Source organism: Marivita sp. S6314 (assembly GCF_023015985.1).
Taxonomy (GTDB): domain Bacteria; phylum Pseudomonadota; class Alphaproteobacteria; order Rhodobacterales; family Rhodobacteraceae; genus Marivita.
This window is the reverse complement of record NZ_JALKAO010000007.1, coordinates 1-54719: the sequence shown is the minus strand read 5'-3', so window position 1 is coordinate 54719 and position 54719 is coordinate 1. Positions and strand designations below refer to the sequence as shown.

The window sequence follows — 54719 nt, the reverse complement described above, 5'->3', positions numbered from 1 at the left end:
TGTTCATCGACTGCGATCCGCACAAAGTGGATGTGAACGTCCACCCGGCGAAATCCGAAGTGCGGTTCCGCGAACCGGGGCTGGTGCGCGGGCTGATTGTGTCCGCCCTGCGGCATGCCCTGGCCGAAGCCGGGCACCGCGCGTCCACCACCGTGGCAGGGGCCACGCTTGGGGCGATGCGGCCAGAGCAACCGCAAAGCCCGCGTGTTTACCAGATGGACCGCCCGAGTGTCGCCGCGAAACACGCCGCGTATCAGGCGCAGGCGCCCGGTTTTGCCGAGATGCAGGACAGCTATTCTGGCCGGGTTGTCGAAGAGGTGTGTGACGAGGCAGATAGTGCCAAGTCTGATCCGCTCCCCCTTGGGGCGGCGCGGGGGCAAGTGCATGAAAACTATATTATTTCCCAAACCGAAGATGGCATCGTCATCGTCGATCAACACGCGGCGCATGAACGGTTGGTGTATGAAAAGCTGAAAACCCAGATGGCGGAAAACGGCGTTCCCGCGCAGGCACTGCTGATCCCGGATGTGGTGGAAATGAGCGACGCAGATTGTAGTCGGCTTTTGGAGAATGTTCAGGATTTGTCGCGTATGGGTTTGACGGTTGAACCGTTCGGGGCGGGCGCGGTGGTCGTGCGCGAAACCCCCGCGATATTGGGAGAGGTGAATGCCGATGCGCTGTTGCGCGACATTCTGGACGAATTGGACGATCAGGGGCAGGCAACCGCCGTACAGGACCGGATCGACGCGATCCTGTCCCGTGTCGCCTGCCACGGGTCCATTCGCTCGGGCCGCCAGATGCGGGCGGAAGAGATGAACGCATTGCTGCGCGAAATGGAAGCCACCCCGTATTCCGGCCAGTGCAACCATGGCCGTCCCACCTATGTGGAACTTAAGTTGAGCGACATTGAACGTTTGTTTGGCCGAACATGATCCAGATTGGTGACCTGACATTGAACCTGAGCGATCCGGTGGTGTTTCTTGCCCTCGGACTTGGTGCCTTGGTGCTTCTCCTTCTCGTGATGTCGTTGCTGTCTGCGCGTCGCGCCGCGAAACTTGCGGAACCCTTGGTGTACCAGCTTGCGCAGGTCGGGCAGCGGGTGCAATCGCTTGGCGAAGGGCAGGAACGTCTGTCAGGCGGGCTGCATCACGTCAGTGAGGCGCAGGCGCAAAGCCAGACCGCCATGCTGCAACTGATGGAGCGGCGGCTGGCAGAGGTGCAGGGCAAGATGACCGAGAACCTGCACGGTTCGGCCCAGCGCACCGCGCGATCCTTGGGTGAATTGCAGCAGCGGTTGCAGAGCATCGACAAGGCGCAGGATAATATCACCAAGCTGTCGGGCGACGTGCTGTCGCTTCAGGACATCTTGTCGAACAAACAGACGCGGGGGGCGTTCGGGGAAATCCAGCTGACGGATATCGTCGGCAAGGCGCTGCCCAAGGACAGCTACGATCTGCAAGCGACCCTGTCGAACGGCAAACGCGTGGATTGCCTGATCCACCTGCCAAACCCGCCGGGGCCGATTGCAATCGACAGCAAGTTTCCGTTGGAGGCCTACGAACAGTTGCGTCGGGCCGAGACGCAGGACCAGTTGACCCGCGCGGCGCAGCAGCTTCGGCTTTCGCTGCGAAAACATATCAAGGATATTTCGGAAAAGTACATCATCGAAGGGGAAACCGCGGATGGCGCGCTGATGTTCCTGCCGTCCGAGGCGGTTTATGCTGAACTCCACGCAAACTTTCCCGAAGTGGTGCGCGACGGGTTTGCGGCACGGGTCTGGATCGTGTCGCCGACCACCTGCATGGCGACGCTGAACACGATGCGCGCGATCCTGAAAGATGCGCGGATGCAGGAACAGGCGGGGGCGATCCGTAAGGAACTGGGTTTGCTTTATGCCGATGTGGACCGGTTGGGCACGCGGGTGGAAAACCTGGACAGGCATTTCGGGCAGGCGGCCAAGGATATCGCGGACATTAAGATCAGTGCCGACAAGGCGGGCCGCCGGGCGCGACGGTTGGACAACTTCGATTTCGAGGAATTGGCCAAGGACGCGCCTGCGCCCGTTGTTCACCTTGCCAAACAGCCGGGCGAATAGGGCAACAGATTGGTTTGGGCGCTGCCCGGTGTCGCCCGAAAGTGTTTCGCGCGCGAAACATTGGGTCCGAACCGGACCCTTTAACCCTTTGTTAACTTATGGACGCTGACGCTGCGCCATGGCGTTTAGACCCTCTGCAAATGCGTCTGCGCTCAGGCCTTCGTTCAACGCCCGCAGAAAGAATGCCTGCTGGGTTTCCGGCGCCAGCCCGCCCTTGGGGGGATCACGATCCAGATTGGTGGGAAACGCATAACTCTCAGCGGTGGCCGCAACGGATGCGCGCAGATCAAGGTCGTCCAGGCTTTGGGTTTGAACGGCGCGCAACGCGTGGGGGTACATCAAGGTGCACATCGCTTTGCGGTCAATCGATTCCATCGCGCGGCCAAATGCGGAGGAGACCTGCAACAGGTTCACCATCCGGTGAATGTCGGCGCTGTGGTTCGCCCCGGCGGCATGAAAGAGCGCCGGGTTAAAGAAGACGGCGTCCCCTTTGGACAGGGGGATTTGCACAAAATTGTCTTCAAACACCGCGCGGAAATCCTCGCGCCGCCATGCGGCGTACCCGGCGGCAAAGGCCTGTGAGAACGGCAGCAGTTTGGTTGGCCCGCTGTCCACCGGCATGTCGCAATGGGCAATCCCGCCCTGCAAGGTCAAAACCGGGGACAGCAGATGCACATGCGCGGGGTAGGTTGCGCTGATCTCGGAGGTTTGAAAACCAAGATGGTAATCGCGATGCGCCTGCTGCGCCGCGCCGCCGGGATGCACCACGTTCAACTGCGCCGTCATCTGGTAGTTCGGGCCCAGCCAAGCCTCGCACACGGCGGCGATTGCAGCATTGGCGAAGTAGCGCATGTGCACGTCTGGTGCGGCTTTGCACAGCTTTTGCAGCGTATTCCAGATCCGGTCATTGGCCCCGGCCGTCGCGAAATGATCCGCGCCACCCCCGGCGGTTTGCTTTTCCTGCGCGATGATCGTCTCGAAAATGGCCGAGGCTTCGTCGATGACGGTGGTCTCTGTATAGGCCCTTTTCAGAATTAGGGCTCCGGCGCCGTTCATCAGGACATCCGCCCATTCGGTCATCACCCTGCGCCGCGCCGCCGCGTCCATCAAAACGGGGCGCAGGGCGGGCGCGTCATAGACCGGGATATTCGCAAGGACGTCAGAGGCCATCGGCACATCTTCGGGGGCGGTATGTTGCGCGATCAGGCGTTTGAACGCGTCAAGATCACAGGCCTCGGGGTCGAAATACCCGGCCTGCTGAAACTGCTGGTCTTTCATGATGTCCCCTCCCCGATGGTATGTGAACGCTACCACGGAAAAAATCTTGCAGGGTAGCTTTGATCACATGCGCCCATACAACTGCGTGATCCGGCGCATTCCGCTCTCGGATATTCCGGTGAGTTTCGGTAAGAACGACATCAGGAATATGACGGCGATGCCGCAATTAAGGGGTTCGGGTATGGGTGAGGACATTCGCACAACAGCGGAATTTGCGGAAAGCGAAGCATTGCCACGGCACTTCGAAGCCCATGCCAAAGGCTGTGGTGAAAGCGGCAACAAACCCTTGCCCGAATCGGTGACCCGCAAACCGGTGCAACAGAAAAGCCCGGCGGAATGGGCGCATGAACGTCTGGTTCTGTATATCCAGAACTTTGAGCAGCAGCTTGATAACGAACATGAAGTGGCGATGGGCTTTGCCGGGAATGAAACCGGGGTGTTGCGGATCGAGGGGTTGGGATTTTTTGACCCCGATATCGTCACCTTTTACGGCACGGATGCCGCCGGTGGGCGGATGCAGTTGATCCAGCACGTGTCACAGCTCAACGTGGCATTGCGGGCGCTGCCGATTCCCAGACCCGAAGAACCGCCGCGCCGGATCGGCTTTCAACTTGCGGCGGAATTGGAACAGGCCGAGTGAACCGCGACACACTGCGCGCTTGGCATGGGTGACAGTGTCGGGCAAATCGGGTACCGACTCGCGAACAGAATTCTAAAGGATGTCAGACATGGCTGAACATAAACACGGCACAATGGACACGACGACACAGGAAAAAACCTTTGACGGGTTTATCCGGTGGAGCACACGTGTGGCACTGTTCTCGATCGGTGTTTTGATCTTCCTCGCGATCTTCAACTCCTGAGACCGCGTTTAATATTGGGACTGCGCATGACCTGTCTGACACGTGTGTTTGCCGGATTGGCATTGCTGGTTCTGGCCGGGTGCGGAGGCGGTGTGACCGACCTGCGCCCGGATGCCTCTCTCGAAGAGGTGAGCCGCGCGGCGTATTCCCATCCGGGGCCGCCCGCGTTGACGCTTTATACGATGATCAACAACCGGTCCGGGGCGGGCGCGCATACCAGCCTGATGATCAACGGATCGCAGCGGATCATCTTTGATCCGGCGGGTACGGTGCGGCTGAGTGCGGTGCCCGAGCGCGATGATGTGCTCTATGGTGTGACCCCCGGCGTCGCCGATTTCTATGCGCGGGCGCATGCGCGCGAAACGTATCACGTTGTCATCCAACGCGTGCAGGTGTCACCCGAGGTGGCCGAACGCGCGATGCGGTTGGCGATGTCGGCGGGGCCGGTGGCCTCGGCCCAGTGTTCGCTCAGCACCAGCGCCATCCTGCGGCAATTGCCGGGGTTCGAGAATATCGGATCGACCTGGTTTCCCAAGCGGCTGATGGATGATTTCGCGCAGATCCCCGGCGTGCAAACGACGAAGATCTTCGAGAATGACAGCGACGACAAGGCTGTCGCCATCGCGCAGTTCGAACAGGCGGTTGCGGGGCAGTGACCGTCAGGCCAGCAGGCTAAGCCCGATCAATACAGCCGCGCCGGTTCCCATTGCTGCGAAGACGTTTTTCGTCAGATACGCGACCACCAAGGTGGCAATCGCTGCCGTCAGGCGGGTGGGATCGGTTTCGCCATCTGTCGCGGCGGGCCAGACGACCAGCGGTGCGACCAACGCAGGCAGGATCGCAACGGCGGTATAGCGCAGGTGGCGCAAGAGCCACGGCGGAAGATCGCGGTCCCCGACGAGGCCCAGAAACGCAAAGCGCAGGCCGAAGCTGCCAATGCCCAACGCGATGATGATGATCCAAAGCTCGGGTGTGCCGGTCATAGCTTGATCCCCATGCGAACTTCGGCCTGTGCACCGGCCATCATGCCGCCAAGCCCCGCGATGATCAGGCCAAGGTTATAGGGCACCCAGGCACAGGCCAGCGCCAGGATCACCGACACAAGTGCGGCCACGCGATGCGCAGGCGTGCGCAGCATCGGGCCGATCATGGCGATAAAGGCGATGGGCAGCGCGAAATCGAGCCCAAGGCTGGGCGGTATGCTGCTGCCGAGCAGCGCGCCAAGCAGGGTGACCACGTACCACATCGGGCAGACGGGGCTCATGACCCCCATGAAATACGCGAATTTGCTGCCAATCGACTGGTCCGGGTCGCGTTCATATTCAAGGATGGACAGCGCATAGGTCTGATCCACCAGAAAATACGCCACGATCCCGCGTTTCCAAAGCGGCAGCGCGCCCAGATGCGGGGTGATTGCGGCGGAATACATCGCCATGCGCATGTTGACGGCCAGCGCCGATGCAATGATCACCAGTGTGGGCGCGTTTTCGTTCATCAGTTGCAGCGCGGTGAATTGCGCGGCCCCGGCGATGACGACGATGGAAAAGGCCATCGTCTCGGTCAGGTTCAGCCCGGCTTCGGTGGCCAGCACGCCGAAAAGCATGCCAAAAGGCCCGACAACGAAGAGAAACGGAAAGCCGTCTCTGACGCCGCGCCAGTAGCTTGACATTGGGCTGTGTCGCGCCATCACTGTCTCCTGTTGTCCGTGTCTGACCGGGCGTATCCCGAGCCGCAAGGAGTTGCAATAAATGCCGGAATCTGGCGATCACGACTATCTTATTGCGCCTGATCCGGCGGCGGTGCGGTTGACCCGGCGGGTTGTCGGCACCGATCACACTGGCGCTGCGACCGAGATCAGCGTTGTCGAGGAGCGCCCGCTGACGATTTTCCTGAACAGCCAGGAAATCGTGACGGCGATGACGATTGGCGATTATCCCGAATACCTTGCCGTCGGGTTCCTGCGCAATCAGGGCATGTTGCTGGATGATGATGTGGTCACGCGGGTCGAATATGACGAGGACCTCGAAGTCGTTGTGGTGCGGACCAAGCGGCAGACGACCTACGAGGAAAAGGTCAAGAAAAAGACGCGCACCAGTGGGTGCGCCGTGGGCACGGTGTTCGGCGACATGATGGAGGGGCTCGACAAGGTGGTTTTGCCGCAGGTCGAGTTGCGCACCTCGTGGCTCTATAGCCTTGCGCACAAGATCAACACGACGCCGTCGCTTTACCTTGAGGCGGGCGCGATCCACGGGACAGTCCTGTGTCAGGGCGACCGACCGCTGGTCTACATGGAGGACGTGGGGCGGCATAACGCGGTGGACAAGATTGCGGGCTGGATGTTTCAGGAAGGCGTCACTGCATCGGACAAGATGCTCTACACCACCGGGCGTCTGACCTCGGAAATGGTGATCAAGACGGCGCTGATGGGCATTCCGGTTCTGGCCTCGCGGTCCGGCTTTACCGCCTGGGGGGTCGAGATTGCGCGTCAGGTGGGTCTGACCTGCATTGGCCGGATGCGGGGCAAGCGGTTTGTATGCCTGTCTGGCGAAGACCGTCTAGTGCGCGACATGGATCCGGACACGGTGCCCGACGAAAGCAAGAAACACCGCAGAAAGAGCGCGGAATGACCTGCGCAGGAACCGGAGCCGTGTGATGCAGACACCAATGGGGGTTATTCTGGCGGGCGGTCAGGCCACGCGTATGGGCGGGGGCGACAAGGGGTTGCTGCGCCTTGGCGACACCACGCTGTTGTCGCGCGTTGTCGCACGGCTGTCCCCGCAGGTGGGGGACATGGCACTGAACGCCAACGGCGATCCTGCACGATTTTCTGACTACGGCCTGCCGGTCTTGCCCGATAGCATAGACGGGTTTCCCGGCCCGCTTGCGGGGGTGTTGGCGGGGCTCGATTGGGCGGCAGAGCAGGGCGCGGAGACCATTGTGACCGTGGCGGCGGACACGCCGTTTTTCCCGACGGACCTTGTGACCCATCTTTGCAAGATGGCCGACGGCATGGCGCATCCGCTGGTTCTGGCCGCCACCCCGCGCGGGACGGAAAAGACCAAATCCATGAGCCGCTCCGGCCTGATCCGTCACCCGACATTTGGCCTCTGGCCGGTCGCCCTGCGCGATGATCTGCGCGCGGCCTTGGGCGACGGGATCAGCAAGGTGGTCATCTGGACCGAAAAACACGGCGGGCGCGAGGCGGTGTTTCCGACCGACGCGGGCGATCCGTTTTTCAACGTGAACACACCCGAAGACCTGGCGACGGCAGAGGCAATGATATGAAGCTCTACGGTGTCACCGGCTGGAAGAACGCGGGTAAAACCGGGTTGATGGAACGTCTTGTGACGGAAATCACCGGGCGCGGGCATTCGGTGTCAACGGTGAAACATGCCCATCACACCTTTGACGTCGATCATCCGGGCAAGGACAGCCACCGTCACCGCGTCGCCGGGGCCACCGAAGTGCTGCTGGCGTCCCGCAACCGCTTTGCGTTGATGCATGAATTGCGCGAAGAGGATGAACCAACGCTTGAGACGCTGCTGGGCAAACTTGCGCCGGTCGATCTGGTGTTGGTCGAAGGCTACAAGCGCGACCGCCACCCCAAGATCGAGGCGTTCCGCGCCGAGACGGGCAATGATCTGATCGCGCCGGGGGATGATACGATCCGCGCCGTGGCCAGTGACAGCGCGCTGGATCTGGACCGCCCGGTGTTTGATCTGAACGACACACAGGCGATTGCCGATTTCATCCTGGCCGAGGTCGGGCTTTGACCGGCTTTGACACCTTTGTGGTCGTGGACTGGTCCGCCGGAAAGCGCGCGCCCAAGCACCCGTCAAAAGACGCGATCTGGATCGGGATTGTGCAGGACGGATCAGAGCGTGACCCGGTCTATTGCCGCACGCGGATCGAAGCCGAAGCGTGGCTTTCGGCATTTCTGGACGCCGAAGCCAAGGCCGGACGACGGGTTCTGGCCGGGTTTGATTTCCCGTTCGGCTATCCAAAGGGGTTTGTGCGCGCGGTCACCGGATCGGACGATCCTTTGGTTTTCTGGGATTGGCTTGCCGCGCGGATCACCGATGACGAAACGGGGGCGAACAACCGGTTCGAGGTGGCCGGACACCTCAATCGGCTGTTTGACGGGCCGGGTCCATTCTGGGGCAAACCCGATCCGGAGCTGTGGCCCGATATTCCGTATCGCAAGACCGGGATTGCCTATGATGTGGTGAGTGAACGCCGGGCCTGTGATCTGGTCGCAAAGGCGGCGTCATCGTGTTTCCAGTTGTTTTTCAATCCGACCGTCGGCAGCCAGTCCCTGATGGGGCTGCCGATGCTGGCCCGGTTGCGCCAGCGTACGGGAGTGAAGGTCTGGCCGTTCGAAGACGGAGCGGACGCGCAGACCCTGTTTGTCGAGATCTGGCCGGGATTGATCGAGGACGCGGTGAAAGCGGTGTCTGACGACCCGATCCGCGACCGCGTTCAGGTGCGGCTTTTGTCGCGGGCCTTGGCCGCGTTGCCGGCCGAGCGTCTGGACGCGATGCTGGCGGATGTCGGGGAGACGGCGTCAGAAGAGGCGTGGATCTTGGGTGCGGGGCATCGCGATGCGCTGACCAAGGCTGCTCAGGCCGGGATCACGCTGACGCCCCCGCCCTTGCGCAACGATTGTTTCGCCTTGCCTGCGGGTGTCGACTGGACCCCGGTGGATGACGCGCTGGGGCTGCTGCGGGATCGGATCACGCCCGTTGTCGGGCAGGAAACCGTGCCGCTGATGCAGGCGGCGGGGCGGGTTCTGGCGCAGGATGTGATCGCGCAGCGCTCCAATCCGCCACACCCCAATACGGCGGTGGATGGCTATGGCTTTGCCGGGACGGCGATAGGGGACGGGCCGCAGCTTCTGCCGCTGGTTGACGGGCGCTCTGCGGCGGGGGCGCCCTATGCCGGGTCTGTGCCCGCAGGCCATGCCATTCGTATGCTGACGGGGGCAGATTTGCCCGAAGGTGTGGACACCGTGGTGCTGGACGAAGATGTGCGGGTGGCCAACGGGCAGGTGGCCTTTCACGGCCCGCTGAAGCCGGGTGCCAACACCCGCAAGGCCGGAGAAGACGTGGCCAGCGGGGATGTGGCCCTGACGCAGGGACGCGTTCTGACACCGGCTGATCTTGCGCTGGCGGCCGCGGTCGGACACGGCGACCTGCCGGTGTTCCGGCGGTTGCGTGTCGCGGTTCTGTCCACGGGGGACGAAATCGTCGATCCGGGGGGCGCGGTGCAGGCGGGGCAGATCTATGATGCCAATCGCCCGATGCTGCTGAGTCTGTGCGCCGGGTTCGGGTTCGCGCCGGTTGATATCGGCCGCGCCCCGGATGACCGGGATGCGCTGCGGGGGTTGCTGGATCAGGCCGCATCCCGCGCGGATGTGATCCTGACCTCGGGCGGGGCCTCTGCCGGGGATGAAGACCACATGTCGGCGCTGCTGCGCGAAAGCGGCGCATTGCAGGAATGGCGGATCGCGTTGAAACCGGGACGGCCTTTGGCGCTGGGGCTGTGGGATGGCAAACCGGTTTTCGGGTTGCCGGGCAACCCGGTTGCAGCGCTGGTCTGCACTTTGGTTTTCGCGCGCCCCGCGATGGGGGCTTTGGCCGGGGCAGGGTGGCAGGTGCCGCAGGGGTTCGACGTGCCCGCAGCGTTCGAGAAACGCAAGAAGCCGGGGCGGCGGGAGTATCTGCGCGCGCGGATCCGGAATGGGCGGGCCGAGGTGTTCAAATCCGAAGGATCGGGCCGGATCAGCGGGCTCAGCTGGGCGGAGGGGCTGGTCGAACTGCCGGACGGTGCAGTGCATGTGCGCCCCGGTGATCCGGTGCGGTACATCCCTTACGGATCGTTTGCGATGGGGGAGCGGATGCGTTGACGCATCCGTCCGTTTCCGGGGGCGGAAACGCCGCCGGGATCAATCGAACGTGCCGGTCACGCGACCCAGCAGCATGAAGGCCCGTGCCGTGCGGGTGCCTGCCAGATCCGAGATTTCGGCATCGCTTGCGGTTTCTTCGAACCGGGCAAAGCCCTTGTCGAACAGCCGCAGGAAGTGGTGCGCGGCGTCGCGGAAGATCGGATCCTGTTTCATCCGTCCCGCCGCCAGCGCCAGCGACGACCGGTCCCGCACACCGCCAAGGGCCGCGATGGTGCGCCCGCGCTCGCCCTTGGCAAAGCGCCGCCACAGTTCCGGGCGCGCCATGTCGGGGCGCAGATCATCCATGTAGATGCCGTCCTGGCTCAGCAGGGTCAGCACGTCCTGCGCAGCTTGCACCAGTTGCGCCGACGGGCGGTCTTTCAACGCGCGGCGCAGGGCGGCAAAGCCTTCCTGATCGTCGGCGGTTTCCGGGAAATGCAGGGCGCGGACAAAATCGGAGTTCGACAGCGGCGGCTGCAACGCTTCGGCAGGTGTGCCCAAGGCAAGCGCCGGTTGGTCCCCGGTTTCGGGATCGGGGGCGGCGGCCTGTACCGCGATCTGGGCGGCGCGGGTCGATGTGAACATCGCCAGCGTGGTTTCGGCCTTTTTCTGCGCATCCGCGATTTCTTCAAGTTTCTTGACAATCGACGGGTGCGGCTGGTGATCGCGGCCACCGGCCTGGTTCTGGGTGATATACGCGTGGCGAATTGCATCAATGGCGGTCTGCAGGCGGGTGCTTTCTTCGCGCATGATCCGCGACGAGCGCGCGCCCAGGGCGGCGACCCAGATCATGCCCACCGGAAAAAACACCACCATCATCACAAGCAGGAAGCGCAACCCGTCAGCGCCGTCATCCCCGGAAAACAGGAAAAACGCCGCCGAAATCACCAGCCAGATGACACTCAGCGCGGCTGCGGTCAGTTCAATCCCGCTCAATCCGCCGGACGCCTCCGAGGTCCGGCTGAGGCCGACATTCGTGCCGGTGCGGGTGTCGTTCTTTTCTGCCATGACGCGATCCAACCGATCAGACGTATGCGATCTTGAGCACTTCGTACGACTTTTCACCCCCTGGCGTGCGCACTTCCACGCTGTCGCCTTCCTCTTTGCCGATCAGGGCACGGGCGATGGGGGATTTGATGTTGAGAAGACCCTTTTCGATATTGGCCTCGTGTTCGCCCACGATTTGCCAGGTTTTCTCTTCGTCGGTGTCTTCATCGACCAATGTCACGGTGGCGCCGAACTTGATTGCGCCGGACAGCTTGGTGGGATCAATCACTTCAGTCAGGCTCAGCACGCCTTCGAGTTCCTTGATCCGGCCTTCGATAAAGCCCTGCTTTTCCCGCGCGGAGTGGTATTCGGCGTTTTCCTTGAGGTCGCCCAATTCCCGCGCTTCGGCGATGGCCTGAATGATGGCGGGACGCTCTGTTGATTTGAGCGTTTTCAATTCTGCCTCAAGCGCGGCATGGCCGGCGCGGGTCATTGGTAGCTTTTCCATGGGACGTTTCCCTTTTGGTCATTGGAGCCAAGGCTCTGACGCCGGCAAGTCTGGTGCGGTCTAAACATGTCACTTCGGTTTGCACAAGACTGACCCGACCCATTCGGGAAACGCAAGTGATTTGCTGCGCCTGCGCGGTCACGTGCGCACAAAGAAAATCCCGGCCATGACCAGGCCGATGACGGTGATAAACATCCGCAGCAGCCCGGTGTCGGTAATCTTCAGGGCCAGTCGCGCGCCGATATAGCCGCCGCAAAGCTGCGCCAGCGCCAGAACCAGTGCGGCGTCCCATGCAATCAGCCCGGCTACGGTGTAGGCGGCCACCGACACCACCGACAGCAGGGCGGACACGAGGTTCTTCAGCCCGTTCATCCCGTGCAGATTGGTCAGCCCCATCAGGCCAAACGCCGCCAGCAGCATGATGCCCAGCCCGCCATTGAAATAGCCGCCATAGATCGACACGGCCAAAAGCACCGCAGCCGCCACCGGTTTCGGGGCCTTTGTCCCGGTGCGCATGTGTTTCATGGCAAACGGTCCAAGGCCAAAGACCAGCGTGCCCAACAGCAAGAGCCACGGCACCAGTGCTGAAAACGTCTCTTGCGTTGTGATCAAAAGCAGACCGGCCCCGGCAAGGCCCCCGATCGCGGCCAAAAAAAGCACCATTGCGATGGGCAGCGGATCCTGCGTTTCCATGTCGTGCCGGTAGGCCCAGGCGCTGCTCAGGTATCCGGGCAGCGCGGTGAGCGTGGCCGTGGCATTGGCCATCACCGGCGGCACGCCGACCCAGACCAGCGCCGGGAAGCTGATGAATGTGCCACCACCGGCAATGGCGTTGAGCATTCCGGCGGCAAGGCCGGCAAAAATCAGGAGGGCTGTGTCAAACATGGGGGCGCACCGATGTGAAAGATGGGGTCTCTTGCCAAAGGCTGGATTGGTCTGCAAATTGGTCTGTAATTGGGGGCGACATGAACAAGACGACTGCCTTGACGGCGCTGCGGGTGCATTTGGCCGAAACCCAGCCTGCACCCGGAGACCGGTTGCCGCCCGAACGCGATCTGGCGGCGCGGATCGGGTGCAGCCGCCAGACGATACGGGCCGCGTTGGACGTTCTGGCGCGGGAAGGTACCGTTTGGCGCCACGTGGGGCAGGGCACGTTCTGGGGGCCGCGTCCGGACGGGGCGCGGGTGCGGGACGCGGTTTTGATCGAACTGACCTCACCGATGGACCTGATGGAGGCGCGTCTGACGCTGGAGCCGTCTGTTGCCGCCCGCGCCGCGCAGATGGCCCATCCGGACGATGGCGCGCGGTTGATGACGCATGTGGAGGCAGGCCGCGCCGCGCGTGATCCGGCCATGTGCGAACAGGCCGACAGCGCCTTTCACCGGGCCGTCGCCGAAATCGCGCGCAATCCGGTTTTGCTTGGCGTGTTGTCATACCTGTCGGACGTGCGGCGCAGGCGCGCGTGGCAGCACGAATGGGGGCGGACCTATCGCCGGATCGGCGTCGCGGAATTTCGCGGCTTGCACAGCGCCCAGCACGCCACCATCGCAGAGGCGATTGCCCGCGGTGACGCCGAGGCGGCACAGGACAGCATGCGGGCGCATTTGCAAACCATCCGGGACTCGATGTCGAAAACGGTCAAAATCGACTGAAAACCCTGCGAATGGGGTCAAAAACAACCTGTAACGCGGTGTCGCAATTGACCGTGTTGGGCGCGCGCGTTACCTCCCGTGTCAGGTTTTCGAGACGCCATTTTCTAAGGAAGAGCCAGACATGAGCGAACACACGCGCGAAGCGATGGAGTATGATGTTGTCATCGTCGGAGCAGGGCCAGCGGGCCTGTCTGCTGCGATCCGGTTAAAGCAACTGGATGCCGATCTTGACGTGGTCGTTCTGGAAAAAGGCTCGGAAGTGGGCGCGCATATCCTGTCGGGTGCGGTGCTGGACCCCTGCGGTCTGGATGCGCTGATCCCGGACTGGAAGGACAAGGGCGCGCCGCTCAATGTGCCGGTCAAGGATGACAATTTCTACATGCTGGGCGAAGCGGGCCAAATCCGCATCCCCAACTTCCCGATGCCGCCGCTGATGAACAACCACGGCAACTACATCGTGTCGATGGGCAATGTCTGCCGCTGGATGGCCGAACAGGCCGAGGAACTGGGGGTCGAGATCTTCCCCGGCATGGCCTGTTCCGAAATCGTCTACGGTGAAAACGGTGAGGTCAAAGGTGTTGTTGCCGGTGAGTTCGGCAAGAACGCGGATGGCACGCCCGGGCCGGGATACGAGCCGGGGATGGAACTGCACGGCAAATACGTGTTCCTTGGCGAAGGCGTGCGCGGCAGCCTGTCCAAAGAGGTGATCGAGAAATTCGATTTGTCCAAGGGCAAAGAACCGCAAAAGTTCGGCCTTGGTATGAAAGAGATTTGGGAGATCGACCCGGCCAAGCACAATGAAGGCTCTGTCACCCACACGATGGGCTGGCCGCTGAATTCCAACGCAGGCGGTGGGTCGTTTATCTATCACCTCGACAACAATCAGGTCTATGTCGGGTTCGTGGTGCACCTGAACTACGAAAACCCGCACCTCTATCCCTACATGGAGTTCCAGCGCTTCAAGCACCACCCGATGGTGGCCGATCTGCTCAAGGGTGGCAAACGCGTGGCCTATGGTGCGCGGGCGATTTCCGAAGGCGGTTATCAGTCGATGCCCAAGATGGTGGCCCCCGGTGTGGCGCTGCTGGGGTGTTCGGTGGGGATGGTCAACGTGCCGCGCATCAAGGGAAACCACAACGCGATGCTGTCGGGCAAGGCCGCGGCAGAAGCTGCCTTTGCCGCGATCAAGGATGGTCGCGCGTCGGATGAGCTGGCGGATTACGAAACCGAAGTCCGCGACGGCGCGATTGGCGAAGACCTCAAGAAAGTGCGCAACGTCAAACCGATGTGGTCCAAGCGCGGGTTGCTTGCGTCCCTGACCTTGGGTGGGCTGGACATGTGGACCAACACGCTGGGCTTTTCGATGTTCGGCACCATGGGCCACGGCAAAACCGATGCCGAGGCCACGGGCGAGGCGTCCAAGTTCAAGCCGATCGACTATCCCAAACCCGATGGCAAACTGTCCTTTGACCGCCTGACCAACGTGTCCTTTGCGGCCACCAATCACGAGGAAAGCCAGCCGGCGCATCTTAAGCTGAAGGATGCGTCGATACCGGTGTCGGTGAACCTGCCGAAATACGCCGGACCGTCGGCACGGTATTGCCCGGCGGGGGTTTACGAATTTGTGAAGGACGAACAGGGCGACGACAAATTCGTCATCAACTTCCAGAACTGCGTCCACTGTAAAACCTGTGATATCAAGGACCCAAGCCAGAACATCAACTGGACGGTCCCGCAGGGCGGCGACGGGCCGAACTACCCGAATATGTAACTCAGCAAGGCCGGGCACTCGCCCGGCCTTTTGCGTTGGTTGCGCCGGTGCGGACCCCGCGCTACGTTTCGACAAATGGCCTTTTGGGAGACATGGATGGTTCATTCGAGCATGCGACGGATACTGGGAACGGCGGCAGTTGCGCTGTGCCTGCTGGCCCCCGGCGGCGTCATGGCGAACAGCCTGTCCGGAGACTATCTGGCCGGACGTCAGGCGAGCTTTGACGGCAACATTTCGGCAGCGGCAGAGTATTACGGCCGTGCGGTGATGTTCGATCCGGACAACCCGGTGATCCTCGAACGCGCCGCCTTGGCGGAAATCTCGCTTGGTGATCTGGAGCGCGCCGCCGCGCTGGGGTCGAAGCTGGTCAATGATGGCAGCCGCAGCCAGGTGGCGCAGATGGCGCTTGTGGCGCAAAACGCGCGCGACGAAGACTACACCGCCGTGATCGCGCTGATCGAGGATGATCGGGGCGTTGGACCGCTGGTGGATGGTCTGCTTCTGGCATGGTCGCAACTGGGCACGGGCGACATGACATCGGCGCTGGTGCAGTTCGACGAGATCGCCAACCAGCAGGGCATGCGGAATTTCGCGCTGTATCACAAGGCGCTGGCGCTGGCGTCGGTCGGCGATTTCGAAAGCGCGGGCGGTATTCTTGAGGACGCGGGCACAGGTGGCATGCAACTGACCCGCCGGGGTGTCATGGCGCATGCCGAAGTGCTAAGCCAGTTGGAGCGCAACGAGGACGCGTTGCAACTGATCGCAACCGCATTCGGAGGGGAACTGGACCCGGCCCTGCGCGAGATGAAAGCCACGCTTGAATCGGGTGAGGCGCTGCCCTTCACGCATATCCGTGGCGCGCGCGATGGCGTGGCCGAGGTGTTCTACACACTCGCGGCCGCGCTGGCGAGCGAAGCCAATGACGAATTCACGCTGCTCTATACCCGTGTGGCAGAATACCTTCGCCCCGATCATGTGGATGCGATCCTGCTCTCGGCCAGCCTGCTGGACGAGTTGGGTCAGTCCGACCTTGCCGGCAAAGCCTATGCGCAGGTGCCGGACACGCACCCGGCCTATCACGCCGCCGAACTGGGCCGCGCGGCTGCGCTTCGCGACAGCGACAAGGTGGATGCGGCGGTCGAGGTGCTGGAACGTCTGACCAAGACGCATGCGCAGGAACCGATTGTGCATTCCACCCTTGGCGACACGATGCGCCAGCTGGAACGGTACGAGGAGGCCATTCAGGCCTACACCGATGCGCTGGACCTGTTCGAGGTCGAGGGCCGCAGCCAGTGGTTCCTGCATTATGCCCGCGCGATCAGCTATGAACGTCTGGATCGCTGGGACGAGGCCGAAGCCGATTTCCGTGCCGCGCTGGAACTGAACCCGGACCAGCCGCAGGTTCTGAACTACCTTGGCTATTCGTTGGTCGAGAAGAAGATGAAGCTGGACGAGGCGCTCGACATGATTGAACGCGCTGCGGCCGCGCGACCCGACAGCGGGTATATCATCGACAGCCTGGGCTGGGTGCTGTACCGGCTTGGCCGCTATGACGAAGCCGTGGGGCACATGGAGCGCGCGGCGGAACTAATGCCGGTTGATCCGATTGTGAATGACCATCTGGGCGACGTGTACTGGGCTGTGGGCCGCAAGACCGAAGCGCGGTTCCAATGGAAACGCGCGCTGTCCTTTGCGACTTATGGTAATACCGCCGAAGAGGTGAAGGTCGACCGCATCCGCCGCAAGCTAGAGGTGGGGCTGGATCAGGTGTTGGCCGAAGAGGGCGCACCGCCGTTGCAGGTGGCCAGTGACAGCACCGATTAAGGCGCGCGCGCCTGCCAAGATCAACCTGACGCTGCATGTCACAGGTCAGCGCGACGATGGATATCACCTGCTCGACTCGCTCGTGGTGTTTGCCGATGTGGCGGACACGCTCTCCCTCGCGCCATCTGACCAGATGCGCCTGAAAGTGGACGGCCCATTTGCAGACGGTGTGCCTGCGGATGCCAGCAACCTTGTGTGGAAAGCCGCCGCGCTGTGTGGCGGCGCGTATGATATTGTCCTGACCAAGAACATCCCCCACGGGGCTGGCCTTGGCGGCGGGTCCGCCGATGCAGCGGCGGTTCTCCGCCTGCTGGACCGTCCCGAGTTTGCCCCCGAACTTGGCGCGGATGTGCCGGTGTGTTTGTGGGATCGCCCGCAACGCATGCGCGGCATTGGGGACCGGCTGGATCGTCACCACCCGGTGCCGTCTTTTGCACTGGTGCTGGTCAATCCGGGTCTCCACGTCGCCACGCCGGATGTGTTTTCCGCGTTGGATACCAAATCCAACGGGGGTCTGACGGATATTCCCAAAACGCCAGACGCGGACTGGCTGACTTGGCTGCGCGAGCAACGCAACGATCTCGAACCCGCAGCGTTGTCCGTGGCTCCGGGCATTGCCCATGCCTTGGACGCCCTCAGGGATGCACAGCTTGCGCGCATGTCCGGGTCCGGCTCGACCTGCTTCGGGATCTATCCGGATATCGCACAGGCCACCGGTGCGGCGTCACGCATCGCGCGCGTACATCCCGAATGGTGGGTCACCGCGTGCCACACCATCGGCGCACAGCCTAGTTGACCCGCGCCACAACGTAATCGGCCAGATCGTCCAGCATGTCCTTGATCGGGTGATCCGGCAGCGTCGCCAATGATTGCCGCGCTTTGGAAATCCATGCGTTGGCTTCAGCGCGGGTTGCTTCAAGCGTGCCGTGTTTGTTCAGCAATGCAATGGCGTGCTCCAGATCGCCGTCCTCTTGTTTGCCTTTGGCAATCGTGCGGGTCCAGAAATCGCGTTCTGCGTCATCGGCCAGGGCAATCGCCTTGATCACCGGCAGCGTCAGTTTGCGTTCGCGGAAATCGTCGCCGACATTCTTGCCCGTGGCATCGGAGCCCCAGTAATCCAGCAGATCATCGACGATCTGGAACGCGATACCCAAGGCATCGCCATAGTCGAACAGCGCCTGCACCTTGGCGTCGTCCATGTCCGCAATCACGCCGCCCACCTCGGTCGCGGCGGAAAACAGCGCCGCTGTTTTCCCGCGCACCACCTGCAGATAGATCGCTTCGGTGGTCGTGATGTCCTGCGCCGCCGTGAGTTGCAGCACCTCGCCCTCGGCAATTGTTGCCGCCGCGTTGGACAGGATGCGCAGCACACGGATGCTGTTTGTTTCGGTCATCAACTGGAACGACCGCGCAAACAGGTAATCGCCCACCAGAACGCTGGATTTGTTGTCCCAGAGTAGGTTCGCCGTTGGCCGCCCGCGCCGTTTTTCGCTTTCGTCCACCACATCGTCATGCAGCAGCGTCGCGGTATGGATAAACTCAACCGTCGCGGCCAGCTTGACATGGTCATCACCCTGATACCCACACATCCGCGCTGCCGCCAAGGTCAGCATCGGGCGCAGGCGTTTGCCGCCCGCTTCGACCAGATGCGCCGTCACTTCCGGGATGCGCGGGGCGTGTTCGGACGCCATGCGCGTGCGGATCAGCGTGTTCACGGCCGTCATGTCATCCGACAGAACCTCTGCCAAACGATCATGCGGCTTGATCGACGGATTATCCAAACTCATCACCAATCCTTGTGGAAGGCTCGACAAAGCGGGCCGGGTGTTCCTACATCATGGTCATGGAAGAGCTTCTGCGTACCAACGACATAACACTGATACCGCTCGCCCGCGCCGTGCTTGAGGACGAGGGTATAGCCAGCTTTGAATTGGACGTAAATATGAGCGTCCTCGAAGGCTCGATCGGCATCTTGCCGCGCCGTCTGATGGTGCGCACCGACGAGCTGGATGAGGCCCGTCGCATCCTGCGGGAATACGGGGTGAAATTTGAGGACTGACCCGTTTGCCCCCGACGACCTGACCCGCGACGATTTTCTGGGTGGGGCGGTTCGGTTGTGGCAACCAAAAGACGGCTACCGCGCCGGGGCCGATCCGGTTTTGCTGGCCGCGTCGGTGCCGGCGCGATCCGGTGAAACGGTGCTGGAACTGGGTTGCGGCGGCGGCGCTGCGCTTGCCTGTCTGGGCGCACGTGTGCCCGGTCTCACGGTGACCGGCGTTGAAATGCAACGCGCCTATGCCGATCTTGCGCAACGCAATCTGGACGACAACGGCGTCACGGGCACCATCCATTGCGCTGACCTCACCGCGTTGCCGCCCGAGGTCAAAGCCCACAGGTTCGACCATGTGATCGCCAATCCGCCCTATTTCGAGAACCGGCGCGCCGTTGCACCCACATCGGCAGATCGCGCCTTTGCCCGGTCCGGCGCATTGCCGCTGGCCAAATGGGTCAGCGTCGCGTCCAAACGTCTGGCCCCCGGCGGGATGGTCACCTTTATCCAGCGGATCGAACGCCTGCCCGAACTGATGAGCGCGTTTTACGCCCATCTGGGCGCGCTGGAGCTTTGGCCGATTCAGCCGCGGACGCACCGCGCCGCGCGTCTGTTCCTGCTGCGCGGGCGCAAAACCGCGCGGGCGGCGTTTGTGTCGCACCCTCCACTTGTGCTGCACCGCGGCGATCATCACGAAAAAGACGGTGATTCGTACACAAAACCGGTGTCCAATGCGCTGCGATCCGCGCAACCGTTGCCATTTCCCGACTAAAAACGTCACCTTAAGCGGCAAGGTTAAGCCAAGTTCAGGAACAATGCGAATGCGGCGTGACAGATTGCGAAAACTATGATGGACTGAACCTGTACCCATCAACAGGAGGACTACATGAGCTTGACTTCACACCTTCAGGAACTGAAGCGAAAGCACCAATCCCTGTCTGAAGAAGTGGAACAGGCGCAACGTGCGCCGGGCGTCGACGATCTGGCCATCGCGTCGCTTAAAAAACAAAAGCTCCGATTAAAGGAAGAGATCGAGCGTCTCTCATAATCCGATTGGCCCGGGCTCGCCCCGGGCTTTTTCACATCCCGACAACCGACACGGTGGTTTTGTCCGGCAACCGCTTGCGGATTTCACCAATCTCGTGATCCAGCCAATCGGCAAACAGCGCGACATGCGGTTTCGTCTCATGTCCTTGCGGGCACACAAATCGAAAATGCGCATTTGTCGTTAGGGCGATGTCGAACGGGGCCACCAGCTGACCATCGATCAGGGCGCTGGCCGCAACGGTGCTGCGCGCCAACACCACGCCACCCCCTGACAGTGCGGCATCCACCGCGTGATCCGCTTGGCTGAAATGCGCGCCCTTCAAATCCGACACTTGAAGGCCATTGGCCTTGAACCATTGCGCCCAATCCGCGCGCGGCGACAGAAAGTCGATGCTGTCATCAAAGATCAGCGGTGCCGCACACAGCTTGTCGGGCGTGTCATAGATCGCGGCCAATTCCGGTGTCATCACCGGCGCGATCCAGTCATGGATCAGGACCTTGGAAAACAGCCCTTCGTCCTTGCCATAGCCAAACCGGATCGCAACATCGACATCGTCGCGTTGAAAATCAAGCAATCGCAGGCTGGCGGAAACCCGAAGATCAATCTCGGGATGGGCCTGCACAAACCCGAACATGCGCGGCGCGAGCACTTTGGCGGTAAAGGCCGGACCCGCCGTGACCGTCAGGACGTTCGACTGGGCCTGCCTGCGCGCAGAGCGCCACGCGGTTGAGATCAGGTCGAACCCCTCGGCCACACCGCCCCGAAGCGCGTTGCCCTCTGCCGTCAATTCAACCGCCCGGTTCAAACGGCGGAACACCGGAACGCCCAGATGTTCTTCAAGCGATTTGATCTGAAACGACAACGCGGCAGATGTCACGTTTAGCTCGGCCGCCGCCTGCGCAAAAGACATATGGCGCGCGGCGGCCTCAAAGGCGCGCAGGGCGGTCAGGGGCGGCAGACGGTCACTCATGACAGTTAAGTAAAACTAAACTGAAAGAATGAAAAGTCTCGTTTGTCGCTTTTATGGCAAGGCCCCATATTCAGGACAGTTGAAATTTACCAATGTCAGGAAGTCCCCATGTTCGAGATCCCAACAACCACCCGCCACCGTGACGCAATCCGTGCCGCCCACGAAGAACGCGGCGCACTGATCCGCAATTTCTTCCGCGCGTTGCGTGGCTAAGACGACCCGGACCGCAGAGATACTCCGTCGGTCCGAACGCAGGAACGCCCCCGAACCTGATGGCTCCGGGGGCGTTTTTTGTTACCCGAGAAAGCGTTGAATTTCGGTCAGTTCGGATTGTACCAATTCGTGCCCGCCGGCATGCCAATGGGTCGACAAATCTACGTTCTGCGCAGTAAGATATGCCATCAACGCCTGAGTCTGCGATGCAGGACAGATCGGATCCCGCTCTCCCGCCGTGATCAGCCACCGCGTCCCGGCAAGACCCGGCTGCGGGGCAGGGGTCCAGGGGATCAGCGGGTGCATGGCAATGACATCGGAAAAGATATCGGGATGATCCAGGGCCACCGCCGCCGCGATGTTGGCACCGTTGGAATAGCCCAACGCAATCACCTGCGCCGCGCCGGTTTCGGCAGCCTTGGCACGGACAAATCCCGCCATTGCCTCGCGCCGCGTGGCAAGATCCTCCATGTCATACACGCCTTCGCCGGTCCGGCGGAAAAACCGCGCCATCCCGTGTTCCGACACGTCGCCCCGTGGGGACACCACATGGGCGTCGGGCATCAATTGCCGCGCCAGATCGTGAAACTGGTGTTCGTCCCCGCCCGTACCGTGGAAGGTCACCACCAAAGGCGCGCCCGGCGCGCCTTTGGTCTGGGCATGGAGATAGTCAGTCAACGATCGGCTCCAGGTAGCTGTTCTCAAGAACCGAGCGCAGATGTTCGTGCTGCGTTGGCAGTTTCAGCGCTTCGCCCAGATGTGCGGTGTCCTCATCCCTGTCAAACCCGGGCTCATTGGTCGCCACTTCGAACAGAACGCCACCCGGTGTGCGGAAATAGATCGCGTAGAAATAGTCGCGGTCAATCACCGGCGTGACCTGATAACCGGTGTCCATCAGTGCCTTGCGCACCTCCAGTTGCGTGTCCCGGTTGTCGACGGAAAACGCGATGTGGTGCACCGATCCGGCACCCTGATCCGCAAATGGTGCGTCCACCTGCGTGATGTCGATCACATTCGCCTCGTTGCCGTCTGGCACGTGAAAGCGGGTGACGTTGTCCTGACGCTCCAACTCTTCATAGCCCATGAAACGCAGCAATTCGGCGCTGGCCCCGGCATCTTTCAACCGCATGTCCGCGCTGTGAAACCCGCGAATGGCCACATCCTCGGACACGCCATAGGCGGTCCACGGCGCGCGCGGATCATCCTCGGTTTCCACCAGAACAAATCCGTCGCCATCCGGCCCGTCAAATCGCAGGCGCGCCTGACCGAAGGTGGTTTCCTCTTTGATGTTTTTTACGTCAAAGGTGGCCAGCCGGTCTTTCCAATAGCCAAGGCTGCCCTTGGGCACGGCAAACCCGGTGATCCCCACTTCACCCGTGCCCGGACGCCCGCGCCGGGCGTTTGGGAATGGAAAATAGGTAATCACCGTGCCGGGAGTGCCTTCTTCGTCGCCGTAATACAGGTGATAGACCTCTGGCGCGTCGAAGTTGACGGTTTTCTTGATCCGCCGCAGGCCCAGCGTCTTGGTGAAAAAGTCGTTGTTTGTTTGTGCGCCACTGGCCAGCGATGTGACGTGGTGCAATCCGTTAATCTGGTTCAGCATGGTATCTCTCCCGAATGCAAATGGGTCTATCCCGTTTGATCCAAGATATAGCTGCGGTTTCGCGCACATAAACCGCCATAGGCGCGCCTTTTCTGTGCGAATACGCAGGGTCTAGCGTTGGCGAGACGCCAGTGCGGCAATACCGGCCCCCACGGTGATCAACCCGGCAGCGGCCAAAAGCTGCCAAGACGCCATCGCGAATCCCGCCGCAATCAGAACCAGCGTCGACAACAGCGGCGCGGCATAGCTTGCCACGCCCAGCAACTGGATGTCGCCGCGTTTTACCCCGATGTCCCACACGTAGAATGCGAGGCCAACCGGGCCCAAACCCAGCGCCAGAACCGACAACCAGCCAAACAGGTCGCCCGGCCAGATCGTGGTTTCGAACATCAGATGCGCTGGAACGGACAAGAGTGCGGTAAAGACGCAAAACACCGCCACCGCTTCCGTCGGCACGGTGCCCAGCCTGCGCGACACCACCGAATAGGTGCTCCAAGTCAGGGCGCACAGCCCGGCCAGAAGCAGCCCCGGCGTCGCGGCGGCGTCAAACGCAAACCCGTTGCGCAACACGATCAGCGCGGCCCCGGCAAATGACACAAGTGCCCCGATGATATGACCGGGCCGCAGGTGTTCACCCGGCAAGAGCCCCGACAGCAGCACAATCAGCAAGGGCCAGAGATAGGCAATCAACCCCGCCTCGGCCGGAGGCGCCAGCCGCAATGCCGAAAAATACAAGGCGTGGTAGCCGAACAACCCGGCCGTCCCAAAGGCGTAGACCGTCCAGGGCACCTGCGCCAGCTTACGCCCCGTGCCACGCACAACAACCCACAACACGCCCACCGTGCCGCCGATGGCAAAGGTCAGCGCGTTCAGCTGGAACGCCGGGACCGGGGCTGATCCAGCGGTAAAAAGCGCTAGCAGCGCCCAAAGCAGAACGGCCACAAAGCCGATGCCGGTGGCAGTCATGTGTGTCATGCGCGCGGCTTAGTGAGATGTGGCGCAAAAGAAAAGGCCCGCGCAGTTGGCGGGCCTTCACAAACGTCCTCTCCGGTGGTTCAGACGAAGAACTGCGCACCATTGGCAGAGATCGTCGAGCCGTTGATGAACCCGGCGTCGTCAGAGGCGAGGAACGCCACGCAACGTGCAATCTCTTCCGGCTCGCCCAGACGACCGGCAGGGATCTGCGGGATGATCTTGGAGTTGAGAACCTCTTCCGGGATCGCGCGCACCATTTCGGTGCCGATATAACCGGGGCAAACCGCGTTGGCGGTGATGCCTTTGGCAGCACCTTCCTGCGCCAGCGACTTCACGATGCCCAGATCACCCGCCTTGGTCGCGGCATAGTTCACCTGACCGGCCTGGCCTTTCTGACCATTGATCGAGGAGATCACGATCACGCGGCCAAAGCCCCGCTCGCGCATGCCGGGCCAGATCGGGCGCACGGTGTTGAACACGCCTGTCAGGTTGGTGTCGATCACCTTCTGCCACTGCTCGGGCTTCATCTTGTGAAAGAACCCGTCCCATGTGATGCCCGCGTTGGCGACAACCACGTCGATCGGGCCCAGATCGGCCTCGACCTGCGCGATGCCCGCTTCGGACGCCTCGTAGTTGGCGACGTCCCACTTGTAGGTCTTGATGCCGGTGGCTTCGGTAAAGGCGGCGGCCTTTTCGTCGTTGCCCGCATATGTTGCGGCAACGTCGTACCCGTCTGCCTTGAGTTTCTTGGAAATGGCTTCACCGATTCCGCGGCTGCCACCTGTGACGAGTGCAACTCGTGCCATTGGAGATCTCCTCTAAAGTCTTTGGGGATGCCGGGCTGAACCCCGGCCTACATAAAAGGGACCGGCGGGCACAAAGGCCCGCCGACCGGTCTTAACGCTCGACGCAGAGGGCCACGCCCATGCCGCCACCAATGCAGAGTGTGGCGAGGCCTTTCTTGGCATCGCGGCGCTGCATTTCGAACAGAAGCGTGTTGAGAACACGCGCGCCGGACGCGCCGATTGGGTGACCAATGGCAATCGCGCCGCCGTTCACGTTCACAATCGCCGGATCCCAGCCCATGTCCTTGTTCACCGCGCAGGCCTGCGCGGCGAAGGCTTCGTTGGCTTCGACAAGGTCCAGATCGCCAACCGACCAGCCTGCTTTTTCCAGCGCCTTGCGCGATGCGTAGATCGGGCCGACACCCATGATCTTCGGGTCCAGACCGGCTGTCGCATAGGATGCGATGCGGGCCATCGGCGTGATGCCGCGCTTGGCTGCGTTTTCTTCCGACATCAGCAACACGCCCGCCGCGCCATCGTTCAGGCCCGATGCGTTCGCCGCTGTGACGGTGCCGTCCTTGGTAAATGCGGGGCGCATCTTGGCCATCGCTTCAAGGTTCGCGCCATGGCGGATGTATTCATCCTTATCGACCACGATGTCGCCCTTGCGGGTCTTGATGGTGTAGGCAATCACTTCGTCGTCGAACTTGCCCGCTTTCTGAGCGGCTTCGGCCTTGTTCTGCGACCCAACGGCGAATTCGTCCTGCATCTCGCGGCTGATCTGCCATTTTTCGGCAACGTTTTCCGCGGTCTGGCCCATGTGGTAGCCGTTGAAAGCATCCCACAGACCGTCGCGGATCATGGTGTCGATGTATTTGACATCGCCCATTTTCGTGCCCTGACGCAGATTGGCGGCATGCGCGCTCAGCGACATGTTTTCCTGACCGCCTGCGGCCACGATCTCGGCGTCGCCCAGCATGATGTGCTGCGCGCCCAAAGCCACGGCACGAAGGCCCGAGCCACACACCTGGTTCAAACCCCAGGCTGCGCTTTCCTGCGGCAGGCCGGCATTGATATGCGCCTGACGTGCAGGGTTCTGGCCTTGTGCGGCTGTCAGAACCTGACCGAGAATGGTCTCGGACACCGCGTCTTTTTCGACGCCAGCGCGTTCAACGACAGCGTTGAGCACGGCCGCGCCAAGGTCATGGGCAGGTGTGTTTGCGAAAGAACCGCCGAACGACCCAACAGCCGTCCGTGCGGCGGATGCGATAACGACGTTTGTCATATGTTCCTCCACCGAGTGTTGGGCGAGGGGGGATTCCCGCAGTGGATTCTGCGCCAAAGCGCCTGCGGCCCCCAGGCCCGTTCCGGCGCTTGCCTAAAGCAATGGTCTGCATCCGCATACCGGACAGGGTGTCTCAGGCCATTTCTGCATGGCCGGGTTGACGCAGGGTCATGGCGCGGTCAGCGGGCAGCGGCGCGTGCCGCAACCGGCCTCCACGGTGGTTCGATCGACGGCGCGCCAAAGTAATACCCCTGCAGGCAATCGACCCCGAGCTCCGCCAGCATCGTGGCATCGGCGCGCGATTCCACGAATTCGGCCACGGTAAACATATCAAATTGCTGGGCAATTGCGACGATGGCACGGGTGAGGACCTGGTTGTCGGGGTCATGGGCAATGCCGCGCACGAACTGTCCGTCAATCTTGAGAATGTCGAACTGAAACTCCCGCAGATACCGCAGTGCGGTGTATCCTGCGCCGAAATCATCCAGTGCGAAACTGATCCCCAATTGTTGCAGGTCGCGCATGGCTTGCACCACAAGTTCCGGCACCAGCATGGCCGAGGCTTCGGTGATTTCAAGAATCAGTCGCTCTGCCACGGTGTCGTCACGGGACAACCCGCGTTGTAAGACTTTGCGCCATTTCGGATAGCCGATGGATCGGGCCGACAGGTTGATCGCCAGCCGGATCCCCGGCGTTTGCGCCAGCGTGCGCAAACCGTGCTCCAGTGCCAGGCAATCCAGAAGCCGTCCGCTTTCCCGTTCCTCGATCTGCTCGATGAACTGACCCGCCGGAATAATCCTGCCGGTCGGATCGGTCACGCGGATCAGCCCCTCGAAAAAGGCGGTCTGATCCTGCCGCCGGGCATGGACCACCGGCTGAAAGGCCAACCGCACTTCACGGTGACGGACGGCCTCTTCGACCACCGAGAGGATATTCTGATCCCGCGTCTGCACAGCCGCATCAAGCGGAGACGGACCAAATGCCTTGCGGCTTGCACGTTGCGCCATAGGGGATTTCTCCTGCCAGGTGATGTGCAGTCTGGATCATGCGCCTTAAGTAAGGCTTAATGGCGCTGCAAAGCGACGGCATGTGTTGACTCTGCAAAAACCCCCCGTATAAGCGCGGCTTCATTGGTGTTGGTGGCCCCCGCAAGGGGATGCCTGTCATGGGGAAACCCAAGAGGACAACGCCCTTCATAGTCGCCTTTCGGGGCGTCGTTCCAAGAAGGAGATCAGCCGTGACAAAACGCACGTCTGCCAAGTACAAAATTGACCGCCGGATGGGTGAAAACATCTGGGGTCGTCCGAAATCCCCCGTCAACCGTCGTGAATACGGCCCTGGCCAGCATGGTCAGCGCCGCAAGGGCAAGATGTCCGACTTCGGTCTGCAGCTGCGTGCCAAGCAGAAGCTGAAGGGCTATTACGGCGACCTGACCGAAAAGCAGTTCCGCCGCATCTACGGCGAAGCCGAGCGTGTGAAGGGTGACACCGGCGAGAACCTGATCGGTCTGCTGGAGCGCCGTCTCGACGCGGTTGTGTACCGTGCCAAGTTCGTCGCCACCATCTTTGCCGCGCGCCAGTTCGTGAACCACGGCCACGTGACGGTCAACGGCCAGCGCGTCAACATCCCGTCCTACCGCGTGAAGGAAGGCGACGTGATCGAAGTGCGCGAGAAGTCCAAGCAGATGACAGCGCTGCTCGAAGCGGTTCAACTGCCAGAGCGTGACGTGCCGGATTATGTCGAGGTCGATCACTCCAAGATGAAGGCCACCTTCATCCGCACTCCGGGTCTGGGCGATGTGCCGTACCCAGTGATGATGGAACCAAACCTCGTTATCGAATACTACGCTCAGAACTAAGCCTGATCTGTACGGATCAACCGTACAAACCATACGAAAAGCCGCCCCCTTCCGGGCGGCTTTTTTCATGTCAGGGGTTCACGAAAAAAAGAAAAAGGCCGCGCGTTCTGCGCAGCCTTTTTTCCGATCAGACGGGATGTCTGGACGTTACTGCCAGAACACATCCCGAAAAACGTGACGCACGATATCTTCGCGGCGCAGACCTTTGGCGTTCAGCGCCTCGTCCGACATCGCCTGAAGACGCTCGATCTCGCGGACCCGGGACTGGGACGCGCTGATCTGGCCAATGCCGCGCATCAGGCCATCAAACAGGCTGCTGAAAAAGCCAACCTTCTCACCGCTATAGGACTGTGTAAGTGCCATGATTTGCCTCTGTGTTTCCGATGAATGGGACGCGGTACAAGTAAGTCTTTGAAAAGACGAGGAGTACCTCCTCTTGGGCATACCCGGCACAACCAGATTGCATAGCAGTGCGGGCACGGGCGGTGGAAAAAAACTCGGGCGCAAAAAATTTTACCAGTTGATAAAATTTTTGACCCGTGAGACCGTCTTGGAAGAGTTCAAGCTGATCTCGGAGGGAGACCATGGACGCCAGAGCTTTGAAAGAAGGGGTTCACCCCGGCCGATTGGACGCAGATGCGCTCCAGGACGGCTTTTCGGATTTGCACGCGCCTTTGACCGATCACGAGGCCTTGGTGGCAGCCGACCGGTGCTATTTCTGCCATGACGCGCCCTGCATCACGGCCTGCCCCACCGCCATCGACATCCCGCTGTTCATCCGCCAGATCGCCACGGGCACACCCGAAGCGGCGGCGAAGACGATCCTGACGCAGAACATCATGGGCGGCATGTGCGCGCGGGTCTGCCCGACCGAAACGCTTTGCGAAGAGGCCTGCGTGCGCGAAGCGGCAGAAGGCGAGCCAGTGCAGATCGGCCGGCTTCAGCGTTATGCAACCGACGAATTGATGTCTCAGAACGTCCACCCGTTCTCCCGGGCGGCCTCGACGGGCAAGCGTATTGCCGTGGTCGGGGCCGGTCCGGCAGGGTTGTCCTGCGCGCATCGGTTGGCGATGCACGGGCATGACGTGGTGGTCTACGATGCGCGCCCCAAGGCGGGCGGCCTGAATGAATACGGGATCGCCGCTTACAAGACGACCGATGACTTTGCCGCGCGCGAGGTGGATTGGCTGCTCAAGATTGGCGGGATTGCGATCGAGAACGGCAAAGCATTGGGGCCGGATCTGACACTCGACGGGTTAAGGTCCGAGTTTGACGCGGTGTTTCTGGGCATGGGCCTTGGTGGCGTGAACGAACTGACTGCGCCGGGTGCGGACAAGGACGGCGTGCTGGACGCAGTCGATTTTATCGCCGAGTTGCGGCAGTCGTCGGATCTGTCGTCTCTGCCGGTCGGACGCGACGTGGTTGTGATCGGGGGCGGCATGACCGCCGTTGACGCGGCGGTGCAGTCCAAGCTGCTGGGCGCCTTGAACGTCACGATTGTGTACCGACGCGGTCGGGACCGCATGAATGCCAGCGTGTGGGAGCAGGATCTTGCCGCGGCCAAAGGTGTGCGGATCATTTCCAATGCGTCACCCGTCGCGGTGCATGGCAACGGGTCAGTGCGGGAGATCGAATTTGAATTCACGGATGACGATCTTAAACCCACCGGAGAAACGTTCCGTCTTGCCGCGGATCAGGTGTTCAAGGCCATCGGTCAGACGCTTGAGGGCGACGGGTTGCCCGCCCTCGACGGGCGCAAGATCGCCGTGACAGGTGCGGGGCGTACCTCGGTGCACGGTGTCTGGGCTGGCGGTGACTGTGCTGCTGGCGGAGAAGACCTGACCGTGACCGCCGTGGCCGAAGGCCGCGACGCGGCGGAAGATATTCATGCAAGCCTGATGGGAGGCTCCAATGGCTGATCTGACGACTGATTTCGTGGGCATCAAAAGCCCGAACCCGTTCTGGCTGGCCTCTGCGCCGCCGACCGACAAGGAATACAACGTCCGCCGCGCGTTTGAAGCGGGGTGGGGCGGCGTGGTCTGGAAGACGTTGGGCGAGGCCGGACCGCCTGTCGTGAACGTCAACGGGCCGCGCTATGGCGCGATCTGGGGCGCGGATCGGCGGCTTTTGGGGTTGAACAACATTGAGCTGATCACCGACCGGCCTTTGGAGGTGAACCTGCGCGAGATCAAGGCGGTCAAGCGCGACTATCCTGACCGGGCGATGGTCGTGTCGCTGATGGTGCCGTGCGAGGAAGAGGCCTGGAAGGCCATCCTGCCGCTGGTCGAAGAGACGGGAGCGGACGGGGTTGAGTTGAACTTTGGCTGTCCGCACGGGATGTCCGAGCGCGGCATGGGCAGCGCTGTCGGGCAGGTGCCCGAGTACATCGAAATGGTCACGCGGTGGGTCAAGCAGAACACACGCATGCCCTGTATCGTCAAGCTGACGCCGAACATCACGGATGTGCGCAAACCGGCGATGGCCGCACTTGCGGGCGGCGCGGATGCGGTGAGCCTGATCAACACGATCAATTCGATTACATCTGTCGATCTGGACCTGTTCGCGCCGGAGCCGACGATTGACGGCAAAGGCGCGCATGGGGGCTATTGCGGACCTGCGGTCAAACCCATCGCGCTGAACATGGTGGCCGAGATTGCGCGCACACCCGAGATGGCGCATCTGCCGATTTCCGGCATTGGCGGGGTGACGACCTGGAAAGATGCGGCGGAGTTCATGGCGCTGGGCGCAGGCAATGTGCAAGTGTGTACTGCGGCGATGACCTATGGGTTCAAGATCGTGCAGGAGATGATCTCGGGCCTGTCGCAGTACATGGATGAAAAGGGGATGACGTCAACGTCGGAACTCGTGCGCAAGGCGGTGCCGAATGTCAGCGATTGGCAGAACCTGAACCTGAATTACGTGACCAAGGCGCGGATCGATCAGGATCTCTGTATCGCGTGTGGACGGTGCTATGCCGCCTGCGAGGACACCTCGCATCAGGCGATTGCGATGTCCGAAGACCGGGTGTTCACGGTCAAGGACGACGAATGTGTGGCGTGTAACCTGTGTGTGAATGTATGTCCGGTTGAGGAGTGCATCACCATGGTCGAATTGGCGCCTGGGGCGGTGGACGAGCGGACCAATACCCCGGTTGCAGCCGAGCATGGCGACTGGACCACACATCCGAACAATCCTGCGGTGCGGACTGCGGCGGAATAAGATCGGAAAAATCGCAGCGCCTGTTTATTTTTTTCTAACGAACCCCCAAGAAACTTCGTACGAAGTTTCTTGGTCCCGCCCAGTAATTTCTGGTGGTGTGCATGATTTCTGTCAACGGCGGACCCTGCGTCTTACCCGATGCGGGAAATGGACTGGGCGTGGCAGACAATCAGGTAATCCGTTCCGACATCGTAGAGCTGAAACCCGCGTGCGCGGATTTCGGCCTTTAGCAGGTCAAGACCGATTTCCCGGTGCACCGCCCCTTTCTTGCGTCGCACGACACCTTTGCGTCGCACGGCATCTGCGCTGAACAATTGGGCGCGCCCATGGGGGTTGAAAGCGGTCGGGGCGTCAAACGCGTGTTGCATATCCATGCGCGCAATGTGCCTCACTGTGGTTAAACACCGATGAATCCCTTCAAGGTGAGAGCAGCTTGCGGAACATCTCTTCGACAAACTGCTCTGCCCCGCGTGCGCGTTTGTCATCGCCGGGCAAAAGCACCGAGATCTGGGCGTCAAAATCCGCGTAGTGTTGTGTCACCGCCCAAATCGAAAAGATCAGGTGTGCGGGATGCATTGTGGCCAGCTTTCCGGCATGCATCCACGTGTTGACGATGCCGCATTGCTGGTCAAAGAGCGGCTTCAGCGTCGCTTCGAGATGCGGCAGCATGCGCGGTGCGCCTTGCACAATCTCGTTGGCAAAGAGCCGCGATTCGCGCGGGTAGAGGCGGCTCATTTCCATCTTGCGGCGGATATAGCGCAGCATTTCTTCCATCGGGTCGCCGTCTGGATCCAGCGCGTTCAGGGGGCTGAGCCATTCGGTCATCAACGTGTTGAGCAAGTCCACATGGATCGCTTCCTTGCTTTCGTAATAATAGATGAGATTGGGTTTGTGCATGCCGCAGGCGGATGCAATCTGGTCAAGGGTTGTGCCTCTGAACCCATGTTTGGAAAACAGCTCCAGCGCCGCCTCAAGAATGCGTTTTCGGTTCTCCACCTGGATGCGGCTTGGCTTGCGTGCGGGCTCTGTCACCTCTGTGTTCCTTTTTGCCATTTTGCCGGGCGGCGGATGGAATTGCGCCGTGCTGGGGGCCTGTCGGTCAAGATCATGCCTTGACAGGCTCGGGGTGCATTGCAATCGTAACTTTACCAATTGGTAAAAAACCTGAGCGCCGCGCGCAAGCGTCATGCTGGGACCATCGGCAAGGGGGGGATAAAATGGCTGCACCCGGTGAAAACCTTCGGATCAATGGCGACCGTTTGTGGGACAGCCTGATGGAGATGGCCAAGATTGGCCCGGGCGTGGCCGGGGGCAACAACCGCCAGACCTTGACCGATGAAGACGCCGAAGGGCGCGCGCTGTTCCAGACATGGTGTGAAGACGCGGGATGCAGCATGGGCGTTGACGAGATTGGCAACATGTTTGCGCGGCGCGAGGGCACGGATCCTGAGGCGTTGCCTGTCTATGTTGGCTCGCATCTCGATACCCAGCCGACGGGTGGGAAATATGATGGGGTTCTGGGGGTCTTGGGTGGATTGGAGATCATCCGGTCCTTGAACGACCTGGGGATCAAGACGAAACATCCGATTGTTGTGACCAACTGGACAAACGAGGAAGGCACGCGCTTTGCGCCAGCGATGCTGGCTTCTGGTGTGTTCGCAGGCAAGCATGACCTGCAATGGGCGTATGACAAAGAGGATGCGCAGGGCAAACGGTTTGGGGACGAGTTGGAGCGGATTGGCTGGAAGGGCCCCGAGAAAGTCGGCGACCGCAAGATGCACGCCTTTTTTGAGTTGCATATTGAACAGGGTCCGATCCTTGAGGCCGAGGGCAAGGATATTGGCGTTGTGACCCATGGTCAGGGGCTGCGCTGGATCGAATGCACAGTCACCGGCAAGGAAAGCCATACGGGATCGACACCCATGGCGATGCGCAAGAACGCGGGGCGCGGGTTGGCGCTGATCACCGAGCTGGTGCACGAGATTGCGATGAAGAACCAACCCAATGCGGTAGGGGCCATCGGGCATATCGACGTTTATCCGAATTCGCGCAACATCATCCCCGGCAAGGTGGTTTTCACAGTCGATATGCGCACGCATTTGCTGGACAAGCTGAACGGCATGGTTGACGAGTTCATGGAGCGCGCGCCGAAGCTGTGTGACGAGATTGGCGTGAGCTTTGACTGCCATATCGTGGGTCAGTTTGATCCGCCTGCGTTTGATGAAAATTGCGTTGGCGCGATCCGGGATGCGGCAGAGCGGTTGGGATATTCCCATATGGATATCGTGTCTGGTGCAGGGCATGATGCCTGCTGGATCAACGACGTGGCACCGACGGCGATGGTGATGTGTCCCTGTGTGGACGGGCTGTCGCATAACGAGGCGGAAGAGATTTCCAAGGAGTGGGCGACCGCGGGGACGGACGTTCTGTTCCATGCGGTTGTTGAGACGGCTGGCATTGTCAGCTGATTGGGGGCTCTGCCCCCGGCCTTCGGCCTCCCCCGAGATATTTTTGAACCAGAGAAGATCAGGACGACGGAGCGAGACATGACCACAGTCATCAAAAACGGAACAGTTGTCACAGCGGACCTCAGCTATGAGGCGGATGTCCTTATCGAAAACGGGGTGATCACCGAGATTGGTCCGAACCTGAAAGGCGACGAGGAGCTGGACGCAACGGGCTGCTATGTCATGCCCGGCGGCATTGACCCGCATGTGCATCTTGAGATGCCATTCATGGGGACCTATTCCAGCGACGATTTCGAAAGCGGCACACGTGCGGGGCTTGCGGGTGGCACCACGATGGTGGTGGATTTCTGTCTGCCGAACCAGGGTGAGGGGCTGCATGATGCGCTGAAACGCTGGGACAACAAATCCACGCGCGCGAATTGTGATTATTCGTTCCATATGGCGGTGACGTGGTGGGGCGAGCAGGTGTTCAATGACATGAAATCCGTCATTCAGGATCGCGGCATCACCACGTTCAAGCATTTCCTGGCCTATAAAGGCGCGCTGATGGTCAATGATGACGAGCTGTTTGCGTCGTTCAACCGTCTGTCAGAGCTAGGCGGCATCGCCATGGTGCATGCGGAAAACGGCGATGTGGTGGCCGAGATGACGGCGAAATTGCTGGCTGAGGGCAACACCGGGCCAGAGGGGCATGCCTATTCGCGGCCCTCGCAGGTTGAGGGCGAAGCGACGAACCGCGCGATCATGATTGCGGATATGGCGGGTGTGCCGCTCTACGTGGTGCATACCTCTTGCGAGGAAGCGCATGAAGCGATCCGGCGTGCGCGGATGCAGGGCAAGCGCGTTTGGGGTGAGCCGCTGATCCAGCATCTGACGCTGGATGAAAGCGAGTATTTCCATGATGATTGGGACCATGCCGCGCGGCGGGTGATGTCGCCGCCGTTCCGCAACAAGAAGCATCAGGACAGCCTTTGGGCCGGTTTGCAGTCGGGCTCCTTGTCGGTAGTGGCGACGGACCATTGTGCGTTTACGACGGAACAAAAGCGCACCGGGATCGGCGATTTTTCCAAAATCCCCAACGGGACTGGTGGCTTGGAAGACCGGCTGCCCATGCTTTGGACGCACGGGGTGGAAACCGGGCGGCTGACGCCGAACGAGTTTGTTGCGGTGACGTCGACCAATATTGCGAAAATCCTCAACTGCTATCCGAAGAAGGGGGCGGTGTTGGTTGGTGCAGATGCCGATCTGGTGGTCTGGGACCCAGCGAAAGAGAAAACCATTACGGCAGGCGCGCAGCAATCTGCGATTGATTACAACGTGTTCGAAGGCCATCACGTCAAAGGTCTGCCGCGTTTCACCCTGACCCGCGGGCATGTCGCGGTGCATGACGGGGAAATCCGTACGCAGGAAGGCCATGGCAAGTTCGTGGCACGTGAACCAAACGGGACGGTGAACAAAGCGCTGTCGACCTGGAAAGACCTGACCGCACCGACGCCTGTGAAGCGGACGGGCATTCCTGCGACGGGGGTTTGATGCAGGACGTAGCAGAGGCTTCGGTTTTGGACCAAAGTTCCACCTCTCCGGTCATTTCGGCACAGGGTCTGGACCTGACGTTCGAGACAAATGACGGACCCGTGCACGCGCTGTCCGGGGTTGATCTTGAGATCGGCAAGGGGGAGTTCGTTAGTTTCATTGGCCCCTCGGGCTGTGGCAAGACGACGTTTCTGCGCTGTGTCGCGGCGCTCGAAACACCCACGGGCGGCACATTGACGGTTAATGGCATGACCCCGGACGCGGCGCGTAAGGCGCGGGCTTATGGGTACGTGTTTCAGGCGGCGGGGCTGTATCCGTGGCGGACAATTGAGAAGAACATCGCGTTGCCGCTGGAGATCATGGGCTATTCGAAGGCCGAGCAGGACGTGCGCATTGCGCAGGTGCTGGAGCTTGTCGAGCTGTCGAATTTTGGCAAGAAATACCCTTGGCAGCTTTCTGGCGGGATGCAGCAGCGCGCGTCGATTGCGCGGGCCTTGGCGTTTGATGCGGATATCCTGTTGATGGATGAACCGTTCGGCGCGCTTGATGAGATTGTGCGCGATCACCTGAACGAACAGCTTCTGGAGCTGTGGGCGCGGACCGAAAAGACCATCGGATTCGTGACGCATTCGATCCCCGAAGCGGTGTATCTGTCGACCAAGATCGTTGTGATGTCGCCGCGACCGGGGCGGATCACGGACATTATCGAAAGCCCGCTTCCCAAGGAACGGCCGCTCGACATTCGGGACACGCCGGAATTTCTGCAGATTGCCCATCGCGTCCGCGAAGGGCTTCGTGCCGGGCATGCCTATGACGACTGAGCTATGAGAAACGTGGTTCCCATCCTCGCGGTGCTGGGTGCGATTGTGGCACTTTGGTATGCCGTCGTGGCTCCGATGAACATTCGCGGTGCGTTGGATATGGCAGAGCGCAGCGGGGCAGAGGTGGTTCCGGCAGAATCGCGTGCGCGGTTCGAGCAATCCGTCTGGCGCCTCATGGTCAATAACCCCGATTACATCGCGGCGGGGTACAGTCTGGATCGTCCGCGATTGCCCACGCCGCAGCAGGTCGGGCAGGAATTGTGGAAAACCACCGGGGAGATGGCGCTGAAGGGGCGGCCGATGTCCAAAAGGTCGTTGATCTATCACGGATGGATCACGCTGCAATCCACGCTCTGGGGGTTTGTGCTGGGCACGGTGCTGGGCATGGCGGGGGCCATTGCCATCGTCTACAGCCGCGTTGTCGATATGAGCCTGATGCCCTGGGCGATCATCAGCCAGACCGTGCCGATTGTGGCCTTGGCCCCGATGATTATCGTCTTGTCGAGTCAGGTCGGGATCGAAGGGCGCGGCGTGCCCAAAGCGATCATCTCGGCCTATCTGTGTTACTTCCCGGTGCTGGTTGGCATGGTCAAAGGGCTGCGGTCGCCGGGTGTGGCGCAGCTGGATTTGCTGAAGACCTATTCGGCGTCGGGTGTGCAAGCGTTTCTGAAGCTGCGCTTGCCGGCCTCGATGCCGTACCTGTTCACATCACTGAAGATCGGCATTGCCGCCGCGCTGGTGGGAACGATTGTCGGTGAATTGCCCACAGGGGCGATTTCCGGTCTGGGCGCACGTATTCTGATCGGGGACCAGTTTGGCACGCCGCTTGCGATCTGGGCGGCGCTGTTTGCCGCCGCGATTTTGGCTGGTGTTCTGGTGACGCTGCTGGATGTGTTGCAACGGCTGACACTGCGCCGGATGGGGATGCAGGCATGACCTGGCTGGTCTTCGCGCTGGTGTTCTGGGGCGGCGCGTGGGCGCTGAATGCCTATCTGGCCAATTCCCAATGGCGGGGCTCCATGGCGGTGCGCGTGCTGATCCCGGTGCTGTTCGGGATCACACTGCTTGTGTTGTGGGAAGGCATTGTCCGTGGGTTCGGGGTATCGCCCGTGATCCTGCCCGCGCCGTCGACCGTTGCGGCGACCTTTGCCAATTCGACGGACATCCTGTGGGAAGATTTCCGGCAGACCGTTCTGAAGGGCGCGTTGTCAGGCTTTGTCATCGGGGCGGCGGCCGCGTTTGTGACGGCGGTGCTGATCGACCGGTCGGCCTTTCTGACACGGGGGTTGCTGCCCATCGGGAATTTCGTCGCGGCGCTGCCGATTGTCGGGATCGCGCCGATCCTGGTGAACTGGTTCGGCTTTGACTGGCATTCCAAAGCGGCGGTCGTCGTGGTGATGGTGTTTTTCCCGATTCTGGTGAACACGGTGCAGGGTCTGCGCGAAACCGATGCAATGCAGCGCGACCTGATGCGCACCTATGCTGCCGGATATTTCGACACTTTGTTCAAACTCCGCCTGCCTGCGGCGTTGCCGTTTGTGTTCAACGGGCTGAAAATCGCGACAACGCTTGCATTGATCGGGGCAATCGTTGCTGAATACTTTGGATCGCCGACACGGGGCATGGGGTTCCGCATCTCGACAGGCGTCGGCAGTTTATCGATTGACCTGGTTTGGGCCGAGATCGCAGTGGCTGCGATTGCGGGCACGTCCTTTTACGGGTTGGTCGCCTGGATCGAAAAGCGGGTCACGTTCTGGCACCCGTCGCATCGGTCGGATGGAAGATAATAAAAAACGGCAAACAACAACTTGGAGGTTACCACATGAAAACGAAATTCCTTGGCGCACTTGCGGCGGTTGGGCTGGCAGCCCCGGCCTGGGCGGCAGATGATGTCACGCTGCAATTGAAATGGGTCACGCAATCGCAATTCGCGGGCTATTACGTGGCGCTTGAAAACGGCTACTACGAAGAGGCGGACCTGAACGTCACGATCAAACCGGGCGGCCCGGACATCGCGCCCACACAGGTGATCGCAGGCGGCGGTGCCGATGTGACGGTCGAATGGATGCCAGCCGCGCTGGCCGCACGCGAGAAGGGCCTGCCGCTGGTCAATATCGCGCAGCCGTTCAAAAGCTCGGGCATGATGCTGACCTGCTGGAAGGATGCCGGGATCGAAAGCCCCGAAGACCTCAAGAACCGCACGCTGGGTGTCTGGTTCTTTGGCAATGAATTCCCGTTCATGTCCTGGATGAGCCAGCTTGGCATTTCCACGGATGGCAAAAGCGAAAACGGGGTAGAGGTGCTCAAGCAGGGTTTCAACGTCGACCCGTTGCTGCAGCGTCAGGCCGATTGCATTTCCACCATGACCTATAATGAATATTGGCAGGTGATTGATGCAGGAGTGAACCCCGATGACCTGGTGACCTTCAAGTACGAGGACCAGGGCGTCGCGACGCTTGAAGACGGTCTGTACGTTCTCGAAGACCGCCTTGACGATCCGGCCTTTGTTGAAAAGATGCAGCGCTTTGTGGCGGCGTCGATGAAGGGCTGGAAATGGGCCGAAGAAAACCCCGATGATGCCGCGATGATCGTTCTCGAATATGACGAGACGGGCGCGCAGACCGAACAGCATCAAAAGCGGATGATGGGCGAAGTGGCCAAGTTGACCGCCGGATCCAATGGTGCGCTTGATCCAGCCGATTTCCAGCGCACGGTTGCCACGCTTCTGGCAGGTGGATCGGACCCGGTCATTACGGCTGATCCGGGCGATGCGGCCTGGACGCATGCGGTGTCAGACGCGCTGAACTGATCCGATCCGGACATAAAAGACAAAAGGGCCTTCGGGCCCTTTTTCATTAGCGGCGCAGGGTGTCGCCGTAGTTGATCTTGGGCGTCAACTCGACCACTTTTGGGCCTTCGTTTTCTGGTGAAGTGACGCGCTGGGCGATGATTTCTGCCGCCTTCTCGCCGATCTCGGTGCGGCAGGCATCCATCGTGGCCAACTGCCGTGGCAGACCTTCCAGAAGCTCGACCCCATTGAACCCGGCCAACCCGATCTGGTTGGGAATATCCACGCCCTTTTCCAAAAGAGACAACAGCCCACCGGCCGCGATCATATCGTTGGAATAATACAGGAAATCCAGTTCCGGATCGCGCGCCAGCATCGCGTCGGTCATTTCGCGCCCTTTGGCGAGCGCCGATCCACCCGAGTAAAACTCCTGATCCGCGATTTCGATGCCGCCCTTGGCAAGCGCCGTGGTGAACCCTTCGAAGCGTTTGCGCGCGCGGTGGTCCAACGGCATCTTTGTGCCCAGGAACCCGATCCGTTGGTAGCCTGCCTTGAGAATGGCCTCCGCCATCTTGCGCCCGGCGCGGCGGTGGGAAATGCCAACCATTGAGTCAATCGGCGTGCCATCCACGTCCATGATCTCCACCACAGGGATGCCGCTGGCGGTCAGCATGGCGCGCGACGCATCGGTGTGCTCCAACCCCGCGATGATGACGCCGGAGGGGCGCCAGGACAGCATCTCGTACAGAACGCGCTCTTCTTTTTCGGGCAGATAATCTGTCACGCCGACAACCGGCTGCAATTCGGTTTCTTCAAGCACCGCGCTGATGCCCGACATCACTTCGGGGAACACCATGTTGCGCAGACTTGGAATGATCACCGCCACCAGATTGACCCGCTGACTGGCCAGCGCGCCTGCGATCTTGTTGGGCACGTAGCCGAGCGATTTTGCCGCCGACAGAACACGCTCCCGCGTGGTTTTGGACACGTCACCCCGATTGCGCAACACACGGCTTACGGTCATTTCCGAAACGCCCGACGCTTCTGATACATCACGGAGCGTCAGCGGGCGGGTATCGTCATTGGCCAAGTGCGTCATCCTTTTGCAATTACACGAATGCTACCGCAAACATGAACTGTCCAGCAAGCGATTGCGCGGCTTTGGAAAAAGTCGATTGTCGCAGATGACAACCCGCACGTTCCTCAGTATGCCTTTGTTGTGCGGTCCCGTGGCTCAACTGGATAGAGCAGCCCCCTCCTAAGGGGCAGGTTGCAGGTTCGAATCCTGCCGGGATCGCCAGTTCGTTTCTGGCCCAAGCCTTTGATCGGGACACGCTGTAGGTGGGTCGATATGCGCGCCCCGATGACACTGCGTTTTGGTTGCCGGGGTCAGGCTGTCAATCGGCCCTCTAGCGCGTCGTGGATGGCTTTTGTGCCCAGTTGGAGGCCGATCTCGTAGCGGCCGAAGAGGAATTCGGCATTGGCACCCGAGGTCAGGCCCTTTTGGATGTTCTCGCCGATCTCGAAATCTTCGCTGAAGACGGTCCGGATCACGTCGTAGTTCTTTTCCCAGTAGCCCTGCGCCTTTTCGGTTTTTGGCGCTTCGGGGATCAGCATCATGCATTTGAAAATGCAGGTATCGACCCCGGTCGGGATGATGGTGTGCACGTAGACGTGGTCCGTCATCACCTGCACGTAATTGCAGGGGAACAGGTAGTTCTGCGTCATGAAATACGGGCGGTGCTGCCAGTCTTCTTGCGCTTTGTCTTTCAATTCCACGATTTTGGGCAGCGGAACGGAGTGGCGCACATGTGGATATTTGTCCAGCCAGGAGCTTTGGTTGTCGAGATAGGCTGAACAGGCGGTGTGTTCGTGCGCGCCGCAGAAGTGATAGGATTCCTGGAAGCCCTCCAGCGCCAGGTGCCAGTTCATGTTGCGGTCCAGTGACCATGCCTTGAAAACCGTGTGGGTCTCAAGGTTGAGGCTGCCCAGTTGTTCGGCCATGGGGGCCAGCCAGGCATCGATGTCCAGATCGTCGTCGCCTGCTGACGGGCGCACCCAGATCAGGCCGAAGCGTTCAAAGGCGGGCAGTTCCACAAGCCCGAGCGCCTTTTTGTCGATGTCGCCAAAGCCCGAGGCGTGGGGCAGGCCGCGCAGGGCGCCGTTCAGGTCGTAGGTCCATTTGTGGTAGGGGCAGGAGAACGTCTTGGCCTTGCCACAGCCTGCATCCGTCAGGCGCGCGCCCCGGTGGCGGCAGACATTCATGAAGGCTTTGACCACACCGTCATTGTTGCGCGTGATCAGGATCGGCACACCAAATTCGTCATTGGTGAAATAGCTTGCCGGTTCCGGCAATTGTTCGGCATGGCCCATGATGACCGGGAACTTGCGGAACAGGGTTTCCATCTCCCGGGCAAGGACGTCGGGATCCGTGTAGGTGGACACCGGATTGCGCATCAACTGAGGCTGCATATCGGTTGTACCGTCCTCGGTGTGCTTGAGGATGCTTTCGATGATCCGGGTTTCTTCGGTGCTGATGGCCATGATCCTACACTCCGTTCTTTTGTTTTGCGTCGGTGCAGTAGCGGCTGCCTTTGCGTTGGTCCTCAACGGCGGTCCTGTAACCGTCACATAGCGTGGCGACGACATCGGCGATGCTTTCGGGTTCGGTGACCCCGCCAACGCCCTGACCGGCGCTCCAGACATGTTTCCAACCTCGCGGCGCGTCATGCATATCGCCGGAGAAATCAATTTTGACAGTTTCCTTCATATCTTCAAGGGACAGGCCGGCGGCTTCAACACTTGCGCGCAACCAGTTGCCCAAGGCTCCGGTGATGGCGCGCGAGGGGATCAGGTCTTCCATCGTGCTTTGCCACACCATTTCGCGGTACTCTTGCGAGATCATTGTTTCCCGCGTGGCCAGAAACCGGGTGCCGAGATAGGCGAAATCCGCCCCCAGGTTTTCAACAGCGCGGATGGCGCGGCCGGTTCCGATGCCGCCGCCGACAACCAAGGGCCCGTCAAAGAAGCTGCGGATTTCTTCGATGAAGGGCAGCATCGCGAATTCACCCGTGTGCCCACCCGCGCCCGAACAGACCAGAACCAGACCATCCGCACCCTTGTCCAACGCCTTGCGCGCGAATTTCGGAGAGATCACATCCGCAAAAACCAAGCCACCATAGCCGTGTACCTGGTGGGTGACGCGGTGCGGGCCACCCAGCGCGGTGATGACCAGATCGGGTTGGAATTCTTCGATCAGCGCAAGTTCGTCGTCAAAGCGGCCATAGCTTGTATGCGTGATCATGTTCATCGCCCAGGGGGCGTCGTCTGACCCGACATTGTCTGTAATCCGGGTCAGCCAATCGCGCAGATCTGCCGTTGTGCGGGCATTCGGCGCGGGAAAGGATCCCATGACGCCGGACCGGCAGGCTGCGATGACGGTTTCCGGGTTGGACACAAGGAACATCGGCGCCGCAATTGCGGGCAGGACCATTTTCGATTTCAGCGCATCGATACGGGTTTTCATAAGCGGGCTTTCGTCGCGGCCGTCAGGCTTGGGTCTGCAGGCTGTTTTGCAACTGGCTGCGGTCGACCTTGCCGGCGGGCGTCAGGGGCATTTGGGGAACAACGATGACCTGTTCGGGCAGCTTGTACGCGATCAGCGTGTTCCGGCAAAACTCCAGAATCTCGTCTTCGGTTGTATCGGATCGCAGCGTGACAAAGGCAACGGGAACCTCTCCGGACCGGTCATGCGGGCGCGCAACGACGCAGGCACCGGACACGGCGGGATGGGTCAGAAGCAATTCTTCGATCTCGCGCGGGAAGACGTTGAACCCGCTGACAAAGATCACGTTTTTCTTGCGATCCGTGATTGTCAGAAACCCGTCCGCGTCCAGGGTGCCGATGTCGCCGGTATAGACGTATCCATGCCGCAGCGCGATCTGCGTTTCTTCGGGGTTGCCGGTGTAGCCGGTCATCATATGCGGGCCTTTGACACGGATTTCGCCGGTCTCGCCCGTGGGCAGCACCCGGTCGCCGGTTTCAAGATCGACGATTTCGATCGTGGTATCCGGAACGGCCTTGCCGGCAGAGCCCGGCATCACGCCATAGGCTTCGGTGTTGATCGAAATCGGTGCGATTTCGGTCATGCCGTAGCCTTCGTAGATCTTCAGGCCGGTCGCGGCTTCCCAGCGTCTGTGCACGTCGAGCGGGAAGGGTGCGCCGCCGCCCGGACAAATCCGCAGGTTTGGAAAGGTTGCGGTGGCAAATTTTTCTGATGCCATGACCGCTTGGTAAATCGCGGGCGGGCCGCCGCCAAAAATCGTCACGCCTTCGTTGGCCAGAAGATCGACAATCACGTCCGGATGAAAGCGTTCGGGGATCACCACGGCACCGGACTTGATGATCGGATTGGTCAACCCCATCAGAAAGCCGTAGATATGCGTGAACGGGGCCACCGGCAGCCAGATTTCACCGGGTTTGGTGCGCCAGCCCCAATCGCCGCGCTCCATCGTGGCGATGATGGCGGCGTTGGAGTGCGGAACTTGTTTGGGCAGGCCGGTGGTGCCACCTGAAAACATGATGGCGGCGATGTCGTCCGGGGCACTTGGGTCGCGCAGCGCGTCGGCATCCGCAAGCGGCGCGTGATTGGTCAGTGCCGCGTTGTTCATCAGACGCGTCGGTGCGCTTTGATGGTCCCGGTCGGACAAGACAAGCGCGATATCCAGACCATCCAGCAGCTTGGCGATCGTGGCCTCCGGATGCCCGTTATTGATCAACGCGGGCGTGCCCCCTGCGAACAAGGTTGCGAAATAGGCAATCAGGAAGTCCGGCGAATTGGGCAGGATCAGTGCAACGACCCGGCCTTGCACATCATCGCGCAGGTCTTCGGCAAGCGCGTGGATCGCCGCTGCGGCCTCTCCATAGCTCAGTTTGCCGTCCGTGCTTTTGCAGAAAAGCGCCTCTGGCGCGGCGTCAAAGGCCGCCTTGAAGGCGGATGCAACCGTGGGTGCCTTGATGCTCCATCCGGTTGCCGGCAGGTCTTGTGTCACTCTCTGGCCCCTGTGTCTGATGCCTGTCATGTCTGTTGGCCTGGTAGGACCAGATCCGTCTCGCGGTGTTTAAAGGACAGCCTTTCATGTTCGCAACGCTGAATATCCCGCACTTTGCTGCAATCCGGCGGTGCGGCCCAGCGCGGTATCCAGTTCTTGACGTGCGTTTGCCTGCCCAAGCGGATGGCCCAATGCGGAGAACCCACAGGGTTTTTTCGGCGATCCGACCTGCAAAGATTCTTGATTTTTGATCAGACGCGTGCCACGAGAATTTTGGTCAGGCGATGGCGTCGCCGCTGCATACCACATCTTTTGTTTACCATCCTGAACGCCGGGATCTTACTTTGCCGTTTTCCGCGGTGAGGGAAGGTGCCCCTTCGCTCATCGTGTCATTGGGCACCGTGATGCGAAGGAGTCTTTTGATGGAGCGTCCACAACACTACCGTTTTCACCAGGGAGAGAAAGTTCTTCCATTTGCCGATGCCGAGTACGAAGCGCGCCTTGCCGGGTTGCGCAAGTCCATGGCGGATATGGGCGTTGATGCCTGTGTCCTGACATCAATGCACAACATCGCGTATTATTCGGGCTTTCTGTATTGCTCGTTCGGGCGGCCCTACGCGCAGGTTGTGACCGCCACCGAAACCGTAACCATGAGTGCCGGCATCGACGCGGCGCAGCCATGGCGGCGCGGGTATGGCGACAACATCACCTATACAGACTGGCAGCGGAACAACTACTGGCGCGCCATCCAGTCGGTGACCGGGTCGGGCAAAGTGATCGGGTACGAAGGTGACCACCTGTCCATCGTGCAGATGGGGTTGCTGGATGAGTTTCTGTCGCCCAAGCAAAAGGTCGACATTGCGCCAGCCACCATGCTGCAGCGGATGCACAAATCCCTGGCGGAACTGGAATTGATCCGCGCCGGTGCGAACACCGCTGACGTCGGTGGCTATGCGATCCGTGACGCGATCAAGGTTGGGGCGCGCGAGGTCGACATCGCCATGGCCGGTCGGGACGCGATGGAGCTTGAGATTGCCAAGCGGTTCCCGGATTCCGAAATCCGGGATTCTTGGGTGTGGTTCCAGTCGGGCATCAACACTGACGGGGCGCACAACCCCGTGACCTGCCGCACGCTTGAGCGGGGCGATATCCTTAGCCTCAACACCTTCCCAATGATCTCGGCTTATTACACCGCGCTGGAACGCACGTTGTTTGTTGAAACCGTGGACGAGGCGTCTTTGAAGGTCTGGGAAGCCAATGTCGGCGCGCATGAATACGGCATGAGCCTACTCAAGCCGGGCGCGACCTGTTCCGAAATCACGCACAAGATCAACGCCTTCTTCGAAGAGCGCGATCTGCTGCAGTACCGCACCTTCGGGTATGGCCATTCCTTTGGCGTTCTCAGCCACTACTACGGCCGGGAAGCGGGTCTGGAACTGCGTGAAGATATCGACACGGTTCTGGAACCTGGCATGGTGATTTCGATGGAGCCGATGCTGACCATTCCGGAAGGCCAGCCCGGTGCCGGTGGCTACCGCGAACATGATATTCTGATCATCACGGAAGACGGCAACGAGAACATCACCGGCTTCCCCTACGGCCCCGAGCACAACGTTATCGGTTGATCCGGACCACATGTCTGGCCGCAGTGTTGCGGCCAGATACCCGCCCGCTCAGCCGCGCTTTCCGCGTGCGCCATAGGGCGTCTCGCCGTAGCGCGCCTTGAAATGCCGTGAAAAGACGTTGACCGAGTTGAAGCCAACAGCGGTCGACACCTCCATCACGGTCATATCGGTTTCCACCAGCAGGGCGCGTCCACGCTCAAGCCGGATGTTGCGGTACACCGCAGCGGGGGCTTCCCCCAAGAGCTTTCTGAATTGGCGCTCCATCTGACGCCGGGACACACCGGCATGCGCGGCCAGATCTTCGAGCGTCAGCGGTTCCTCGATATGCGCGTACATGCCTTGTACGACCTGCAACAGCTTGGGGTTGCGCGAATCCACGGCAGTGGCGATCGAGGATCGCTGGTCCCGGCGGCCTTTGAGTTCGGGATCATTGAGGCACATATCCGCGATCAGAACCGCAAATTCGGTGCCGTAATCCCGTGCAATCAGGGTCAGGATCATCTCGGTGGCTGCAGAGCCACCGCCACAGGTGAGCAGATCGCCGTCTTCCTCGAACCGGTTGCGGGTGGGTTCGAGTGTCGGGAAGGCTTCGATGAAGCCCGGCTGGTTTTCCCAATGCAGGGTAAAGCGTTTGCCGTCCAGCAACCCGGCCCGCGCAAGGGTCGCCGCACCGGTGCAAATCGCCCCGAACGAGCTTCCGAACCGGGCACGGCGGCGCAGTTCGGCAATGGTTGCTTCGGACGCGGCGACGTGCCCCTGATTTCCGGCACAGACAAAGATTTGCGCCTTGTCATCGACACCCGCCAGCGCGCCATGCACTTCGACCGACAGCCCCGAAGACGATGCCACCGATGCCCCGGTTTCAGAAACCACGTGCCACCCGTAAAGCGGCGCGCCGGACACCTGATTGGCGATGCGCAGCGGATCGACGGCAGAGCTGAAGGCCAGTAGCGTGAACCCGTCCAGCAACAGGAAATTGAACCAGCGGGTTTCACGCGGCTGTGTGATCGGAAAGCTGAACGCGCCATCGGGGATAACCGGGGTCCGGTGCGTATCTGATGCAGGTTCAGCCATGTGGTGATCTTACACGTTTGCCGTTTCGCGCAAAACCGGAAACCAATCTTCGCGCAGCCGCTGGCCCGGAACCATGTCATGGCCGGGGAAGGGCGGGGATGTCGGACCGGGGCGCGCGACGTAGCGGGCGTCATCCCCGACAAGGCGAAGCGAGAATGCACGCCGGCGGCTGCCCGTTTCATTGCCACGCGCGCCGTGCAGCGTCATGAAGTTGAACGCAACGGCGTCGCCCGGCTCCATCGTCCATTCGCGGATGTCCATGCCGTCGGCATCGGGATCGGGAACGGGCTGGTAGGCATCTTCGTCGGGGTAGAAACTGGTTTCAGCCAGCCAGCGTGTCGGCAGCACCGGCTTTTCCCAGCGATGGGATCCCGCCACGCAGCGCAGGGAGGCCGTGTCGACCGGATCAAGCGGTGACCAGAAGCTGATCGTCTGCTGACCTTCGACAAAATAGTAGGGGCCATCCTGATGCCACGGTGTGGGTTTCGACGTGCCGGGCTCTTTGACTAGTACGTGGTCGTGGAACATCTGCACACGGTCACTGCCCATCAGCTCTGCTGCGACCTCGGCCGCAGGGGAGTCGGCGATGGCTGCGCGAAATTCGGGAATGCGTTCCCAGTTGCAGTAATCGTCGAAAAAGCGACCCGCTTCGCCTTCCTTGAGGTTCTCTGCCGCGTAGGGACCGGGTTCGGACATGTTGCGCGCAACCCCGTCGCGCAGGGTGTCCACCTGGTCTTTGAACAGGCCACGGACCAGAACAACGCCGTCGCGCTGGTAGGTGGTGATGTCTTCTGCGGACAACAGGGGATGGGTCATGTCGGGAACCTCCGGAATCAGGCTGTGCATCGGCGGGGCCGCGCGTTTGGTCAAGTATACATCATGTGTTGTCGGTCACGCACCCGCGATTGCGACATGTTGCGCGTGTACGATTGACATTTTCCCGCTGCAATGGGGTCGCGTAAAAAAGCCAGCGCGCGGTCTTTTGCAAGCCGCGCGTGTGCTGTTTGTGAGGCTGTGTCGCCGGATACTCTAGTTGGTCTTTCTGACCTCGCGCACCCAGGCGATGATGGCTTGGCGCGCCTCGTCGTCCATCTGGATCGCGTTGGGGGGCGGCATCGCATGACTGACACCGGCCTGCAGGTAAATCGCGCTGGCGTGGCGGGCGACGTCCCCTTCGGTTTCAAGCAACACATCCTTGGGGGCCCAGCGAATCCCGTCCCATGTCGGTTCGCGTCCATGGCACATGGAGCAATTGCCGACGACGGCAAAGTACGCTTCTTCGAACCCCTCTGCCGACGCGTATTTCTGTTCATACGGGGTCAGGTCGCGCGCTTCGGCCTCTTCATAGGTTTCGCCGGTTCTGACGGTCGACAGCCAAGCGATGACGATCATCAGCACAATGGTCACACCCCACGTCCAGTTCGGGGCAGCGCCGGTTTTGTGCATGGTGTTAAAGTAATGCCGGATGGTGACGCCTGTGAGGAAGATCAGCGAGGCAATGATCCACGCAAATTCCGTGCCAAAGGCCAGCGGGTAGTGGTTGGACAGCATCAGAAACACAACCGGCAGCGTCAGGTAGTTGTTGTGGGTTGAACGGACCTTGGCGATCTTGCCGTATTTGGCGTCCGGCGTGCGGCCTGCCTTGAGGTCTTCCACCACGATCCGCTGGTTTGGCATGATCTGGAAGAACACGTTGGCGGTCATGATGGTGGCGGTGAACGCGCCAAGGTGAAGAAGGGCGGCGCGTCCGGTGAAAATCTGGTTGTAGCCCCAGGACATGATCACGAGGATCACGAACAGCAGCAGCATCAACAGGGTCGGGGTGTCCGCCAGTTTCGATTTGCACATCGCGTCATACAGCAACCAACCGATGGTCAGCGACCCGGCCGAGATCAGGATGCCCTGCCACAGCGCAAGGTCCGCCTTGGTCGGGTCAAGCAGGTATAGCTCACCGCCCACCCAGTAGATGATCATCAAAAGCGCCGCGCCGGACAGCCAGGTCGAATAGCTTTGCCATTTGTGCCATGTCAGGTGTTCGGGCATCCGGGCCGGGGCGACAAGGTATTTTACCGTATGGTAAAAACCACCGCCATGGACCTCCCATTCCTCGCCATATGCGCCTTCGGGAAGGGCATCGTTCGGCTTGAGCATGAGATCAAGCGCGATGAAGTAGAACGACGCGCCAATCCAGGCCATCGCCGTGATGACATGCAGCCACCGCACCGAGAACGCGATCCAATCCCAAAGGATGGCTAAGTCATACATGGTGGTCCCTCCGATACCTGTGTTCCGGGGCAGTCTATGCGGGCTGTAATTGTTCTGCTATGTCTGCAGAAGGCCAAGCAGCATCAAAAAAAACCGAATAATGTCTTATCTCGACAACATCCGCACCTTCGTCCGCGTCTACGAACTTGGCAGCATGTCCGCCGCCGGACGCGATTTGCGGATTTCTCCGGCTGTGACGTCGTCGCGGATATCCCAGCTTGAGGAACATCTGGGCGTCCGGTTGTTCCAGCGCACCACCCGAAGCCTGGCCCCCACGGATCAGGGCAAAACCTTCTTCGGGGCGGCGTGCGAGATCCTTGAAGCGGTCGAGAACGCCGAAGCGCAGGTCATCAACATGACCGACAATCCCAAGGGATCGTTGTATGTTGCAGCGCCGCTGGGCGTTGGACGACGGCTGATTGCGCCGCAGGTGCCGGGATTTCTTGACCTGTATCCGGAAGTGAAGATGCGTCTGAGGATGACGGACCGAAAGGTGGATCTGACAACCGAAGGGCTGGATCTGGCGTTTTTCCTTGGCAAACCCGAGGACAGCAACCTGCGCATTCGCAAGATCGCGGACGTGGAGCGGGTGCTGTGCGCGTCGCCTGACTATATCACGCGGCGGGGGAAACCTATGGATGGTGTGGAGCTGGTGTCAGACAATCACGAATGCCTGAACCTGCGGTTTCCCGGCGCGACCGAATTCCAGTGGCGTCTTGTGACCAAGGATGGCCCGAAACGGTTTCGCGTTGCGGGGCGGTACGAATCCGATGACGGGGACGTGCTGACCGACTGGGCGCTTGCGGGGCATGGCATCGCGATGAAACCCCTGTTCGAGGTCAGCGAGCATCTGCGCGCCGGGCGGCTTGTCGCGGTATGTGAAAACATGCCGCCGGAACCGATCCAGATGGCGTGCCTGTTTACACACCGAAAAAGGCAGGATCCGAAGACCCGCCTCTTTATGGAATACATCATCGAGAAAATCTCGGACGTGGTAAAAGCCGCTTAACTGCCGCGATAGGTGGAATAGCCGAACGGCGACAGCAAAAGCGGCACATGGTAATGCGACGCTTCTGACATCCCGAAACGCAACGGGACGATGTCGAGGAACCGTGGGTTTTCGGCGGGGGTGCCGATGGCGTTCAGGTAATCTCCGGCGTGGAAAACCAGTTCATAAACGCCCGTCTCGAACTCTGCTGCCGGCAGGATTTGTTCGTCGGTCCGACCATCGTCATTGGTGGAAAGCGTCTTCAGATGCGTCCGGCTGTCCCCGTCAATTCGGAACAGGTCGATCTTGAGCCCTTCGGCCGGACACCCGCGTGCCGTGTCGAGGACGTGTGTTGTCAGATAGCCGCTCATGAAACCCTCCAGATATCTCTGTAATGTGTCTGACAGACCGCATGCTTTGCATCAAAGGTCTATCCTCAAGAGGCTGTATCAAAATTTTTTTGAAAAACTTCCTCATTGTTTTGTTCTAAAGAGGATTAAGGGAAATGAAGGGAGTTTACCGTGAACCGCTATCCACGCGACATGACAGGCTATGGACCAAAACCTCCGGCGGTGACGTGGCCGAACGGGGCAAAAATCGCTGTTCAGATCGTGTTAAACTACGAAGAAGGCGGCGAGAACAATATCCTGCACGGGGATCCCGCATCCGAGGCGTTCCTGTCCGAAATCACCGGGGCCGCGCCCTGGCCCGGGCAGCGCCATTGGAACATGGAATCGATCTACGAGTACGGATCGCGCGCCGGGTTCTGGCGCGTTCACCGGTTGCTGGGCGATTTGCCAATCACCGTTTACGGGGTTGCCACCGCCTTGGCGCGGGCGCCCGAACAGGTGTCGGCGATGAAATCCTCGGGCTGGGAGATCGCGTCACACGGTCTGAAATGGATCGAACATAAAGACATGTCGCCCGACGAAGAGCGCGCGCAAATCCAGGAGGCGATCCGCCTGCACACCGAAGTGACCGGCAGCGCGCCGCGCGGTTGGTACACAGGCCGGTGTTCGATGAACACGGTCGATCTGGCGGCGGAAGTGGGCGACTTTGCCTATATCGCCGACAGCTATGCCGACGATCTGCCCTATTGGGTCAAGGCGGGCGGTAAGGATCAGTTGATCGTGCCTTATACAATGGATTGCAACGATATGCGGTTCGCCATTCAGGCGGGCTACACCAACGGGGCGCAGTTCGAGAGCTATCTCAAAGACAGCTTTGACATGCTGTACGAGGAAGGCGAGGCGGGGCATCCGGCCATTCTGTCCATCGGGCTGCATTGCCGCCTGATCGGGCGTCCGGGCCGGGCCAAGGCGTTGCAGCGCGCGATTGAGCATTTCCAGAAACATGAGGGTGTCTGGTTCGCCACGCGGGAACAGATCGCCGATCACTGGGCTGCCGCGCATCCGCCGGTAAAGACGGAGCGCCCGTCCGAGATGGACCGTGACCGCTTCGTCGAGGCGTTTGGCGGCATTTTCGAACACAGTCCCTGGATCGCCGAGGGCGCACACGCGCTTGAGCTGGGCGAGACGCATGATACTGCGGTCGGTGTGCATCACGCGCTGTGCCGGGTGTTCCGGACCGCGTCGGACGAGCAGCGTCTGGGCGTTTTGACAGCCCACCCGGATCTGGCGGGCAAACTGGCCGCGGCGGGCAAGCTGACGGCGGAAAGCACGGCAGAGCAGGCAGGTGCAGGTCTTGACCTTTTGACCGATGAAGAGCGCGCGACGTTCCAGGATCTGAACGCGCAATATGTCGACCGGCATGGATTTCCGTTCATCATCGCGGTCAAAGACAATGACAAGGCGTCGATCCTTCAGGCGTTTCACCGCCGGATCGGCAATGACCGTGACACGGAGTTCGCCGAAGCCTGCAGACAGGTCGAACGGATCGCGGAACTGCGCCTGATCGAGAAATTCGCGTCATGAGCACCACGCTGAAAGCCGTGCCCATCACGCAGGACGCGATTGCCGGTCTGGCCGAGTTGATCGAAGCGCGCGGAGAGGCGGACAAGCTGATCAATCAGGACCAGTGCGGGCGTTTCCACAACCGCGCAACGCTGGACGTGGTTGATGGCGAAGTCGGGATCAGTGTCTTCAAGTCGGCGTCGTTTTCGATGCCGTTCAAGATGGAGATGATGGAACGGCACCCGTTTGGATCGCAAGCCTTCCTGCCAATGCAGGAGGGCGAGTACCTTGTGGTTCTTGCCGAGGACAAAGACGGAAAACCCCATGCGCCACGGGCCTATATCGCCGGTGCCGGACAAGGGGTGAATATTGGACGGAACGTGTGGCACGGGGTGTTGTGCCCGCTGTCCGATCCGGGGCTTTTCATGGTCGTAGACCGTGTCACAGACAGCCCGAATCTTGAGGAACACTGGTTCGACCAGGCGATTACGATCGAGCGACAATAAGAAGTAACACGCGGTTGGGAAGGCCGCGTCGCATCACTAAGGGAGGGACAACTCATGTCAGATGCATCCATCGGGACGCCGGAACAACTCCGCGACCCCAATTACACACCGGCCTTGCACAAGGCCATTCCACTGGGCATCCAGCACGTTCTGGCCATGTTCGTGTCAAACGTCACCCCAGCGATCATCATCGCAGGCGCTGCGGGCTTTGGCTTTGGCTCAGATGCAGGGGCGCAGGGTTTCCCTGACATGACCTACCTCATCCAGATGTCGATGCTGTTTGCCGGCATCGCAACGCTGTTCCAGACGATCGGTTTCGGTCCTGTGGGCGCGCGACTGCCCATCGTTCAAGGGACAAGCTTTGCGTTTATCCCGATCATGATCCCGCTGGTGGCGGGCAAAGGCGTCGAAGCACTGCCTGCACTGTTCGGCGGCGTGGTTATCGGTGGTCTGTTCCACACGTTCATTTCAACCTTCATCGGCAAGATCCGCTTTGCCCTGCCGCCGCTGGTGACGGGTCTCGTGGTCACGATGATCGGTCTGGCGCTGGTCAAGGTCGGCATTCAATACGCCGCCGGTGGTGTGCCTGCGATCAACGCGCCGGAATACGGCTCGCTTCTCAACTGGTCAGCAGCACTTGTCGTGATCTTCGTGACGCTTGGTCTCAAGTTCTATGCCAAGGGCATGCTGGCGGTCTCGGCTGTCGTGATCGGGATCACAGTGGGCTATTTTTATGCCATGGCCGTCGGCATGGTCACCGTTGAAGGCATCGCAACCAGCTGGAACCGTGCCGCACCTGTCGCGTTCCCCGTCCCTCTCAAGTACGGGATCGAATTCAGCTTTGCCGCCATCGTCGGCTTCTGTCTGATGGCGTTTGTCTCGGCTGTTGAAACAGTGGGTGACGTCTCCGGGATCACCAAAGGGGGTGCAGGCCGCGAAGCAACGGACAAGGAAATTCAAGGCGCGACCTATGCCGATGGTGTTGGTTCTGCAGTTGCTGGTCTCTTTGGCGGTTTTCCGAACACGTCCTTCAGCCAGAACGTTGGCCTGATCGCGATGACTGGGGTGATGAGCCGTCACGTCGTGACAATCGGCGCGATTTTCCTGATCATCTGTGGACTGATCCCCAAGGTCGGCGCGGTGATCCGTACGATCCCGATCGAAGTCCTTGGGGGCGGTGTGATCGTGATGTTCGGCATGGTTGTGGCTGCGGGTATCTCGATGCTCTCCGATGTGCGCTGGAACCGTCGCAACATGGTGATCTTTGCGATCTCCCTGTCGGTTGGTCTTGGTCTGCAGCTTGACCCGAAAGCGGTGCAGTACCTGCCCGACACGCTGCGCATCCTGATGACCTCTGGTCTATTGCCAGCCGCTGTCATCGCCATCGTCCTGAACCTCATCCTGCCGGAAGAGCTGTCAGACGAAGCGACCGAAGAGGTCTCCGGTGGCCTCGCGGGTCATGCCGAAGGCGAATTGGTCAAAGACGATCACGTCTGACGCAAGAGGTCACATCTCAAAACGCAAAGGCCCGGTCACATCGACCGGGCCTTTTTCGTGTCTTGCGGGGGGTGTTATGAGTAAGCCGCATCCACGATGAATTCGACCTTGAGCTCCGGGCGCGCTAGCTTGGCCTCTCCACAGGCACGTGCCGGGGCATGGCCCGCAGGCACCCAGGCGTTCCAGACTTCGTTCAGACCGGCGAAATCTGACATGTCGGCCAACCAGATGGTCACCCGCAGCATGTTTTGGCGGGACGATCCCGCCTTCTCCAGTAGGGCATCAATCTTGTCGAGGCACAGACGCACCTGTTCCTGGATGGTCTCCCCTTCGGCCACCTGGCCGGTCAGGTACGCCACGCCATTGTGCTTGACGATTTTCGAAGAGCGTTCTCCGGTTTCGATACGTTCGATCATGGGGTTTCCTTTGTGTTGATCTGGGGTGAATGACAGGTGAGGACGCGGGTCGGGATGCACCTGCGTCATGCGCCGACATTGTTCAGCAGGACAAGCGCGGGCATCCACGCCGTCAGGACGCCCGCCGCCAGCGTTGCATGGGCGGTGGGCCGCACCAGAGGGTGTTGCAGCGCCAGCGTGACGAAATACAAGAACCACAGGCCCGACCAGGCCAGCCAGCACAACCCCAGCCACAGGTCCATGACGGTCTGCGCTGCGCTCAGGGTGGTGATCGCTTCAGGCAGAACCGTGATCGCCACGAACAGGCTGAACCACCCCAATCCGCGCCCGTCGGCCCCGGTCATGCGATTGATCGCAACCCACAGATACGTGACGCTGAACAGCAAGGTCAGCGCGGTGTTGCGCACATCGGTCAATGCCTCGGCGCGGATCAGCGTCAGCAACGCAACGGTTGCGGTCACGGCTGCCGTGACGAGGTTGATCACGATGATCTCCCGGTCTGCGATCCGGCCAAGCATCCAAAGCCCGTTCAGCACGAGAACGGCCCCGACAAACAACAGGGACAACGGGAGATACATGCGAAAGTCCTCTCTGGCGGTCTGCTCTCCGCGCTCAGAAGTCCACTTCGATTGCGACGCCGCGTTCGATGGCGAGGTCGACGACCTTTGCGGCGACGGCGAGGTCCTGCAGCCCGACGCCGGTGCCGTCAAACAGCGTGATGTCCTCTGGCGATGTGCGCCCCGGATGCGTCCCGTTGATCACCGCGCCGATCTCGATCACGTCGCTTTCGGCAATCAGCCCTGCGCCCACCGCGTGCTGCGCCTCGCCGATGGACACCGATTGCGC

Annotated in this window: 57 protein-coding genes, 1 tRNA gene and 1 pseudogene (1 of these 59 running past the window's edge); 31 read left to right on the top strand and 28 right to left on the bottom strand. The window is 60.8% G+C overall.

Annotated features, from left to right (window positions below; translation table 11 throughout):
* Positions 1-932 carry the 3' portion of a DNA mismatch repair endonuclease MutL gene (mutL, locus tag MWU54_RS16530; RefSeq protein WP_247085940.1) on the top strand. The gene continues 904 nt to the left of window position 1, outside the view, so only the last 932 of its 1836 coding nucleotides appear in the window; its start codon lies off the left edge, out of view; it ends in the stop codon at positions 930-932.
* The gene (gene rmuC / locus MWU54_RS16525; RefSeq protein ID WP_247085938.1) at positions 929-2095 is read left to right on the top strand and encodes a DNA recombination protein RmuC; all 1167 of its coding nucleotides are present in this window, start codon (positions 929-931) and stop codon (positions 2093-2095) included. Before mutL ends, rmuC begins: the two co-directional genes overlap by 4 nt.
* Before the next feature lie 96 nt (positions 2096-2191).
* Here rmuC and MWU54_RS16520 read toward each other — a convergent pair whose 3' ends face one another.
* Complete coding sequence (locus MWU54_RS16520) at positions 2192-3373, bottom strand: phytanoyl-CoA dioxygenase family protein (RefSeq protein WP_247085936.1); 1182 nt, start codon at positions 3371-3373, stop codon at positions 2192-2194.
* Between the two features lie 181 nt (positions 3374-3554).
* Here MWU54_RS16520 and MWU54_RS16515 point away from each other — a divergent pair, with 181 nt between their 5' ends.
* The 3 genes from MWU54_RS16515 (at position 3555) to MWU54_RS16505 (ending at position 4892) form a co-directional block, all read left to right on the top strand.
* Positions 3555-4013: a DUF6173 family protein gene (locus MWU54_RS16515; RefSeq protein ID WP_247086156.1), complete on the top strand. Its 459-nt coding sequence runs from the start codon at positions 3555-3557 to the stop codon at positions 4011-4013.
* Positions 4014-4101: 88 nt separating this feature from the next.
* The gene (locus tag MWU54_RS16510) at positions 4102-4236 is read left to right on the top strand and encodes an aa3-type cytochrome c oxidase subunit IV (protein WP_247085934.1); all 135 of its coding nucleotides are present in this window, start codon (positions 4102-4104) and stop codon (positions 4234-4236) included.
* A gap of 26 nt (positions 4237-4262) precedes the next feature.
* A complete protein-coding gene (locus MWU54_RS16505) occupies positions 4263-4892 on the top strand; it encodes a hypothetical protein (protein WP_247085932.1) in 630 nt (209 codons plus the stop codon).
* 3 nt (positions 4893-4895) lie between these two features.
* On the opposite strand, the gene MWU54_RS16500 is transcribed toward MWU54_RS16505, so the two are convergent.
* Positions 4896-5219, bottom strand: a complete 324-nt coding sequence (locus tag MWU54_RS16500) for an AzlD domain-containing protein (RefSeq protein ID WP_247085931.1) — start codon at positions 5217-5219, stop codon at positions 4896-4898.
* Positions 5216-5923: an AzlC family ABC transporter permease gene (locus MWU54_RS16495; RefSeq protein ID WP_247085928.1), complete on the bottom strand. Its 708-nt coding sequence runs from the start codon at positions 5921-5923 to the stop codon at positions 5216-5218. The genes MWU54_RS16500 and MWU54_RS16495 overlap by 4 nt, the downstream gene beginning before the upstream one ends.
* A 61-nt stretch (positions 5924-5984) precedes the next feature.
* Here MWU54_RS16495 and MWU54_RS16490 point away from each other — a divergent pair, with 61 nt between their 5' ends.
* Genes MWU54_RS16490 through glp form a run of 4 tightly spaced genes read left to right on the top strand, consistent with a single transcriptional unit; the run spans position 5985 to position 10141 of the window.
* On the top strand, positions 5985-6863 hold the full coding sequence (locus tag MWU54_RS16490; RefSeq protein WP_247085925.1) for a formate dehydrogenase accessory sulfurtransferase FdhD: 879 nt from the start codon (positions 5985-5987) through the stop codon (positions 6861-6863).
* Positions 6864-6888: 25 nt separating this feature from the next.
* Positions 6889-7521 carry a molybdenum cofactor guanylyltransferase MobA gene (gene mobA, locus MWU54_RS16485; RefSeq protein WP_247085922.1) on the top strand — a complete coding sequence of 211 codons (633 nt, stop codon included), beginning with the start codon at positions 6889-6891 and terminating at the stop codon, positions 7519-7521.
* On the top strand, positions 7518-8009 hold the full coding sequence (gene mobB / locus MWU54_RS16480) for a molybdopterin-guanine dinucleotide biosynthesis protein B (protein WP_247085920.1): 492 nt from the start codon (positions 7518-7520) through the stop codon (positions 8007-8009). Before mobA ends, mobB begins: the two co-directional genes overlap by 4 nt.
* Positions 8006-10141, top strand: coding sequence for a gephyrin-like molybdotransferase Glp (glp, locus tag MWU54_RS16475; protein ID WP_247085918.1), 2136 nt, complete (start codon positions 8006-8008; stop codon positions 10139-10141). The genes mobB and glp overlap by 4 nt, the downstream gene beginning before the upstream one ends.
* 39 nt (positions 10142-10180) lie before the next feature.
* Here glp and MWU54_RS16470 read toward each other — a convergent pair whose 3' ends face one another.
* The 3 genes from MWU54_RS16470 to MWU54_RS16460 form a co-directional block, all read right to left on the bottom strand.
* On the bottom strand, positions 10181-11188 hold the full coding sequence (locus MWU54_RS16470; RefSeq protein ID WP_247085916.1) for a hypothetical protein: 1008 nt from the start codon (positions 11186-11188) through the stop codon (positions 10181-10183).
* 16 nt (positions 11189-11204) lie between these two features.
* The gene (gene greA / locus MWU54_RS16465; RefSeq protein WP_247085914.1) at positions 11205-11675 is read right to left on the bottom strand and encodes a transcription elongation factor GreA; all 471 of its coding nucleotides are present in this window, start codon (positions 11673-11675) and stop codon (positions 11205-11207) included.
* A gap of 138 nt (positions 11676-11813) precedes the next feature.
* Positions 11814-12560 (bottom strand): sulfite exporter TauE/SafE family protein, encoded by a 747-nt coding sequence (locus MWU54_RS16460; RefSeq protein WP_247085912.1) that lies wholly within the window; start codon positions 12558-12560, stop codon positions 11814-11816.
* Positions 12561-12640: 80 nt separating this feature from the next.
* Here MWU54_RS16460 and MWU54_RS16455 point away from each other — a divergent pair, with 80 nt between their 5' ends.
* The 4 genes from MWU54_RS16455 to MWU54_RS16440 all read left to right on the top strand — a co-directional run bounded on the left by MWU54_RS16455 (position 12641) and on the right by MWU54_RS16440 (position 17718).
* The gene (locus tag MWU54_RS16455; protein WP_247085910.1) at positions 12641-13327 is read left to right on the top strand and encodes an FCD domain-containing protein; all 687 of its coding nucleotides are present in this window, start codon (positions 12641-12643) and stop codon (positions 13325-13327) included.
* A gap of 121 nt (positions 13328-13448) precedes the next feature.
* A complete protein-coding gene (locus MWU54_RS16450; protein WP_247085908.1) occupies positions 13449-15098 on the top strand; it encodes an electron transfer flavoprotein-ubiquinone oxidoreductase in 1650 nt (549 codons plus the stop codon).
* A gap of 96 nt (positions 15099-15194) precedes the next feature.
* A complete protein-coding gene (locus tag MWU54_RS16445) occupies positions 15195-16922 on the top strand; it encodes a tetratricopeptide repeat protein (protein ID WP_247085906.1) in 1728 nt (575 codons plus the stop codon).
* On the top strand, positions 16906-17718 hold the full coding sequence (locus MWU54_RS16440) for a 4-(cytidine 5'-diphospho)-2-C-methyl-D-erythritol kinase (protein WP_247085904.1): 813 nt from the start codon (positions 16906-16908) through the stop codon (positions 17716-17718). Before MWU54_RS16445 ends, MWU54_RS16440 begins: the two co-directional genes overlap by 17 nt.
* Here the strand turns inward: MWU54_RS16440 and MWU54_RS16435 are convergent.
* The gene (locus MWU54_RS16435) at positions 17711-18709 is read right to left on the bottom strand and encodes a polyprenyl synthetase family protein (RefSeq protein WP_247085902.1); all 999 of its coding nucleotides are present in this window, start codon (positions 18707-18709) and stop codon (positions 17711-17713) included. The two genes, MWU54_RS16440 and MWU54_RS16435, sit on opposite strands and share 8 nt — an antisense overlap.
* Positions 18710-18765: 56 nt before the next feature.
* On the opposite strand from MWU54_RS16435, the gene MWU54_RS16430 reads away from it, so the two are divergent.
* The 3 genes from MWU54_RS16430 to MWU54_RS16420 all read left to right on the top strand — a co-directional run bounded on the left by MWU54_RS16430 (position 18766) and on the right by MWU54_RS16420 (position 20020).
* The gene (locus MWU54_RS16430; protein ID WP_247085900.1) at positions 18766-18981 is read left to right on the top strand and encodes a DUF2007 domain-containing protein; all 216 of its coding nucleotides are present in this window, start codon (positions 18766-18768) and stop codon (positions 18979-18981) included.
* Positions 18971-19744: a methyltransferase gene (locus tag MWU54_RS16425; RefSeq protein WP_247085898.1), complete on the top strand. Its 774-nt coding sequence runs from the start codon at positions 18971-18973 to the stop codon at positions 19742-19744. The genes MWU54_RS16430 and MWU54_RS16425 overlap by 11 nt, the downstream gene beginning before the upstream one ends.
* A gap of 114 nt (positions 19745-19858) precedes the next feature.
* On the top strand, positions 19859-20020 hold the full coding sequence (locus MWU54_RS16420) for a DUF465 domain-containing protein (protein ID WP_247085896.1): 162 nt from the start codon (positions 19859-19861) through the stop codon (positions 20018-20020).
* A 31-nt stretch (positions 20021-20051) separates the two neighbouring features.
* Here the strand turns inward: MWU54_RS16420 and gcvA are convergent, their stop codons facing one another.
* The 7 genes from gcvA to MWU54_RS16385 all read right to left on the bottom strand — a co-directional run bounded on the left by gcvA (position 20052) and on the right by MWU54_RS16385 (position 26858).
* Positions 20052-20990: a transcriptional regulator GcvA gene (gene gcvA / locus MWU54_RS16415; RefSeq protein ID WP_247085894.1), complete on the bottom strand. Its 939-nt coding sequence runs from the start codon at positions 20988-20990 to the stop codon at positions 20052-20054.
* A 294-nt stretch (positions 20991-21284) separates the two neighbouring features.
* Positions 21285-21881: an alpha/beta hydrolase gene (locus tag MWU54_RS16410; protein ID WP_247085891.1), complete on the bottom strand. Its 597-nt coding sequence runs from the start codon at positions 21879-21881 to the stop codon at positions 21285-21287.
* Positions 21874-22806, bottom strand: a complete 933-nt coding sequence (locus tag MWU54_RS16405) for a VOC family protein (protein WP_247085889.1) — start codon at positions 22804-22806, stop codon at positions 21874-21876. Before MWU54_RS16405 ends, MWU54_RS16410 begins: the two co-directional genes overlap by 8 nt.
* A 111-nt stretch (positions 22807-22917) precedes the next feature.
* Positions 22918-23781, bottom strand: coding sequence for a DMT family transporter (locus MWU54_RS16400; RefSeq protein WP_247085887.1), 864 nt, complete (start codon positions 23779-23781; stop codon positions 22918-22920).
* 80 nt (positions 23782-23861) lie between these two features.
* Positions 23862-24587: an acetoacetyl-CoA reductase gene (gene phbB, locus MWU54_RS16395; RefSeq protein ID WP_247085885.1), complete on the bottom strand. Its 726-nt coding sequence runs from the start codon at positions 24585-24587 to the stop codon at positions 23862-23864.
* A gap of 91 nt (positions 24588-24678) precedes the next feature.
* A complete protein-coding gene (locus MWU54_RS16390) occupies positions 24679-25851 on the bottom strand; it encodes an acetyl-CoA C-acetyltransferase (protein WP_247085883.1) in 1173 nt (390 codons plus the stop codon).
* A gap of 179 nt (positions 25852-26030) precedes the next feature.
* Positions 26031-26858, bottom strand: coding sequence for an EAL domain-containing protein (locus MWU54_RS16385; protein ID WP_247085881.1), 828 nt, complete (start codon positions 26856-26858; stop codon positions 26031-26033).
* Between the two features lie 230 nt (positions 26859-27088).
* Between MWU54_RS16385 and rpsD the strand changes: the two genes are divergently transcribed.
* Entirely contained in the window at positions 27089-27709 is a 621-nt protein-coding gene (rpsD, locus tag MWU54_RS16380; protein ID WP_247085879.1) for a 30S ribosomal protein S4, read from the top strand.
* A gap of 147 nt (positions 27710-27856) precedes the next feature.
* Here the strand turns inward: rpsD and MWU54_RS16375 are convergent, their stop codons facing one another.
* Positions 27857-28072, bottom strand: a complete 216-nt coding sequence (locus MWU54_RS16375) for a DUF1127 domain-containing protein (RefSeq protein ID WP_247085877.1) — start codon at positions 28070-28072, stop codon at positions 27857-27859.
* Positions 28073-28293: 221 nt separating this feature from the next.
* Between MWU54_RS16375 and MWU54_RS16370 the strand changes: the two genes are divergently transcribed.
* Together MWU54_RS16370 and preA are read left to right on the top strand one after the other, a co-directional pair.
* Positions 28294-29628 carry an NAD(P)-dependent oxidoreductase gene (locus MWU54_RS16370; protein ID WP_247085875.1) on the top strand — a complete coding sequence of 445 codons (1335 nt, stop codon included), beginning with the start codon at positions 28294-28296 and terminating at the stop codon, positions 29626-29628.
* Complete coding sequence (gene preA / locus MWU54_RS16365) at positions 29621-30928, top strand: NAD-dependent dihydropyrimidine dehydrogenase subunit PreA (protein WP_247085873.1); 1308 nt, start codon at positions 29621-29623, stop codon at positions 30926-30928. Before MWU54_RS16370 ends, preA begins: the two co-directional genes overlap by 8 nt.
* A 131-nt stretch (positions 30929-31059) precedes the next feature.
* Here preA and MWU54_RS16360 read toward each other — a convergent pair whose 3' ends face one another.
* Positions 31060-31302: a hypothetical protein gene (locus MWU54_RS16360; RefSeq protein ID WP_247085871.1), complete on the bottom strand. Its 243-nt coding sequence runs from the start codon at positions 31300-31302 to the stop codon at positions 31060-31062.
* Positions 31303-31345: 43 nt separating this feature from the next.
* Positions 31346-31981: a TetR family transcriptional regulator C-terminal domain-containing protein gene (locus MWU54_RS16355; protein WP_247085869.1), complete on the bottom strand. Its 636-nt coding sequence runs from the start codon at positions 31979-31981 to the stop codon at positions 31346-31348.
* Between the two features lie 164 nt (positions 31982-32145).
* Between MWU54_RS16355 and MWU54_RS16350 the strand changes: the two genes are divergently transcribed.
* The 6 genes from MWU54_RS16350 (at position 32146) to MWU54_RS16325 (ending at position 38559) form a co-directional block, all read left to right on the top strand.
* Positions 32146-33396 carry a Zn-dependent hydrolase gene (locus tag MWU54_RS16350; protein WP_247085866.1) on the top strand — a complete coding sequence of 417 codons (1251 nt, stop codon included), beginning with the start codon at positions 32146-32148 and terminating at the stop codon, positions 33394-33396.
* Positions 33397-33474: 78 nt separating this feature from the next.
* Entirely contained in the window at positions 33475-34929 is a 1455-nt protein-coding gene (gene hydA / locus MWU54_RS16345; RefSeq protein ID WP_247085863.1) for a dihydropyrimidinase, read from the top strand.
* Positions 34929-35750 carry an ABC transporter ATP-binding protein gene (locus MWU54_RS16340; protein ID WP_247085861.1) on the top strand — a complete coding sequence of 274 codons (822 nt, stop codon included), beginning with the start codon at positions 34929-34931 and terminating at the stop codon, positions 35748-35750. Before hydA ends, MWU54_RS16340 begins: the two co-directional genes overlap by 1 nt.
* A gap of 3 nt (positions 35751-35753) precedes the next feature.
* Positions 35754-36686 carry an ABC transporter permease subunit gene (locus MWU54_RS16335; RefSeq protein WP_247085858.1) on the top strand — a complete coding sequence of 311 codons (933 nt, stop codon included), beginning with the start codon at positions 35754-35756 and terminating at the stop codon, positions 36684-36686.
* On the top strand, positions 36683-37537 hold the full coding sequence (locus MWU54_RS16330) for an ABC transporter permease (protein WP_247085856.1): 855 nt from the start codon (positions 36683-36685) through the stop codon (positions 37535-37537). The genes MWU54_RS16335 and MWU54_RS16330 overlap by 4 nt, the downstream gene beginning before the upstream one ends.
* A gap of 35 nt (positions 37538-37572) precedes the next feature.
* A complete protein-coding gene (locus MWU54_RS16325) occupies positions 37573-38559 on the top strand; it encodes an ABC transporter substrate-binding protein (protein WP_247085853.1) in 987 nt (328 codons plus the stop codon).
* Between the two features lie 46 nt (positions 38560-38605).
* On the opposite strand, the gene MWU54_RS16320 is transcribed toward MWU54_RS16325, so the two are convergent.
* Entirely contained in the window at positions 38606-39628 is a 1023-nt protein-coding gene (locus tag MWU54_RS16320; protein ID WP_247085851.1) for a LacI family DNA-binding transcriptional regulator, read from the bottom strand.
* Between the two features lie 133 nt (positions 39629-39761).
* Between MWU54_RS16320 and MWU54_RS16315 the strand changes: the two genes are divergently transcribed.
* Positions 39762-39838, top strand: a tRNA-Arg gene (locus tag MWU54_RS16315).
* Positions 39839-39927: 89 nt separating this feature from the next.
* On the opposite strand, the gene MWU54_RS16310 is transcribed toward MWU54_RS16315, so the two are convergent.
* From MWU54_RS16310 to MWU54_RS16300, 3 genes are read right to left on the bottom strand one after another with little or no spacing between them, the layout of a single operon-like run.
* Positions 39928-41082, bottom strand: coding sequence for an SRPBCC family protein (locus tag MWU54_RS16310; protein ID WP_247085849.1), 1155 nt, complete (start codon positions 41080-41082; stop codon positions 39928-39930).
* A gap of 4 nt (positions 41083-41086) precedes the next feature.
* On the bottom strand, positions 41087-42064 hold the full coding sequence (locus MWU54_RS16305; protein WP_247085846.1) for a nitronate monooxygenase: 978 nt from the start codon (positions 42062-42064) through the stop codon (positions 41087-41089).
* Between the two features lie 22 nt (positions 42065-42086).
* Entirely contained in the window at positions 42087-43589 is a 1503-nt protein-coding gene (locus MWU54_RS16300) for an AMP-binding protein (protein WP_247085844.1), read from the bottom strand.
* Positions 43590-44011: 422 nt separating this feature from the next.
* Between MWU54_RS16300 and MWU54_RS16295 the strand changes: the two genes are divergently transcribed.
* Positions 44012-45214, top strand: coding sequence for a M24 family metallopeptidase (locus tag MWU54_RS16295; RefSeq protein ID WP_247085842.1), 1203 nt, complete (start codon positions 44012-44014; stop codon positions 45212-45214).
* Positions 45215-45262: 48 nt separating this feature from the next.
* Here MWU54_RS16295 and MWU54_RS16290 read toward each other — a convergent pair whose 3' ends face one another.
* The 3 genes from MWU54_RS16290 to MWU54_RS16280 all read right to left on the bottom strand — a co-directional run bounded on the left by MWU54_RS16290 (position 45263) and on the right by MWU54_RS16280 (position 48553).
* On the bottom strand, positions 45263-46288 hold the full coding sequence (locus tag MWU54_RS16290; protein ID WP_247085839.1) for a GlxA family transcriptional regulator: 1026 nt from the start codon (positions 46286-46288) through the stop codon (positions 45263-45265).
* A gap of 9 nt (positions 46289-46297) precedes the next feature.
* Positions 46298-47104, bottom strand: coding sequence for a phytanoyl-CoA dioxygenase family protein (locus MWU54_RS16285; protein ID WP_247086154.1), 807 nt, complete (start codon positions 47102-47104; stop codon positions 46298-46300).
* 213 nt (positions 47105-47317) lie between these two features.
* A complete protein-coding gene (locus MWU54_RS16280; RefSeq protein WP_247085836.1) occupies positions 47318-48553 on the bottom strand; it encodes a urate hydroxylase PuuD in 1236 nt (411 codons plus the stop codon).
* Positions 48554-48653: 100 nt separating this feature from the next.
* On the opposite strand from MWU54_RS16280, the gene MWU54_RS16275 reads away from it, so the two are divergent.
* On the top strand, positions 48654-49562 hold the full coding sequence (locus MWU54_RS16275; protein WP_247085834.1) for a LysR family transcriptional regulator: 909 nt from the start codon (positions 48654-48656) through the stop codon (positions 49560-49562).
* Here the strand turns inward: MWU54_RS16275 and uraH are convergent.
* On the bottom strand, positions 49559-49912 hold the full coding sequence (uraH, locus tag MWU54_RS16270; RefSeq protein ID WP_247085832.1) for a hydroxyisourate hydrolase: 354 nt from the start codon (positions 49910-49912) through the stop codon (positions 49559-49561). The genes MWU54_RS16275 and uraH overlap by 4 nt on opposite strands.
* Before the next feature lie 150 nt (positions 49913-50062).
* On the opposite strand from uraH, the gene puuE reads away from it, so the two are divergent.
* Genes puuE through MWU54_RS16255 form a run of 3 tightly spaced genes read left to right on the top strand, consistent with a single transcriptional unit; the run spans position 50063 to position 53457 of the window.
* Complete coding sequence (gene puuE / locus MWU54_RS16265; protein ID WP_247085830.1) at positions 50063-51475, top strand: allantoinase PuuE; 1413 nt, start codon at positions 50063-50065, stop codon at positions 51473-51475.
* The gene (locus MWU54_RS16260; protein ID WP_247085828.1) at positions 51472-51960 is read left to right on the top strand and encodes an ureidoglycolate lyase; all 489 of its coding nucleotides are present in this window, start codon (positions 51472-51474) and stop codon (positions 51958-51960) included. The genes puuE and MWU54_RS16260 overlap by 4 nt, the downstream gene beginning before the upstream one ends.
* 54 nt (positions 51961-52014) lie before the next feature.
* Entirely contained in the window at positions 52015-53457 is a 1443-nt protein-coding gene (locus MWU54_RS16255) for a nucleobase:cation symporter-2 family protein (protein ID WP_247085825.1), read from the top strand.
* Between the two features lie 74 nt (positions 53458-53531).
* Here MWU54_RS16255 and MWU54_RS16250 read toward each other — a convergent pair whose 3' ends face one another.
* From MWU54_RS16250 to MWU54_RS16240, 3 genes and pseudogenes are all read right to left on the bottom strand, one after another.
* Entirely contained in the window at positions 53532-53873 is a 342-nt protein-coding gene (locus tag MWU54_RS16250; RefSeq protein ID WP_247085823.1) for a RidA family protein, read from the bottom strand.
* Between the two features lie 65 nt (positions 53874-53938).
* Positions 53939-54451, bottom strand: coding sequence for an AmiS/UreI family transporter (locus MWU54_RS16245; protein ID WP_247085821.1), 513 nt, complete (start codon positions 54449-54451; stop codon positions 53939-53941).
* Positions 54452-54485: 34 nt separating this feature from the next.
* A pseudogene (locus tag MWU54_RS16240) lies at positions 54486-54719 on the bottom strand (ornithine cyclodeaminase family protein); the annotation flags it as partial.

What these genes read in the sequence shown, in the direction of transcription:
- MWU54_RS16295 (WP_247085842.1), top strand. Translation starts at nt 44,012, where the DNA reads ATGGAGCGTCCACAACACTACCGTTTTCACCAGGGAGAGAAAGTTCTT.
- MWU54_RS16325 (WP_247085853.1), top strand. Translation starts at nt 37,573, where the DNA reads ATGAAAACGAAATTCCTTGGCGCACTTGCGGCGGTTGGGCTGGCAGCC.
- MWU54_RS16355 (WP_247085869.1), bottom strand. Translation starts at nt 31,981, where the DNA reads ATGGCAAAAAGGAACACAGAGGTGACAGAGCCCGCACGCAAGCCAAGC.
- MWU54_RS16405 (WP_247085889.1), bottom strand. Translation starts at nt 22,806, where the DNA reads ATGCTGAACCAGATTAACGGATTGCACCACGTCACATCGCTGGCCAGT.
- MWU54_RS16510 (WP_247085934.1), top strand. Translation starts at nt 4,102, where the DNA reads ATGGCTGAACATAAACACGGCACAATGGACACGACGACACAGGAAAAA.
- MWU54_RS16520 (WP_247085936.1), bottom strand. Translation starts at nt 3,373, where the DNA reads ATGAAAGACCAGCAGTTTCAGCAGGCCGGGTATTTCGACCCCGAGGCC.
- MWU54_RS16385 (WP_247085881.1), bottom strand. Translation starts at nt 26,858, where the DNA reads ATGGCGCAACGTGCAAGCCGCAAGGCATTTGGTCCGTCTCCGCTTGAT.
- MWU54_RS16290 (WP_247085839.1), bottom strand. Translation starts at nt 46,288, where the DNA reads ATGGCTGAACCTGCATCAGATACGCACCGGACCCCGGTTATCCCCGAT.
- MWU54_RS16460 (WP_247085912.1), bottom strand. Translation starts at nt 12,560, where the DNA reads ATGTTTGACACAGCCCTCCTGATTTTTGCCGGCCTTGCCGCCGGAATG.
- MWU54_RS16285 (WP_247086154.1), bottom strand. Translation starts at nt 47,104, where the DNA reads ATGACCCATCCCCTGTTGTCCGCAGAAGACATCACCACCTACCAGCGC.
- mobA (WP_247085922.1), top strand. Translation starts at nt 6,889, where the DNA reads ATGCAGACACCAATGGGGGTTATTCTGGCGGGCGGTCAGGCCACGCGT.
- MWU54_RS16305 (WP_247085846.1), bottom strand. Translation starts at nt 42,064, where the DNA reads ATGAAAACCCGTATCGATGCGCTGAAATCGAAAATGGTCCTGCCCGCA.
- MWU54_RS16375 (WP_247085877.1), bottom strand. Translation starts at nt 28,072, where the DNA reads ATGGCACTTACACAGTCCTATAGCGGTGAGAAGGTTGGCTTTTTCAGC.
- preA (WP_247085873.1), top strand. Translation starts at nt 29,621, where the DNA reads ATGGCTGATCTGACGACTGATTTCGTGGGCATCAAAAGCCCGAACCCG.
- MWU54_RS16370 (WP_247085875.1), top strand. Translation starts at nt 28,294, where the DNA reads ATGGACGCCAGAGCTTTGAAAGAAGGGGTTCACCCCGGCCGATTGGAC.
- gcvA (WP_247085894.1), bottom strand. Translation starts at nt 20,990, where the DNA reads ATGAGTGACCGTCTGCCGCCCCTGACCGCCCTGCGCGCCTTTGAGGCC.
- greA (WP_247085914.1), bottom strand. Translation starts at nt 11,675, where the DNA reads ATGGAAAAGCTACCAATGACCCGCGCCGGCCATGCCGCGCTTGAGGCA.
- MWU54_RS16350 (WP_247085866.1), top strand. Translation starts at nt 32,146, where the DNA reads ATGGCTGCACCCGGTGAAAACCTTCGGATCAATGGCGACCGTTTGTGG.
- MWU54_RS16340 (WP_247085861.1), top strand. Translation starts at nt 34,929, where the DNA reads ATGCAGGACGTAGCAGAGGCTTCGGTTTTGGACCAAAGTTCCACCTCT.
- MWU54_RS16260 (WP_247085828.1), top strand. Translation starts at nt 51,472, where the DNA reads ATGAGCACCACGCTGAAAGCCGTGCCCATCACGCAGGACGCGATTGCC.
- MWU54_RS16420 (WP_247085896.1), top strand. Translation starts at nt 19,859, where the DNA reads ATGAGCTTGACTTCACACCTTCAGGAACTGAAGCGAAAGCACCAATCC.
- MWU54_RS16500 (WP_247085931.1), bottom strand. Translation starts at nt 5,219, where the DNA reads ATGACCGGCACACCCGAGCTTTGGATCATCATCATCGCGTTGGGCATT.
- MWU54_RS16505 (WP_247085932.1), top strand. Translation starts at nt 4,263, where the DNA reads ATGACCTGTCTGACACGTGTGTTTGCCGGATTGGCATTGCTGGTTCTG.
- MWU54_RS16455 (WP_247085910.1), top strand. Translation starts at nt 12,641, where the DNA reads ATGAACAAGACGACTGCCTTGACGGCGCTGCGGGTGCATTTGGCCGAA.
- MWU54_RS16275 (WP_247085834.1), top strand. Translation starts at nt 48,654, where the DNA reads ATGTCTTATCTCGACAACATCCGCACCTTCGTCCGCGTCTACGAACTT.
- MWU54_RS16450 (WP_247085908.1), top strand. Translation starts at nt 13,449, where the DNA reads ATGAGCGAACACACGCGCGAAGCGATGGAGTATGATGTTGTCATCGTC.
- mobB (WP_247085920.1), top strand. Translation starts at nt 7,518, where the DNA reads ATGAAGCTCTACGGTGTCACCGGCTGGAAGAACGCGGGTAAAACCGGG.
- MWU54_RS16515 (WP_247086156.1), top strand. Translation starts at nt 3,555, where the DNA reads ATGGGTGAGGACATTCGCACAACAGCGGAATTTGCGGAAAGCGAAGCA.
- MWU54_RS16245 (WP_247085821.1), bottom strand. Translation starts at nt 54,451, where the DNA reads ATGTATCTCCCGTTGTCCCTGTTGTTTGTCGGGGCCGTTCTCGTGCTG.
- MWU54_RS16470 (WP_247085916.1), bottom strand. Translation starts at nt 11,188, where the DNA reads ATGGCAGAAAAGAACGACACCCGCACCGGCACGAATGTCGGCCTCAGC.
- phbB (WP_247085885.1), bottom strand. Translation starts at nt 24,587, where the DNA reads ATGGCACGAGTTGCACTCGTCACAGGTGGCAGCCGCGGAATCGGTGAA.
- rmuC (WP_247085938.1), top strand. Translation starts at nt 929, where the DNA reads ATGATCCAGATTGGTGACCTGACATTGAACCTGAGCGATCCGGTGGTG.
- MWU54_RS16255 (WP_247085825.1), top strand. Translation starts at nt 52,015, where the DNA reads ATGTCAGATGCATCCATCGGGACGCCGGAACAACTCCGCGACCCCAAT.
- MWU54_RS16335 (WP_247085858.1), top strand. Translation starts at nt 35,754, where the DNA reads ATGAGAAACGTGGTTCCCATCCTCGCGGTGCTGGGTGCGATTGTGGCA.
- hydA (WP_247085863.1), top strand. Translation starts at nt 33,475, where the DNA reads ATGACCACAGTCATCAAAAACGGAACAGTTGTCACAGCGGACCTCAGC.
- MWU54_RS16310 (WP_247085849.1), bottom strand. Translation starts at nt 41,082, where the DNA reads ATGGCCATCAGCACCGAAGAAACCCGGATCATCGAAAGCATCCTCAAG.
- MWU54_RS16435 (WP_247085902.1), bottom strand. Translation starts at nt 18,709, where the DNA reads ATGAGTTTGGATAATCCGTCGATCAAGCCGCATGATCGTTTGGCAGAG.
- MWU54_RS16445 (WP_247085906.1), top strand. Translation starts at nt 15,195, where the DNA reads ATGGTTCATTCGAGCATGCGACGGATACTGGGAACGGCGGCAGTTGCG.
- MWU54_RS16330 (WP_247085856.1), top strand. Translation starts at nt 36,683, where the DNA reads ATGACCTGGCTGGTCTTCGCGCTGGTGTTCTGGGGCGGCGCGTGGGCG.
- MWU54_RS16250 (WP_247085823.1), bottom strand. Translation starts at nt 53,873, where the DNA reads ATGATCGAACGTATCGAAACCGGAGAACGCTCTTCGAAAATCGTCAAG.
- MWU54_RS16400 (WP_247085887.1), bottom strand. Translation starts at nt 23,781, where the DNA reads ATGACACACATGACTGCCACCGGCATCGGCTTTGTGGCCGTTCTGCTT.
- MWU54_RS16390 (WP_247085883.1), bottom strand. Translation starts at nt 25,851, where the DNA reads ATGACAAACGTCGTTATCGCATCCGCCGCACGGACGGCTGTTGGGTCG.
- MWU54_RS16490 (WP_247085925.1), top strand. Translation starts at nt 5,985, where the DNA reads ATGCCGGAATCTGGCGATCACGACTATCTTATTGCGCCTGATCCGGCG.
- MWU54_RS16430 (WP_247085900.1), top strand. Translation starts at nt 18,766, where the DNA reads ATGGAAGAGCTTCTGCGTACCAACGACATAACACTGATACCGCTCGCC.
- uraH (WP_247085832.1), bottom strand. Translation starts at nt 49,912, where the DNA reads ATGAGCGGCTATCTGACAACACACGTCCTCGACACGGCACGCGGGTGT.
- MWU54_RS16495 (WP_247085928.1), bottom strand. Translation starts at nt 5,923, where the DNA reads ATGGCGCGACACAGCCCAATGTCAAGCTACTGGCGCGGCGTCAGAGAC.
- MWU54_RS16280 (WP_247085836.1), bottom strand. Translation starts at nt 48,553, where the DNA reads ATGTATGACTTAGCCATCCTTTGGGATTGGATCGCGTTCTCGGTGCGG.
- MWU54_RS16360 (WP_247085871.1), bottom strand. Translation starts at nt 31,302, where the DNA reads ATGGATATGCAACACGCGTTTGACGCCCCGACCGCTTTCAACCCCCAT.